Origin of the sequence: Curtobacterium sp. ER1/6 (genome assembly GCF_001742745.1) — a bacterium.
GTDB lineage: Bacteria > Actinomycetota > Actinomycetes > Actinomycetales > Microbacteriaceae > Curtobacterium > Curtobacterium citri.
The window spans coordinates 54,241-109,310 of record NZ_MJAK01000010.1 but is presented as its reverse complement, the minus strand read 5'-3'; the positions used below and the strand labels follow the sequence as shown (position 1 = coordinate 109,310).

The 55,070-nt window shown below is 73.1% G+C and carries 54 protein-coding genes (1 of these 54 running past the window's edge); 10 read left to right on the top strand and 44 right to left on the bottom strand.

Annotation, left to right across the window (positions count from 1 at the left end):
* Positions 1–16 precede the first annotated feature (16 nt).
* Positions 17–1,054, bottom strand: a complete 1,038-nt coding sequence (locus Cus16_RS13845) for an aldo/keto reductase (protein ID WP_069713233.1) — start codon at positions 1,052–1,054, stop codon at positions 17–19.
* A gap of 119 nt (positions 1,055–1,173) precedes the next feature.
* Between Cus16_RS13845 and Cus16_RS13840 the strand changes: the two genes are divergently transcribed.
* The gene (locus Cus16_RS13840; protein ID WP_069713232.1) at positions 1,174–1,719 is read left to right on the top strand and encodes a TetR/AcrR family transcriptional regulator; all 546 of its coding nucleotides are present in this window, start codon (positions 1,174–1,176) and stop codon (positions 1,717–1,719) included.
* A gap of 6 nt (positions 1,720–1,725) precedes the next feature.
* Here Cus16_RS13840 and Cus16_RS13835 read toward each other — a convergent pair whose 3' ends face one another.
* The gene (locus Cus16_RS13835) at positions 1,726–2,646 is read right to left on the bottom strand and encodes a LysR family transcriptional regulator ArgP (protein WP_069713231.1); all 921 of its coding nucleotides are present in this window, start codon (positions 2,644–2,646) and stop codon (positions 1,726–1,728) included.
* Between the two features lie 70 nt (positions 2,647–2,716).
* On the opposite strand from Cus16_RS13835, the gene Cus16_RS13830 reads away from it, so the two are divergent.
* A complete protein-coding gene (locus Cus16_RS13830) occupies positions 2,717–3,517 on the top strand; it encodes a LysE/ArgO family amino acid transporter (RefSeq protein ID WP_069713230.1) in 801 nt (266 codons plus the stop codon).
* A 106-nt stretch (positions 3,518–3,623) separates the two neighbouring features.
* Here the strand turns inward: Cus16_RS13830 and Cus16_RS13825 are convergent, their stop codons facing one another.
* The 5 genes from Cus16_RS13825 to Cus16_RS13805 all read right to left on the bottom strand — a co-directional run bounded on the left by Cus16_RS13825 (position 3,624) and on the right by Cus16_RS13805 (position 9,331).
* Entirely contained in the window at positions 3,624–5,099 is a 1,476-nt protein-coding gene (locus Cus16_RS13825) for an APC family permease (protein WP_069713229.1), read from the bottom strand.
* A 144-nt stretch (positions 5,100–5,243) separates the two neighbouring features.
* The gene (locus Cus16_RS13820; protein WP_083263991.1) at positions 5,244–6,116 is read right to left on the bottom strand and encodes a hypothetical protein; all 873 of its coding nucleotides are present in this window, start codon (positions 6,114–6,116) and stop codon (positions 5,244–5,246) included.
* A 34-nt stretch (positions 6,117–6,150) separates the two neighbouring features.
* Entirely contained in the window at positions 6,151–7,011 is an 861-nt protein-coding gene (locus Cus16_RS13815; RefSeq protein WP_069713227.1) for an alpha/beta fold hydrolase, read from the bottom strand.
* A gap of 161 nt (positions 7,012–7,172) precedes the next feature.
* Complete coding sequence (locus Cus16_RS13810) at positions 7,173–7,748, bottom strand: methylated-DNA--[protein]-cysteine S-methyltransferase (RefSeq protein WP_083263989.1); 576 nt, start codon at positions 7,746–7,748, stop codon at positions 7,173–7,175.
* Positions 7,745–9,331: a DNA-3-methyladenine glycosylase 2 family protein gene (locus Cus16_RS13805; protein WP_069713226.1), complete on the bottom strand. Its 1,587-nt coding sequence runs from the start codon at positions 9,329–9,331 to the stop codon at positions 7,745–7,747. The genes Cus16_RS13810 and Cus16_RS13805 overlap by 4 nt, the downstream gene beginning before the upstream one ends.
* A 135-nt stretch (positions 9,332–9,466) precedes the next feature.
* Between Cus16_RS13805 and Cus16_RS13800 the strand changes: the two genes are divergently transcribed.
* Positions 9,467–10,027: a molybdenum cofactor biosysynthesis protein gene (locus Cus16_RS13800; RefSeq protein WP_223246629.1), complete on the top strand. Its 561-nt coding sequence runs from the start codon at positions 9,467–9,469 to the stop codon at positions 10,025–10,027.
* Between the two features lie 137 nt (positions 10,028–10,164).
* Here the strand turns inward: Cus16_RS13800 and Cus16_RS13795 are convergent, their stop codons facing one another.
* The 5 genes from Cus16_RS13795 to folE form a co-directional block, all read right to left on the bottom strand.
* Positions 10,165–10,710 carry a type 1 glutamine amidotransferase domain-containing protein gene (locus tag Cus16_RS13795; protein WP_069713225.1) on the bottom strand — a complete coding sequence of 182 codons (546 nt, stop codon included), beginning with the start codon at positions 10,708–10,710 and terminating at the stop codon, positions 10,165–10,167.
* A gap of 115 nt (positions 10,711–10,825) precedes the next feature.
* Positions 10,826–11,479 carry an HAD-IA family hydrolase gene (locus Cus16_RS13790; RefSeq protein ID WP_083263988.1) on the bottom strand — a complete coding sequence of 218 codons (654 nt, stop codon included), beginning with the start codon at positions 11,477–11,479 and terminating at the stop codon, positions 10,826–10,828.
* 63 nt (positions 11,480–11,542) lie between these two features.
* Positions 11,543–12,289 (bottom strand): pyrimidine reductase family protein, encoded by a 747-nt coding sequence (locus Cus16_RS13785; protein ID WP_069713224.1) that lies wholly within the window; start codon positions 12,287–12,289, stop codon positions 11,543–11,545.
* Positions 12,286–13,218: a dihydropteroate synthase gene (gene folP / locus Cus16_RS13780; protein ID WP_069713223.1), complete on the bottom strand. Its 933-nt coding sequence runs from the start codon at positions 13,216–13,218 to the stop codon at positions 12,286–12,288. The genes Cus16_RS13785 and folP overlap by 4 nt, the downstream gene beginning before the upstream one ends.
* Positions 13,215–13,850, bottom strand: a complete 636-nt coding sequence (folE, locus tag Cus16_RS13775; protein ID WP_223246628.1) for a GTP cyclohydrolase I — start codon at positions 13,848–13,850, stop codon at positions 13,215–13,217. The genes folP and folE overlap by 4 nt, the downstream gene beginning before the upstream one ends.
* A 152-nt stretch (positions 13,851–14,002) precedes the next feature.
* On the opposite strand from folE, the gene Cus16_RS13770 reads away from it, so the two are divergent.
* Positions 14,003–15,475, top strand: coding sequence for an NCS2 family permease (locus tag Cus16_RS13770; protein WP_069713222.1), 1,473 nt, complete (start codon positions 14,003–14,005; stop codon positions 15,473–15,475).
* 123 nt (positions 15,476–15,598) lie between these two features.
* Here the strand turns inward: Cus16_RS13770 and Cus16_RS13765 are convergent, their stop codons facing one another.
* From Cus16_RS13765 to Cus16_RS13745, 5 genes are read right to left on the bottom strand one after another with little or no spacing between them, the layout of a single operon-like run.
* The gene (locus Cus16_RS13765; RefSeq protein ID WP_069713221.1) at positions 15,599–16,078 is read right to left on the bottom strand and encodes a hypothetical protein; all 480 of its coding nucleotides are present in this window, start codon (positions 16,076–16,078) and stop codon (positions 15,599–15,601) included.
* A gap of 39 nt (positions 16,079–16,117) precedes the next feature.
* On the bottom strand, positions 16,118–16,441 hold the full coding sequence (locus Cus16_RS13760) for a hypothetical protein (protein ID WP_069713220.1): 324 nt from the start codon (positions 16,439–16,441) through the stop codon (positions 16,118–16,120).
* A 21-nt stretch (positions 16,442–16,462) separates the two neighbouring features.
* Positions 16,463–16,927, bottom strand: a complete 465-nt coding sequence (locus Cus16_RS13755) for a hypothetical protein (RefSeq protein WP_069713219.1) — start codon at positions 16,925–16,927, stop codon at positions 16,463–16,465.
* Positions 16,928–16,936: 9 nt separating this feature from the next.
* Positions 16,937–18,241 (bottom strand): MFS transporter, encoded by a 1,305-nt coding sequence (locus tag Cus16_RS13750; protein ID WP_069713218.1) that lies wholly within the window; start codon positions 18,239–18,241, stop codon positions 16,937–16,939.
* Positions 18,238–18,810, bottom strand: coding sequence for an ArsR/SmtB family transcription factor (locus tag Cus16_RS13745; protein ID WP_069713217.1), 573 nt, complete (start codon positions 18,808–18,810; stop codon positions 18,238–18,240). Before Cus16_RS13745 ends, Cus16_RS13750 begins: the two co-directional genes overlap by 4 nt.
* Positions 18,811–18,907: 97 nt before the next feature.
* Here Cus16_RS13745 and Cus16_RS13740 point away from each other — a divergent pair, with 97 nt between their 5' ends.
* Positions 18,908–19,423: a DUF1697 domain-containing protein gene (locus Cus16_RS13740; protein WP_069713251.1), complete on the top strand. Its 516-nt coding sequence runs from the start codon at positions 18,908–18,910 to the stop codon at positions 19,421–19,423.
* A gap of 11 nt (positions 19,424–19,434) precedes the next feature.
* On the top strand, positions 19,435–19,827 hold the full coding sequence (locus tag Cus16_RS13735; RefSeq protein WP_223246627.1) for a VOC family protein: 393 nt from the start codon (positions 19,435–19,437) through the stop codon (positions 19,825–19,827).
* A 2-nt stretch (positions 19,828–19,829) separates the two neighbouring features.
* Here Cus16_RS13735 and Cus16_RS13730 read toward each other — a convergent pair whose 3' ends face one another.
* The 4 genes from Cus16_RS13730 to Cus16_RS13715 all read right to left on the bottom strand — a co-directional run bounded on the left by Cus16_RS13730 (position 19,830) and on the right by Cus16_RS13715 (position 25,759).
* The gene (locus tag Cus16_RS13730; protein ID WP_069713215.1) at positions 19,830–20,597 is read right to left on the bottom strand and encodes an SDR family NAD(P)-dependent oxidoreductase; all 768 of its coding nucleotides are present in this window, start codon (positions 20,595–20,597) and stop codon (positions 19,830–19,832) included.
* 136 nt (positions 20,598–20,733) lie between these two features.
* Complete coding sequence (locus tag Cus16_RS13725; protein ID WP_083263986.1) at positions 20,734–22,185, bottom strand: sugar transferase; 1,452 nt, start codon at positions 22,183–22,185, stop codon at positions 20,734–20,736.
* Between the two features lie 273 nt (positions 22,186–22,458).
* The gene (locus Cus16_RS13720; RefSeq protein ID WP_069713213.1) at positions 22,459–24,969 is read right to left on the bottom strand and encodes a glycoside hydrolase family 65 protein; all 2,511 of its coding nucleotides are present in this window, start codon (positions 24,967–24,969) and stop codon (positions 22,459–22,461) included.
* 40 nt (positions 24,970–25,009) lie between these two features.
* Positions 25,010–25,759 (bottom strand): HAD family hydrolase, encoded by a 750-nt coding sequence (locus Cus16_RS13715; protein WP_069713212.1) that lies wholly within the window; start codon positions 25,757–25,759, stop codon positions 25,010–25,012.
* A 187-nt stretch (positions 25,760–25,946) separates the two neighbouring features.
* Here Cus16_RS13715 and Cus16_RS13710 point away from each other — a divergent pair, with 187 nt between their 5' ends.
* The gene (locus Cus16_RS13710; protein ID WP_069713211.1) at positions 25,947–27,302 is read left to right on the top strand and encodes an APC family permease; all 1,356 of its coding nucleotides are present in this window, start codon (positions 25,947–25,949) and stop codon (positions 27,300–27,302) included.
* Positions 27,303–27,379: 77 nt separating this feature from the next.
* On the opposite strand, the gene Cus16_RS13705 is transcribed toward Cus16_RS13710, so the two are convergent.
* From Cus16_RS13705 to Cus16_RS13635, 15 genes are all read right to left on the bottom strand, one after another.
* On the bottom strand, positions 27,380–28,102 hold the full coding sequence (locus Cus16_RS13705; protein WP_069713210.1) for an alpha/beta hydrolase: 723 nt from the start codon (positions 28,100–28,102) through the stop codon (positions 27,380–27,382).
* The gene (locus Cus16_RS13700; protein ID WP_069713209.1) at positions 28,099–28,620 is read right to left on the bottom strand and encodes a GNAT family N-acetyltransferase; all 522 of its coding nucleotides are present in this window, start codon (positions 28,618–28,620) and stop codon (positions 28,099–28,101) included. The genes Cus16_RS13705 and Cus16_RS13700 overlap by 4 nt, the downstream gene beginning before the upstream one ends.
* 18 nt (positions 28,621–28,638) lie before the next feature.
* Positions 28,639–30,705: a glycosyltransferase family 39 protein gene (locus Cus16_RS13695; protein ID WP_069713208.1), complete on the bottom strand. Its 2,067-nt coding sequence runs from the start codon at positions 30,703–30,705 to the stop codon at positions 28,639–28,641.
* A 55-nt stretch (positions 30,706–30,760) separates the two neighbouring features.
* Positions 30,761–31,231, bottom strand: coding sequence for a GNAT family N-acetyltransferase (locus Cus16_RS13690; protein WP_189319605.1), 471 nt, complete (start codon positions 31,229–31,231; stop codon positions 30,761–30,763).
* Entirely contained in the window at positions 31,218–31,739 is a 522-nt protein-coding gene (locus Cus16_RS13685; protein WP_069713207.1) for a helix-turn-helix domain-containing protein, read from the bottom strand. The genes Cus16_RS13690 and Cus16_RS13685 overlap by 14 nt, the downstream gene beginning before the upstream one ends.
* 90 nt (positions 31,740–31,829) lie before the next feature.
* On the bottom strand, positions 31,830–32,471 hold the full coding sequence (locus Cus16_RS13680) for a PepSY domain-containing protein (RefSeq protein ID WP_141718999.1): 642 nt from the start codon (positions 32,469–32,471) through the stop codon (positions 31,830–31,832).
* 90 nt (positions 32,472–32,561) lie between these two features.
* Entirely contained in the window at positions 32,562–33,905 is a 1,344-nt protein-coding gene (locus tag Cus16_RS13675) for a sensor histidine kinase (RefSeq protein WP_069713205.1), read from the bottom strand.
* Positions 33,898–34,575, bottom strand: coding sequence for a response regulator transcription factor (locus Cus16_RS13670; RefSeq protein WP_069713204.1), 678 nt, complete (start codon positions 34,573–34,575; stop codon positions 33,898–33,900). The genes Cus16_RS13675 and Cus16_RS13670 overlap by 8 nt, the downstream gene beginning before the upstream one ends.
* A 46-nt stretch (positions 34,576–34,621) precedes the next feature.
* On the bottom strand, positions 34,622–35,320 hold the full coding sequence (locus Cus16_RS13665; RefSeq protein ID WP_069713203.1) for a response regulator: 699 nt from the start codon (positions 35,318–35,320) through the stop codon (positions 34,622–34,624).
* Entirely contained in the window at positions 35,317–37,809 is a 2,493-nt protein-coding gene (locus Cus16_RS13660) for an ATP-binding protein (protein ID WP_069713202.1), read from the bottom strand. Before Cus16_RS13660 ends, Cus16_RS13665 begins: the two co-directional genes overlap by 4 nt.
* A 191-nt stretch (positions 37,810–38,000) precedes the next feature.
* Positions 38,001–38,606, bottom strand: a complete 606-nt coding sequence (gene kdpC, locus Cus16_RS13655) for a potassium-transporting ATPase subunit KdpC (protein ID WP_069713201.1) — start codon at positions 38,604–38,606, stop codon at positions 38,001–38,003.
* Between the two features lie 3 nt (positions 38,607–38,609).
* Positions 38,610–40,739: a potassium-transporting ATPase subunit KdpB gene (kdpB, locus tag Cus16_RS13650; RefSeq protein ID WP_069713200.1), complete on the bottom strand. Its 2,130-nt coding sequence runs from the start codon at positions 40,737–40,739 to the stop codon at positions 38,610–38,612.
* Positions 40,739–42,427, bottom strand: a complete 1,689-nt coding sequence (kdpA, locus tag Cus16_RS13645; RefSeq protein WP_069713199.1) for a potassium-transporting ATPase subunit KdpA — start codon at positions 42,425–42,427, stop codon at positions 40,739–40,741. Before kdpA ends, kdpB begins: the two co-directional genes overlap by 1 nt.
* Complete coding sequence (locus tag Cus16_RS13640; RefSeq protein ID WP_058729515.1) at positions 42,427–42,516, bottom strand: potassium-transporting ATPase subunit F; 90 nt, start codon at positions 42,514–42,516, stop codon at positions 42,427–42,429. The genes kdpA and Cus16_RS13640 overlap by 1 nt, the downstream gene beginning before the upstream one ends.
* Positions 42,517–42,723: 207 nt before the next feature.
* Entirely contained in the window at positions 42,724–43,692 is a 969-nt protein-coding gene (locus tag Cus16_RS13635) for a helix-turn-helix transcriptional regulator (RefSeq protein WP_223246626.1), read from the bottom strand.
* A gap of 62 nt (positions 43,693–43,754) precedes the next feature.
* On the opposite strand from Cus16_RS13635, the gene Cus16_RS13630 reads away from it, so the two are divergent.
* The gene (locus tag Cus16_RS13630) at positions 43,755–44,174 is read left to right on the top strand and encodes a VOC family protein (RefSeq protein WP_069713197.1); all 420 of its coding nucleotides are present in this window, start codon (positions 43,755–43,757) and stop codon (positions 44,172–44,174) included.
* A gap of 9 nt (positions 44,175–44,183) precedes the next feature.
* Here the strand turns inward: Cus16_RS13630 and Cus16_RS13625 are convergent, their stop codons facing one another.
* A complete protein-coding gene (locus Cus16_RS13625) occupies positions 44,184–44,618 on the bottom strand; it encodes a hypothetical protein (protein WP_069713196.1) in 435 nt (144 codons plus the stop codon).
* Between the two features lie 17 nt (positions 44,619–44,635).
* Positions 44,636–45,499, bottom strand: coding sequence for a putative RNA methyltransferase (locus Cus16_RS13620; RefSeq protein ID WP_069713195.1), 864 nt, complete (start codon positions 45,497–45,499; stop codon positions 44,636–44,638).
* Positions 45,500–45,571: 72 nt separating this feature from the next.
* On the opposite strand from Cus16_RS13620, the gene Cus16_RS13615 reads away from it, so the two are divergent.
* Together Cus16_RS13615 and Cus16_RS13610 are read left to right on the top strand one after the other, a co-directional pair.
* The gene (locus Cus16_RS13615; protein ID WP_141718998.1) at positions 45,572–46,510 is read left to right on the top strand and encodes an aldo/keto reductase family oxidoreductase; all 939 of its coding nucleotides are present in this window, start codon (positions 45,572–45,574) and stop codon (positions 46,508–46,510) included.
* Positions 46,511–46,607: 97 nt separating this feature from the next.
* Positions 46,608–47,777 (top strand): acyltransferase family protein, encoded by a 1,170-nt coding sequence (locus Cus16_RS13610; RefSeq protein WP_069713194.1) that lies wholly within the window; start codon positions 46,608–46,610, stop codon positions 47,775–47,777.
* Between the two features lie 7 nt (positions 47,778–47,784).
* Here the strand turns inward: Cus16_RS13610 and Cus16_RS13605 are convergent, their stop codons facing one another.
* From Cus16_RS13605 to Cus16_RS13580, 6 genes are all read right to left on the bottom strand, one after another.
* Positions 47,785–47,988 (bottom strand): hypothetical protein, encoded by a 204-nt coding sequence (locus Cus16_RS13605; protein ID WP_141718997.1) that lies wholly within the window; start codon positions 47,986–47,988, stop codon positions 47,785–47,787.
* A 54-nt stretch (positions 47,989–48,042) separates the two neighbouring features.
* Positions 48,043–48,285: a hypothetical protein gene (locus Cus16_RS13600; RefSeq protein ID WP_141718996.1), complete on the bottom strand. Its 243-nt coding sequence runs from the start codon at positions 48,283–48,285 to the stop codon at positions 48,043–48,045.
* 40 nt (positions 48,286–48,325) lie between these two features.
* A complete protein-coding gene (locus tag Cus16_RS13595) occupies positions 48,326–51,514 on the bottom strand; it encodes a GH92 family glycosyl hydrolase (RefSeq protein ID WP_223246625.1) in 3,189 nt (1,062 codons plus the stop codon).
* 51 nt (positions 51,515–51,565) lie between these two features.
* The gene (locus tag Cus16_RS13590) at positions 51,566–53,263 is read right to left on the bottom strand and encodes a serine/threonine-protein kinase (protein ID WP_069713190.1); all 1,698 of its coding nucleotides are present in this window, start codon (positions 53,261–53,263) and stop codon (positions 51,566–51,568) included.
* Between the two features lie 93 nt (positions 53,264–53,356).
* Positions 53,357–54,256, bottom strand: coding sequence for a phosphatase PAP2 family protein (locus tag Cus16_RS13585; RefSeq protein ID WP_083263996.1), 900 nt, complete (start codon positions 54,254–54,256; stop codon positions 53,357–53,359).
* 57 nt (positions 54,257–54,313) lie between these two features.
* Positions 54,314–55,070: the end of a bifunctional 3'-5' exonuclease/DNA polymerase gene (locus tag Cus16_RS13580; protein WP_069713189.1), read on the bottom strand. Its footprint extends 929 nt past the window's final position; only the last 757 of its 1,686 coding nucleotides appear in the window; the start codon falls outside the window, past its right edge; it ends in the stop codon at positions 54,314–54,316.

Below are 55,070 nucleotides of genomic sequence, written 5' to 3'. Positions count from 1 at the left end.
TTGCGGGGGGGGGGGGTCAGACGGCGGCGGGACGCTCGGCCAGCGGGCGACGGCGGAGCTCGGGGCGGAGGAGCGCCGGCGGCTCGTACTGCTGGTCGAGGCGGGAGACGTCGGCCCCCGGCGGGACGATCGTGTCGATCCGGTCGAGGACCTCGTCCGTCAGCGTGACGTCGGCGGCGGCGAGCAGGTCCTCGAGCTGCTCCATCGACCGCGGCCCGATGAGCGCGCTCGTCACGCCGGGGTGCGCGATCGCGAAGGACAGCGCGAGGTGCGTCATCGGGATGCCCGTGTCCGCGGACAGCGCGGCGACCTGCTCGACGGCCTCGATCCGCCGCTCGTCGCGGTTGTGCCGGAACATGCCGACCCGGGCCAGGTCGCTCTCCTGCCCGCGCCGGAAGCGCCCGGTCAGCATGCCGCCGGCGAGCGGGCTCCACACGAGGGTGCCCATGCCGTACCGCTGTGCGACCGGCAGGACCTCGCGTTCGATGCCGCGGTTCAGGATCGAGTAGGTCGGCTGTTCGGACCGGAAGCGCTCGAGTCCCCGACGCTCCGAGGTCCACTGCGCCTCGACCTGCATCGAGGCCGGGAAGTCCGACGAGCCGATCGCCCGCACCTTGCCGCTCCGGACCAGGTCCGTGAGTGCCGAGAGCGTCTCCTCGAGGTCGACCGTGTCGTCCGGCCGGTGTGCCTGGTAGAGGTCGATGTGGTCGGTCTGCAGCCGGCGGAGCGACTCCTCGACCGCGGTGGTGATCCACCGCCGGGAGTTCCCGCGCCGGTTCGGGTCGGTGCCCATCGGGCCGTTGAACTTCGTGGCGAGGACGACCTGGTCGCGGCGGCCCTTGATCGCCTTGCCGACCAGGACCTCGGAGCCGCCCTGCGAGTAGCGGTCGGCGGTGTCGATGAGGTTGATGCCGGCGTCGAGCGCGCGGTGGACGATGCGGACGGAGTCCTGCTCGTCGCCGTTGCCGATGCTCCCGTCGGTGCCGAGCATCATGGCGCCGAGCGCGAGGGGACTGACCTGGATGCCGGTCCGGCCGAGGGTGCGGTACTGCATGTGGTGCCTCCTGTCGGTGGCGTCCCGGGGCCCGTCGCGGTATCGTGGCCGAAGCGGAACGCTCTTCCGGAAGGATACGGAACGGCTTTCCGTTTCCGCAACCCCCGATCGGAGGACCCGTGCGCGCCGACGCCCGCCGCAACCTGGACGCCCTGGTCGACGCCGCCCGCGAGGTCTTCGCCGACCAGGGGGTGGACGCCCCGGCGAAGGTCGTCGCCGATCGCGCCGGCGTCGGTGTCGGCACGCTGTACCGGCACTTCCCCCAGCGCTCGGACCTCGTCGTCGCGGTCTTCCGCCAGGCCGTCGAGGAGTGTGCGGACGCCGCCGACGAGCTCCGTGCCGCCCACACGCCGGACGAGGCGCTCGCGCTCTGGCTCCGGCGCTTCACCGGGTTCGTCGCCACGAAGCGCGGGCTCGCCGCAGCGCTGCAGTCCGGCGACCCGGCGTTCGAGGGGCTGCACCCGTGGTTCATCGACCGTCTCGGGGGCGCGCTCACCGAGCTGCTCGACGCCGCGTCGGCGGCGGGGAGCATCCGGAACGACCTCGATGCGGGGCAGCTGCTGCGCGCCGTCGCGGACCTCTGCCACGGCGCGCCGACGACCGAGCAGAGCCAGCACCTGGTCGGCCTGCTCGTCGACGGGCTCCGCTGGCGCGCGAGCGCCTGATCCGCCTCAGGCCGGCGGGTGGAGCCGCTCGCGGGCGGTGGCCCGGACCGCGTCGGTGACCCGCTCGAGCAGGGGCGACGCCAGGTTCCACCGCTGCCACCACAGCGCCACGTCCGCTCGACGGCCCGGCGTGAGCTCGACGAGCTCCCCGGTGCGCAGACCCGCGAGGCACTGCGCCTCGGGCAGCATCCCCCAGCCGAAGCCGAGCGACACCGCGCGGGCGAAGTCGGCCGAGGTCGGGACGAAGTGCCGCGGACCGCGAGGAGCGTGACCGAGCACCCGGCGGAGGTACCCCTGCTGCAGGTCGTCGTCGCGGTCGTAGTCGACGAGCGGGACCCGGTCGAGCCGGTCGGTCATCCGACGCTCGGTGTCGGCGCCGGCGAGGTAGCGGTCGACGAACGCCGGTGATGCGACGGCCCGGTACCGGTCGACGCCGAGCGGGACGGAGGAGCACCCCTGCACCGGGTCCGCCTCCGCCGTGACCGCGGCCATCACGGTGCCCGCCCGGAGGAGCTCCGCGGTGCGGTCCTGGTCCTCCCGGTGCAGGTCGAACACGACCTCGGTGTCGGCCCGCACGAGGGCGAGGGCGTCGAGGAACCACGTGCCGAGCGAGTCGGCGTTGACCGCCAGCGGGATCGACGGCACCGCCGGGCCGTCCGCGCCCCCGACGGCTCCGAGCGCCCGGGCGGTCTCGTCGTCGAGCAGACGTGCCTGCCGAGCGTGCCGCAGGACGACCTCGCCGTCGGCGGTCGGCGCCACCGGGGTGGTGCGCTGGAGGAGGACCCGTCCGAGCTGCTGCTCCATCGCCTTGATGCGCTGCGAGACCGCCGAGGGGGTGATCGCGAGCGCCCGCGCCGCGGCGTCGAGGGTCCCGTGGTCGACCGCGGCCAGCAGGGTCTCGAGGTGGTCGCGTTGCAGCCGGAGCATGCAGCGCAGCTTACGACGCTGCAGCAACGTGAGCTGGACTGCAGGTCGGGCCGTGCCTAGCGTCGAGATCGTGACCGCACTGCTCCCCCTGCTCGCCGGACTCGGCACCGGCCTCGCCCTGATCGTCGCGATCGGCGTGCAGAACACGTACCTGCTCCGGCTGGCCGTGAGCGCCTCCGTCCGGGTCGTCACCGCCGCGGTCGTCGTGTGCGCGGTGTCGGACGCGGTCCTCATCGTCGGCGGGGTGCTCGGCGTCGGGGTCGTGGTCGAACGGTTCCCGGCGGCGCTCGTGGTGGTCCGGTTCGTCGGGGCGGCGTTCCTCGTGGTCTACGGCGTGCTCGCCGCGCGGCGGGCGCTGCGGCCGTCGGGCGACGTCATGCGGGTCGAGGAGGACGCCGCGGACGACGGTGTGGTGGTGCCGGCCGGCGCCGCGTCGGCGGTGGGCGCGCCCACGCACGCGACCGACGGACGATCCGTGGCGGAGCGTCCGACCGTGTCCGGACCGGACTCGACCGACGGACCGGAGCCGGCGGGGCGGACGCGCGCCGTGCCTCCCGTCCGGTCGGCGGTACCGGTGCCGTCGCTGCGGACGGCCGTCCTGACCATGCTCGTGTTCACGTGGGCGAACCCGCACGTGTACCTCGACACCCTCGTGTTCCTCGGGTCGGTGGCGAACCAGCAGGGCCCCGAGGACCGCTGGTGGTGGACCGTCGGCGCGGTCGCGGCGAGCTGCGTGTGGTTCGGTGCGCTCGGGTACGGCGGCCGGCTGCTGCGCCCGCTGTTCGCGCGGCCGACGACCTGGCGGGTCTTCGACGGGCTGGTCGCCGTCGTGATGCTCGGCTTCGGCGTCGCGCTCGCCGTCGGCGCCTAGCCGACGAACCACGGAACCGACGTGGAACCAGCCCCGGGAGCTGGTTCGACGTCGGTTCCGTGGTTCGAAGCGGCGAGCAGGCGCGCCGTGCCGCGGCGAGCGGCCGCTACCGCAGGCCCTTGCCCACCCGGCTGTGCCGACGGCTGTAGCCGAAGTAGATCGCGAAGCCGATCGCCAGCCAGACGATGAACCGCAGCCAGGTCTCGACCTCGAGGTTGAGCATGAGCCAGAAGCACAGCACGGCCGACAGGATCGGCAGCACCGGCACCCACGGCACCCGGAAGGCACGCGGTGCGTCGGGGCGGGTCTTCCGGAGCACGACGATGCCGATCGACACGAGGACGAACGCCGACAGCGTGCCGATGTTGATCATGCCCTCGAGCTTGTCGACCGCGGTGAACCCGGCGATGAACGCGACGACGACGCCCGCGACGACCTGCACCCGGACCGGGGTCTGCGTCTTCGGGTTCGTCTTCGAGAACCAGCGCGGCAGCAGGCCGTCGCGGCTCATCGAGAACACGATGCGGGACAGGCCGAGCAGCAGCACCATGACGACGGTGGTCAGGCCGATGAGCGAACCGATGGCGATGATGCCCGCGGCCCACGGCAGCCCGACGATGTCGAACGCCGATGCGAGGGACGGCGCGTCCTCCTGGGCCAGGCGCTGGTAGGACACCATGCCGGTGATGACGATGCTGACACCGACGTAGAGCAGGGTCACGATGCCGAGGCCGATGAAGATGCCCCGCGGGAGCGTCTTCTGCGGGTTCTCGGTCTCCTCGGCGCTGGTCGCCACGACGTCGAAGCCGATGAACGCGAAGAACACGAGCGACGCCGCGGCGAGCAGGCCGAAGACGCCGTACTGCGCGGGCGCCTGACCGGTGACGAAGGACACGAGCGACTGCGTCAGCACGCCGCCCTCGGCGCCCTTCGACGGCTCGGCCGGCGGGACGAACGGGGTGAAGTTCGCGGCCTTGACGAAGAACGCGCCGGCGACGATCACGAAGACGACGATCGCGACCTTGATGACCGTGATGACGGCGGAGACGCGGGACGACAGGCGCGTGCCGAAGGCGAGCAGCACCGTGAAGACGCCGACGATGAGGACCGGCCCCCAGGTGAAGCCGATCGGGCCGAGCTGGATCGTCGACGGCAGGTCGATGCCGAACACCCCGAACGCGGTGCTCAGGTAAATGCCCCAGTACTTCGCGATGACGGCGCTCGCGGTGAGGGTCTCGAGGATGAGGTCCCAGCCGACGATCCAGGCGAGCAGCTCGCCCATGGTCGCGTACGTGAACGTGTACGCGGAGCCCGCGACCGGGATGGTCGAGGCGAACTCGGCGTAGCACATGATCGCCAGGCCGCACGTGACGGCGGCGAGCAGGAACGACAGGATGACGCTCGGCCCGGCGAAGTTCGCGGCGGCGTTCGCCCCGACCGAGAAGATGCCGGCGCCGACGGCGACCGCGATGCCCATCGCGGCGATGTCGAAGGTCTTCAGGGACCGCTTGAGGGAGCGGCCCTGCTCCTCGGAGTCGGCGAGGGAGGCCTCGATCGACTTGATGCGCAGGGGTGGTGCCATGGGGGATCCCGTCGTCGGCTGGCGGTGGACCCCGTGAGGGTACTGGTGTACCACTCCGGCTCGCAAAGTGTGTGACCGGCGGGTCGACGGTCGGGAGGCCCGGTGCCGGCCCGGCAGGACGGCGCACCCCGACCGCGGTGCGGGTCAGACCCCGCGGCGCCAGTCCGCCAGGAAGCGTGCGCCCGCCTCGTCGTGGATCACGCCGTCGGGCGCCGTCAGCACCGGGTACGGCGTCTCGGGCACCCCGTCGGCCGGACGCACGTCGACGTGCGCGACGTCGTGCCCGTTCGCGTGCAGCCAGTCCGCCATCGCGTAGTCGCTCCGCGAGTCGCCGACCGTCCGCCAGGTCACGGGCAGCTCGCCGTCCTGCGCGAGCAGCTCGAGCGCGCGCTCGGCACCCATGTCCTTGCCCGACCGGTCCGACTCCACGTCGGTCGAGATGATCGTCGGATCGACGCGCCACTGCACGGCGCCGTCGGCGTCGGGCCGGACGTCGTCGAGCCGGCGGACGCCGAGGCCCCGTCGCTCGAGCGCCGCCATCGCCTTCGCGTCGAACTCGGCCTGGCGGGCGAGGTAGGCGGCGTTCGGGACCTCGACCAGCTGCTCGATCGACACCATCGCGTGCTTCGTCTCGTCGAAGAACACCAGGTCGGCGTACTCGGTACGGACGAGCTCGCGCATCTCGTCGGCGAAGTCCCGCGGCAGGGCGAGGTCCTCGGCGATCTCGAGGTCGCTCATCCCGCCCTCGTACTGCGGCCCGATCGAGCACCACACCGCGCCCTTCTCGCACACGGCGTGCACCCGACCACCGGCAGCCAGACCGCCGTCGAGGAGCGGACCGACGACCTCCTGCCGGATGAACGCGTCGCTCCGGCCGGTGTTGAAGACGATCGGGACGCCCTCGGCGGCGAGCGCGACGAGGTCCGCCACGATCGAGGGGATCGCGATCGTCCGGGTCACCGGGCTCGCGATGGGTCCGTCGACGTCGAGCAGCAGGCCGAGGCGGGGAGCAGTCACGTCCTCATCCTCTCGCACGGACGACCGCCGGGCCTCACTCGGCGGCGGGGACCTCGGCGAAGCGGTCCACGAGGTCGCGGAGCACGCGCGCGTCGGGCACGTGCGCCTGCCCGGCGACGACGAGGTGGTGCGACCCCGGCAGCGCTTCGGCCAGGGCAGCGGCCGCACCGCGCATCCACTCGGGGTCGCCGTCGCCGGACGCGACGAGCACCGGCACCCCGATCGAGGCGACCACGCGCTCGGGCACGGACAGGCCGTTGAGCACGCGGACGTCCCGCGCCAGGACGTGCGCGTCGGCGAGGAGCGCGCGCCACAGCCCCGGCTTGAGCCGTGCGGCGGCGATGAAGGGGATCGGGACGCCGAGCACGCGGGACAGGAACGCGCGGACCGCCTGTGCCCGACGCCCGGCGGCGACGTGTCCGTCGAGGAAGTCGGCGAACAGGACGTCGTCGCCGTGCGGGTCGACCGTGGCGCGGTACGGCGGCTCCCAGAGCACGGCCCGACCGAACGGCACGCCGGCCGCGAGCCCGCGGAGCACCACGCCGGCCCCGACGCAGGAGCCGACGGCGTCGACCGGTCCGTCCACCGAGGCCACGACGGCCGCGAGGTCCTCGACCTCACGGTCGATCGACCAGGGGGCGGTGTCGCCGCTCGCACCACGACCGCGGCGGTCGTAGGTGACGACCCGGTAGCCGTCCCGCAGTGCCGCGACGATCTTGTCGACCGCCGGGGTGCCGTGGTGGTCCCACGCGCCGCCGACCACCACGAGCGCCGGACCGGAACCGGTCTCGGAGACCGCGATGGGGGTCCCGTCGGCGGACACCACCGTGCGGTCGACGTGGTCGGGTGCCCCGCCGGAAGGGGGGTGCTGGTCGGGGTGCGTCGATCGGGGCATGGGTCCTCACGAGGTGGTGCGACGGCGCTGCGTCGGGTCCTCGGGACGGACCGTGCGGGTCGGTACCCCGAGCATGGCAGCCCGGGTCTCCCCCGTCACCACCCGCAATGAGGGGGAGCGCTCCAGCCACGGACGGCCGGGTCGTGTCGCACGGATTGGTGTCACACGAGCGCGGTGACGCCGACCGACTCCCGCTCGAGGAGCGAGCGCTTCACGTCGAGTCCCCAGGCGAAGCCGCCGAGTGTGCCGTCCGAACGGAGCACGCGGTGGCACGGCACGAAGAGCGCGGGGGCGTTGCGCGCGCAGACGCTCGCCGCCGCACGCACGGCGTCCGGTCGGTCCATGGCGGCCGCGAGCTCGGTGTACGTCAGGACGGTGCCCGCGGGGACCGCGCGGAGCTGCCGCCAGCCCTCCGTGAAGAGCTCCGTGCCGTACTGCCGGACCGGCACCTGCATCGCGTGCTCGACCTCGCCCGCGTAGTAGGCGTCGACCGCGTCGGCCGCGGTGACCCGCCCCTCGGTGACCCGCTCCGGCCGGTGCCGGACGGCCAGGCGCCCGAGCAGCCGCGCGGGGTCGTCCGTCCACCCGGAGGCGAGCACGCGCCCCTCGCCGTCCTCGAGCACCGAGAACGGCCCGTCGGGGGTGTCCAGCGTCTGCAGGGTCGCCGTGTCGGTCCCGGCCGGCCGTGCCGTCGCGCGCTGCGCCGTCGTCCTCGCCGTCGTCGTCGTTGCGGTCATCGTTCGTCCTCCTGGTGGTTCGTCGTGGCTGCCGCCGCCTCGGCCGTCGCGCTCGCGCGGTCGACGATCGGACGCCAGCAGTGCATCGTCAGGTAGCTCCGCCACGGCGCCACCTGCTCCGACCGTAGGGAGAGCTCGCGCACGCCACCGGGCAGCCCGAGTTCCTGTGCACCGTTCCGCACCGCGAGGTCGCTGTGCAGGAAGACGTCGGGGTGGTGCCGCACCCGCAGGGCCACGTAGTCGGCGGTCCAGGGCCCGATGCCCTTCACCGCGAGGAGCCCGGCGCGCAGGTCCGCGAGCGACTGTCCGCCGTCGACGACGAGCGACCCGTCGGCGAGCGCCCCGGCGACGCGCAGGATCGTGTCGACGCGGGCGGCCGGACCGCGGAGGACCTCGTGCCCGCGGTCCGCGATCACCGTGGCGGTCGGGAAGAGCAGGCCGCCCTCGGCCAGCGCCGGGTCCACCGCGTCGCCCAGCGCCGCCACGAGCCGGGTCTGCGCGGTCCGGGCGGCGGCGACGGAGACCTGTTGGCCGATGAGGGTGCGGAAGACGACCTCGTGCGCGTCGACCGCGCCCGGCAGCCGGATGCCCGGGACGCGGGCGACCGCCGGGGCGAGGACGGGATCGGTGCCGAGGACGGCGTCGACCGCGACGGGATCGGCGTCGAGGTCGAACAGGGCCCGTACCCGCGCCACCAGTGTCGGGAGGTCGGAGAGCGTGGTGAGCCGGACGCGGAGGGCGAGTCCGGGGCGCCCCGCGCCCGAGCCGGCCGTGCCGGGGACGGGGGCCGAGGCGGTGAAGCGGGCCGGGCCTCCCGGCAGGGCGAGCAGGCGACCGTACGCGGTGACGCGCCCCGTCGCGTCGCGGTCGACGTGCTCGAGCCCGGGCAGGGCGTGGAGCGCGTGCCAGTCGAGCAGGCCCTGCAGGTCGAACGGCGGACGGGCGGGCAGGTGGACGTGCAGCCAGCCGTCGTCGGCGGCCGTCGGCGCGGACACCCGTCGGGCACGGAGCTCGGTGGGGGTGAGGGCGAAGACCTCGCGCACCGTGTCGTTGAACTGACGGACGCTGGTGAACCCCGCGGCGAAGGCGACGTCGGCGACGGGCAGGTCGGACGAGGTCAGGAGCGTGCGCGCCGTCTGGGCGCGGTGGGCGCGGCTGAGGGCCTTCGGTCCGGCCCCGAGCTCCTCGGTCAGGATGCGCCCCAGCTGCCGCTCGGAGTAGCCGACGCGTGCGGCGAGGCCGGGCACGCCCTCGCGCTCGACGACCCCGTCGAGGACGAGTCGGACGGCGCGGCCGGCGACGTCCTCGCGGAGGTCCCACTCGGGGCTGCCGGGTGACGCCTCGGGCAGGCAGCGCCTGCACGCGCGGAACCCGGCGAGGTGGGCGGCGGCGCTCGTCCGGTAGAACGTCACGCCCTCGGTCCGCGGGGTGCGGGCGGGGCAGCTCGGGCGGCAGTAGATGCCGGTGGAGTGCACGGCGGTGACGAACTGCCCGTCGAAGCGGGCGTCCCGCGAGGCGACGGCGCGGTACCGCTCGGCGTGGAGCGCGGCGCGGTGGGCCTCTGGCGGTGCGGGGTCGGTCACGCGGCCAGCCTGGCACGGGCGACCGACAGGCACTGGCGGGAATCGGACACGGCAGCGGCGGGCGGGCGGAGGGTCGGCCGAACGGGGGCGGGTGGTGATCGGGGTCGGCCGGGAGGCGCGACTACCGTGGGCATCGTGACCTCCGTCGACGACGTGACCGGGCCCGCCGACCTGCCGTACCGCACCGACGTCGAGGTGGTGGTGCTGCTCGTGTCCCCGCGGCACCGCTACGAGGGGCGGCCGGCGGACGGGGCGCTCCCCGCGGACGGGCCGGAGCTGCGCGACCGGGTCGCGGTGCGGGCCGGCCTCGGCATCGTCGGCGACCGGTACTTCGCCGCCCGGGCGCACGTGCACGCCACGGTCACCGTCATCGGTGTGGAGGGGCTCGAGGACGTCGGGCGCGCGCTCGGCACGACGGTCGACCCCGCTGCGACCCGGCGCAACGTGGTCCTCCGCGGCGCCGACGTCGAGGCGCTCCGGGGCGAGCCGTTCTCGTTGCAGGTGCCCGGCGAGGAGCCCGTGCTGTTCCGGGGGTACCGCCCGGCGAACCCGTGCGCGTGGATGGACCACGAGGTGGCTCCCGGCGCCTTCCGGGCGATGCGCGGGCGGGGCGGTGTGCGCTGCGACCCCGAGTCCGACGGCGTGCTCGCCCTCGGTCCCGCGGTCCTGCGGACGGCGCGGCCGGTCGCGCGCTGAGCCCTGCCCCGGTCCCGGTCCCGGTCCCGGTCGCGCTTCCGGTCGCGCTTCCGCGAAACGCAACGTGGGCGGTTCCTCGCAGCGGTACAGCGCTGCGAGGAACCGCCCACATTGCGTGTTGCGGCGGGGTCGGCGCGTCAGGCGGTGAGCGCCTGCTCGATCGCGTCGACGAAGGCCGGCAGGTCGTCGGGGTTGCGCGAGGTGATCAGGCCGCCGTCGACCTGGACCTCCTGGTCGACCCACTCGGCACCGGCGTTGCGGACGTCGGTCTGCAGCGAGGGGAACGAGGTGATGGTCTTGCCCTGCAGGACACCGGCCTCGATGAGGGTCCACGGGCCGTGGCAGATCGCCGCGACGGGCTTGCCGGCCTCGGCGAACGCCTTGACGAGCGCGACCGCGTCGGAGTCCTGGCGGATGGTGTCCGCGTTGATCGTGCCACCGGGGACCACCAGCGCGTCGTAGTCGCCAGCGCCGTTGACACTGCCGATGGTGGTGTCGACGGACACCGACTTGCCCGGGTCCTTGTCACCGACGAGGGTCTCGATCGAGCCGGACTCCTGACCGGCGACCGTCACGTCCGCGCCGCGCTCACGGAGCTGGTCGGTGGGGACGACGATCTCGTCCTGCTCCACGCCGTAGTTCGTCGCGATGACGAGGATCTTCTTGCCGTCGAGGGCTGCCATGGTCGCTCCTTCTCCGGGCCGGGATCGTCCGGCCGCACCAGCGGTCGAGGGTTCCGGCCGCTTGCTCCACGGTCGTCGGGTGCGGCTGGAGATGTTCGCAGTCCGGAGGCGGCGTTCAGCCCCGGATGCGGAAAGCGGACCCTTCGTGCGTGACCTCGAGTCCGTCGTACCCCGCGATGCGCGGCAGCCCCGCGGTGACCGGCGCCTCGAGCGTCCCGACGACGACGGTGGTCGCGCCGGAGGCGACGGCGGCCTCCACCCCGGCCGGGGCGTCCTCGAACGCCAGGCAGCGCTCGGCGGGGACCCCGAGCAGGGCGGCGCCCCGCAGGTACCCCTCGGGGTGCGGCTTGCTGCGCTCGGCGTCCTCCGACGGCACGAGGGCCTCGGGGACGGGCACGCCGGCGGCGATCATGCGCTTCACCGCGAGCTCCCGTGGGGCGCTGGTCACGAGCGCGACGGGCACGCCAGCGTCGACCAGGCGCTGCACGAAGGCCCCGGCGCCCGGCACCTCGACGATCCCCTCGGTGTAGTCGATCTCGGCGGCGATCATCGTGTCGACGATCACGCGCTGCTCGTCAGGCGTCAGGTGCGGCAGGAAGCGCTGCACGGTGTCGATCGTCTGGCGGCCGTGCGAGAACCCGAGGATCTCGGCCGGGTCGATGCCGTGCTCGGCGCCGAACCGGCTCCACGCGGCCTCGACCACGGTGGTCGAGTCGACGAGCGTCCCGTCCATGTCGAACAGGACCCCGGACACCACGACGTCGATCACACGCCCGACCCTAGCCGCCGCGAGACTCGGCCACGCGAGCCGCACCAGCACGCGCGCCTGCACCTACCGCGCACGCACCCACCGGGTCAGGAGCACCCCGCCGTCGCCGAGCAGCACGTGCGCCGGCCGCATCCGCCGGAGCTCCGGCGACGAACCCGTCGCGATCCGCGGTCCCTCGCCGCCCTCGAGCGACGGGTCGACCGTCAGCGTCAGCTCGTCGACCGCGTCCGCCGCGACGAGCGCCCCGAGGAACGACGGCCCGCCCTCGCAGTGGATCCGGTCGAGGCCCCGAGCAGCCAGGGCGTCCCGCACCGCACCCACGTCGACAGCAGCGGGACCGCACGCCACCATGTCGGCGACCGACGCCAGGGCCCGTCCGGACGACGACGCGGCCCCGTCCGCCGAGGTCAGCACGACCGGCCGCACCGGCGCCTCGGTGAACACCCGCGAGGACGCGTCCAGCGACCCGGAGTTCGTGACGATCGCGAACACCGGGTGGTCCGGCATGCCGTGCTCCCGGCGCCACGCGACGTCCTCGTCGCGCAGCACCATCGGCCCGTACTCCTCGTCGCGCACGGTGCCCGCGGCGACGAGCACCACGTCGGCCACGCGGCGGAGCAGGTCGAACACGCGCAGGTCGTCGTCGCCGCCGAGCGATGCGGTGCGACCCGATGCCGAGGCCGAGCCGTCGAGCGTGGCCACGAAGTTCACGCGCAGCCAGGGGCCGTCCGGGACGCCGTCCGTGTAGTGGTCGAGCAGGTCGTCGTCGGACAGGCCCGCGATCGACGTCGGCAGGAGGGACGTGCTCACGTGTTGTGCCTCGCTTCCACGGGTTCGCGCCAGCCGAGGACCGCCTCGACCATGCGCATGGCGTCGACGCTCTCGACGACGTCGTGCATCCGGACGATCCGCGCCCCGAGCATCGCGCTGACGGTGGCGGCGGCCAGCGATCCGGACAGCCGCGAACCACGGGGGCGCCCGAGGGACTCCCCCACGAAGTCCTTGTTCGACACCGCGGCGAGCACCGGGTAGCCGAGCGCGACGACCTCGGGCAACCGCCGGGTCAGCTCGAGCGTGTGCACCGTGTTCTTGTTGAGGTCGTGCCCGGGGTCGACCACGATCCGCGACCCGGGGATGCCCGCGGCGAGCGCCCGGTCCACCCGCTCGCGCAGGAAGTCCACGACCGAGCCGGTGACGTCGTCGTAGGTCGGGGGCGTCGGCAGCTCCTGGCGCGGTGGCGCGGTCGAGTGCGTGATGACGATGGTGGCGTCGGAGTCCGCGACCACGGACGCCATCCGCGGGTCGGACAGTCCGGTGGTGTCGTTGACGACGCTGGCACCGGCGGCGATCGTCGCCGCCGCGACCTCGGGCCGGAACGTGTCGACCGAGATCACGACGTCGGACTGCTCGGCGAGCCGGGACACGACCGGCAGGACCCGGTCGATCTCGTCCTCGGCGGACAGCTCCGGGCCGGGCGCGAACTTCACCCCGCCGATGTCGACCCAGTCCGCGCCCTGTTCGGCTGCGCGGACGGCGGCCTCGACGGCGCGGTCGAGCGCGAAGGTGGCGCCCTTGTCGTGGAACGAGTCCGGTGTGCGGTTCACGATCGCCATGACGGCGATGCGGTGGTCGAAGTCGAAGGTGCGCCGACCGATCGTGCGGACCGGGTCGCGCAGGTCCGGCACGACCCAGCCCGGTCGGTCGGCCGGAAGGCTCGGGGTGCGCTGCTCGTTCGTCACGCGTCCGCCCCGTGGTCGGCTGCGTGGTCGTGCCCCGCACCGTCGGCAGCGCCGACGCCCGCCCCGATCAGCGCGATCGCCTCGGCCCGCCCCGCCGCGTCCGCGAGGGTCCCGGTCGCCGCCACGGTGACCGTCGACGACCCGGACTGCCGCTCGCCGCGGGCGGTCACGCACTGGTGGGTGGCGTCGAGCACGACGAGGACCCCGGCGGCGTCGAGCCCCTCCGCCACGGCCTCGGCGACCTGCTCCCCCAGGCGCTCCTGCAGCTGCGGCCGCGAGGCGACGGCATCGAGCACGCGCGACAGCGTCCCGAGTCCGATGAGCTGCTGCCCGGGCGCGTACGCCAGGTGCGCGACGCCGGTGAAGGGCAGCAGGTGGTGCTCGCACATCGAGCGGAACCGCACATCGCGGACGACGACGAGCTGCCCGCGCTCCCCGTCCTCCGAGTGCACCGCCCCGGACCGGGCGATCGCGGTCGCGTCGACCCCGATGCCGGCGAAGAACTCGACGTAGGAGTCCGCGACCCTTACCGGCGTGCGCTCGAGCTCGGGGCGGTCCGGGTCCTCACCGACGGCGAGGAGGAGTTCGCGCACGGCGGCTTCGATGCGCACGCGGTCCAGGCGTTCGTTCACGCGACCATCCAACACCGTCGGTCTGGCCGCAGAGCGCGACCACCTGCCGGAGGTGCCGCGTTCCGCCCGGGTGGGCCGCGCCTCCCGGCCGGACGAGTGACCGACCTACCAGGGCGACGCGCCGCGCTCCCAGCGTTCTGTAAACTCCTTCGGTGAGCGCCCAGCAGACCGACACCCCGCCCCGCAACCGCTTCGCATCCGGCCTCGACCGCTTCTTCTCCATCACGCAGCGCGGATCGAGCATCCCCCGCGAGGTCCGTGGTGGCCTCGTCTCCTTCGTGACGATGGCGTACATCGTCATCCTCAACCCGCTCATCCTCGGCGGCTTCAGCCAGGACCAGGCACCGCAGGACGTCCTCGGCGGCTGGCTGCAGAACGCGCAGGTCGCCGCCGCGACCGGACTCGTGGCCGGTGTGATGACGATCGCGATGGGCCTCATCGCGAACCTGCCGTTCGGCATCGCCGCGGGCCTCGGGATCAACTCGTTCCTCGCCGTGAGCGTCGTGCACCAGGTGACGTGGGCCGAGGCGATGGGACTCGTCGTCATCAACGGCGTCGTCATCGTGATCCTGGCGCTCACCGGCATCCGGACGATGATCTTCACCGCCGTGCCCGCGCAGCTCAAGGCCGCCATCACGGTCGGCATCGGTCTGTTCATCGCCTTCATCGGGCTCGTCGACTCCGGCTTCGTGCGGACCACGAAGAACGCCTCGCCGCCGCTGCAGCTCGGCGAGGACGGCTCGATCGCCGCCCTGCCGACGATCGTGTTCCTGATCGGCCTGGTCGTCATCGGGACGCTCATGGCGCGCCGGGTGAAGGGCGCGCTGCTCATCGGCATCGTCGGCACGACGATCGTCGCGATCATCCTGCAGGCGATCTTCCAGGTCCCCACCTCGGTCGACTCCCCCACCGGCTGGAACCTCAACGCCCCGGGGCTGCCGAATGCGTTCTTCGCGGTCCCCGACCTGTCGCTCGTCGGGCACGCGGACGTCTTCGGTGCGTTCACCCGCATCGGTCCGATCGCCGCGTCGATGCTCGTCTTCACGCTCGTCTTCACGAACTTCTTCGACGCCATGGGCACGATGACCGGTCTCGCGAAGGCCGCCGGCGTCGCGAAGCCCGACGGCACGTTCCCGCGGCTCAAGTCGGCGCTCGTCGTCGAGGGTGCCGGTGCGATCGCCGGCGGTGGCGCCTCGGTGTCGTCGAACACGGTCTTCATCGACTCGGCGTCGGGCATCGGCGAGGGCGCCCGGACGGGCATGGCCTCGGTCGTCACCGGACTGCTGTTCCTCGCGTCGATGTTCCTCACGCCGCTGACGCAGGTCGTCCCGCTCGAGGTCGCGGCCGCCGGGCTCGTCGTCGTCGGTGCGCTCATGGTGGCGCAGGTGAAGGACATCGACTGGACGGACTTCGGCGCAGCGCTGCCGGCGTTCCTGACGATCGTCGTGATGCCGCTGACCTACTCGATCGCGAACGGCATCGGCGCCGGCTTCATCAGCTGGGTGCTCATCAAGCTGCTGTCCGGCCGCGGCCGCGAGGTCTCGTGGCTCCTCTACGTCGTCGCCGCCGGCTTCCTGCTGTACTTCGCGCGCGGGCCGCTCGAGGCGCTGCTCGGCGTCGGGTAGCGCGGGCCCGCTTCCGCGCGTTCCGCAAGACGCAATGTGGGCGGTTCCTCGCAGCGACATTCCGCTGCGAGCGACCGCCCACGTTGCGTTTCACGAGAGTGCGTCTGGCCGGGAGGCGCGGCGTCAGTCCCGCAGGTCCGCCGGCTTGGCCTCGTGGCGACGACGGCCCGGGGTGCGCCGGTCCTCCTTCATGCTCGCCTCGAACAGGTGGCGCTTCCCGCCCACGAGCTGGTCGCGGGCGGTCTGCTCGAGCTCCTTCGCGAGGGCGTAGTAGTTGTCGTCGTAGTCCTCGACGATCTGGAACGTCCACCGCCCGTCGATCACGTTGCGCCCCACCAGCTCGGTGTCGATCCGCTCCGCGAGCTCGGTGTGGCCGGCCTTCCGGAGCTGCTCGACGGCGTCGCCGAGGTTGAGGTCCGCGGTGCCGGTGAGCCGGTGGAACCCGTAGAGGAGCCCGCGCGCGTGCTCGAGCACCTCGAGCGCGGCCGACAGCGTGCCGAGGGCCTCGACGGTCGCCTCGGACACCCCCTCGGGCACCACGTGTGCGTCGTCCGGTCCCTGTCCGTCAGCAGCTGCGCCGTCGTCGTGTCGCTCGTCAGTCATGCCCCTCGTCTACCGGAGCGTTCCTCGACCCGCTCCGAGCTACTTCGTCGCGTTCAGGTGGTGCGTGTGGACGGCGAGGACGTGCACGGTCCGGGTCTCCTCGTCGACGGTGGACCAGATGCGCGCCCCGCGCTTCAGTTCGAACTGGCGGCGGACCCACTGGCGACCGGAGTGCGTGACCACCCCGAGCTCTCCGCGCAACGCGTGGCACGCCAGGTCCTCGGTGAGCGGGTCGGTCGTCAGGCGATCCCACGCCGCCGCGACGGCGTTCCGCTGTGTCGCGACGACGTCACGCCAGCCCTGTTCGGCTGCCCGGTTCGCGAGCAGGATCGTGTACTCCGTCGTCCGCAGGGGACGCGGCACGGCGTTCCGGCGCGCCGCGGGCTAGGGGCGGTCGACCCGGACCGGCTGGTCGACCACCGCCGACTCCGCGGTGCCCCATCCGGCGGCGATGGCTTCGGCGGTGTTGCGCCAGGCCTGCATCTCGAGCAGGAGCCTCCGTGGCTCGCGGAGGGCGAACGAGCCGCGTGCGACCGCGACGATCTCGCGGGCGCACCGCTCCTGGTCCTCCTTGCTGAGCATGCCGATCCACGGGTACGGGATCGCGAGCCGCTCGCGGAGCGGGAGTTGCTCGTTGATCGTCACGGCAGCGATGAGCTGTGCTGCGATGTCGAGCACGGCGTCGTCCTCGTCCGACCGCTCCTTCGTGGTGAGGACCAGCGCCTTGCCGTCGCGCCGGGTGACCTCGAGCGGCTCGATCTCCGCCGCGGCGAAGACGTCCTTCGCGTGGCGCGACAGGTCGGAGGACTGGACGGAACGTCGGGTCCGGGGAGCGGTGAGCAGCGTCATGGTCTCACGTTATTCAGAACGTGTTCTGACCGCAACCTCCGGCGCATCGGCGGGCTCGACGTCCTGACGGTCCACTGCGGCCGGCACAGCACGCGGCCGCTCCATCAACCGCCACGACCCGCCGAGCAGCGGGGTCAGCGTCACCACGGTGTAGACCACGGCGACCACGCCGAACGTCGTCGTCACCCCGACGCTGTCCGCCGCGATGCCGCCGAACAGTCCTCCGAGCGGGATCCCCGCCCACGAGCCGGCCGACAACAACCCGAAGACCCGCGCGCGCATCGCCGCCGGGATCCGCTCCAGCTCCACGGCACCGAGGATCGGGTTGAGCGCGCCCGCTGCGAGCCCGGACACCACGCACGCGCCGAGCACCCACGGCAGCCCGAGCCCGAGCGCGGGCACGACGAGCGACGGCCCACCGGCGAGGGCGAAGCAGACCACGAAGGTGATCCGTCTCGGCACCCGGTGCGCCACGTACCCGAAGACGAGGGACCCGAGGAAGGCGGCACCACCGAAGGTCCCGCTGACGATGCCGAGCGACTGCGCGCCGTCGAGCAACCGGTCCGCGTACAACGGCAGCAGGGCTGTGGACCGCGCCGCGTCGAGCAGGTTCGTGACGAGCACGAGCGCGATGACCAGTCGGAACAGTGGGTCGCGCGCGCAGAAGCGCAGCCCGGCACCGAGGTCCCGCCAGTACCCGGCCGAGGGCTCGACCGGAGTGTCCTCCGCCGCCGACGCGACCGTGGCACCGCGCAGGGTGAGCATCGCGAGCAGCGCCGCAGCGGTGAACACCGCGGCCGTCACGGCGAGGGCCGGCAGCGGCCCGACCGCCCCGACGAGGAGCCCTGCGGCCGGGGCGCCCAGCAGCACCGAGAAGCGCACCGAAGCCTCGAAGTGCCCGACCGCTCGCTCGAGCGGGATCCCCGCCGCATCGGCCAGGCCGGGCAGCAGGACCCGGCGCCCGGACTCCCCCGGGGTGTCGAAGAGCCCGCCGAGGAACACGAGCGCGAGCAGCGCCCAGCTCGGCAGACCGACGGTCCACGCCAGGAGCGGGATCGCGAGGAGCGTCCCCGCGCTGACGAGGTCGGATGCGACGCTCGACCGCACGAACCCGAAGCGCTCGACGAGGACGCCACCGAACGCGCCCCCGAGCACGATGGGGACGGTGGCCGCGAACGCTGCGATCCCGACGTCGGTCGCCGACCCGCCGCGGGACAGCACCACGAAGGGCACGGCGATGGTCGTCGCGACGTTGCCCGTCCGCGACACCACCTGGACCGCGAGGAGCGACCGCAGTCGCCAGTGCGCGTTCACGACCGGGCCGAACGGTAGGCCTGGACGACCGCGTTGACGCGCTCGGACCCGTCGCCCGGCTCGTGGTGACCGCTGACACCCTCCCACCGGTCGAGCACCGCCTGCAGCTCACTGCTGAGCGTCCGGAGCTCGTCGACCGTGAGGCGCAGACCGCGGTCCCCGCTCGTCGAGGCCGCGACCCAGTCCCGCCCCATGGCCGGTGCGCGGTCGACGAACGCCGCGTACTCGGTGGCGTACGCCTGCGCGACGGTCCGGTCCAACGCGGTCGCGGCGAGCATCCGGTCCGGGTCGTCGAACGCGTCGGCGAGGTCCCACGACGTGTGCTGCGCCACGGCCCGCCACCAGCGTTCCCGACGGTCGGTGCCGAGCTCGGGCGCGGGCTCGATGAACCCCACGTCGGCCAGGCGCTTGCAGTGGTAGCTGATCGTCCCCGGCGCCTCGTCGACCTGATCGCCGAGCATCGCGGCCGTCTGCGGCCCACCGGTCCGGAGGAGACCCACGAGCCGCAGCCGGGTCGGGTGGGCGAGCGCGCGCATCTGCGCCGCATCGTCGAGTCGCTGCACGTCCATGCCTCGACCGTAGATGCACAAGAGGTGTTGCGCAACATCGATTGTGGATCTGTCGGAAGGCTCGCTCCACGCCACCGACGCGCGCTACGGTTCCGACATGGTCGGGTGGATCGCGCTGCTGCGCGGGGTGAACGTGAACGGGATCACGATCCGGAGCGCGGACCTCGCGGCGCTGTTCCGCGACCTCGGGTACGGGGACGTCCGGACCGTGCTCGCGTCCGGCAACGTGGTGTTCACGGCCGACGGCGACGCCGCGAGCATCAAGAGCGCGATCGAGCAGGGCCTCCGTGACCGCTTCGGGTACGACGCGTGGGTCGTCCTCGTCCCGCACGGGGCGCTGGCCGCCGTGGTCGACGCCTTCCCGTTCCCGTCGGACGCCGACCGCCACGACTACGTCGTGTTCGGGTCCGAGGACACCGCCCTGGACGACCTGGTCGCCGACCTCGCGCTCGACGACGCGGTCGAGCGGGTCGCCCGCGGGGACGGGGTCGTGTACTGGTCGTGCCCGAAGGGCTCGAGCACCGACACCGTCTTCGCGAGACGGGCCGCCGCCGCGCGCTTCAAGCGCACGACGACGACCCGCAACACGAACACGCTCCGCAGGCTCCTGTGAACCGGGGTAAATTGCACCACGTCGAGGTCCGGGTCGCCGACCTCGACACCGCTGTGCGTGCGTGGGGCTGGCTGCTCGGTGAACTCGGGTACGCGCCGTACCAGACGTGGTCGGACGGCCGCAGCTGGCGGCTCGGTGCCCTGTACGTCGTCGTCGAGCGGGCGCCCCTCGGGGGATCGCACGACCGTCGACAGCCGGGTCTGTCGCACCTCGCGTTCCACGCCGGCGGTCCGGCAGACGTCGGGCGGCTGTGGGAGGCCGCTCCGGCCCACGGGTGGCAGCGCCTCTACGAGGACCGCCACCCGCTCGCCGGGGGCCCGGGGCATCACGCCGCCTTCCTCGAGGACGACGAACGGATGAAGGTCGAACTCGTCGCCGAGGAACCCGGGGCGGGGGCCACCTGACCTCAGGACTGCGCGGGCTGCCCGTTGCTCGCGGTGGTGCCGCCGTCGACCGGCAGGACCGCACCCGTGATGTAGCTCGCCGCGTCGCTGGCGAGGAAGAGGATCGCCGCGGCGACCTCCTCCGGCCGCCCGCCCCGACCGAGCGACACCCGCTCGGCGAAGGCGTGCTGCAGTTCCTCGTCCTCGGCCTGCTGCTGCGTCATGTCGGTCCAGATCAGCCCGGGTGCGACCGCGTTCACCCGCACGCCGAACTGCCCGTTGTCGAGCGCGGCGGCCTTCGTGAAGTTCGTCACGCCGCCCTTCGCCGCGTTGTACGGGCTCATCCGCCAGTCGGCGTCCATCCCGGAGACCGACGAGGTGTTGACGACGGAGCCCTTCGTCTCGCGGAGGAACGGCAGCGCCGCCCGCGTGCCGAAGAACACGCTCGACAGGTCGGTGTCGATCACGCGACGCCACTCGTCGGGTTCGATGTCGGTGATGTCACCGGAGGTGAAGGTGCCGGCGTTGTTCACGAGCACGTCGATCCGGTCCCACCGGTCGACGGCGTCCGAGACGATCGTCTCCCACGCTGCCGGGTCGGCGACGTCGGCCTGCAGCGCGACCGCACGACCGGTCGGCAGGCTGTCCGCGACGGCGCGGACCTTCTCCTCGACGCTGTCGACGAGCAGCACGTCGGCGCCCTCGTCCACGAAGGCGCGGGCGGTGGCCTCGCCGATCCCCGATCCCGCTCCGGTCACGATCGCGACCTTGCCTGCGAAGCGCTCGTCCATGGGTGTCTCCTCTCGTTGCACGGTGTGTACCGCAGGAGACGCCGTCGGCCCGGGGGCACGAGAGACCACGGTGCCCGGTGCCGGCTGGACGGACGCGGAGGCTCGGTCCGAGGCAGCGCGGTGACCGGATCGGCGGTCAGTGCGCCTCGTCCTCGGTGGGAGCGGCCACGGCTCGGGCGGTCCGGGCCAGGATGTGCAGGTCACCGCGGACCGACCGGTTGTCCACGTAGTAGAGGTCGAGCCGGATGGCTTCGCGCCACGGCAGCGCGGACCGACCCTCGACCTGCCACAGTCCGCTCATGCCCGGTCTCGTGAGGAGCCGGCGATGCGCGGCCTCCTCGTAGAGGGCGACTTCGGCGGGACGCTGCGGACGGGGACCGACGAGACTCATCGATCCGCCGAGGACGTTCAGGAGCTGCGGGAGCTCATCGAGCGAGTACCGACGCAGGACCCGGCCGACGCGGGTCACCCGCGGGTCGTCCCGCACCTTGAAGAGCGGCTCGACCACGGGCCCGTCCGCAGCGATCAGTGCCTCGAGTTCCGCATCGGCTCCGACCCGCATCGAGCGGAACTTGAGCATCTGGAACGGGACGCCGAACCGCCCGATGCGCTCCTGCCGGTACAGCACAGGCCCACGCGACGACACCCGGACGACTGCTGCGACTCCCAGCAACACGGGCGCCAGGACCACGAGGAGGATCGTCGATCCGACGATGTCGACCGCACGCTTCAGGGGCTCCGTCGACCGGGCCTCAGCCGTGGGGAGGTGGAGGAAGGGCCGTCCGGCGATGTTCCGGTGCTGCACCCGGTGTGGGGCGACCTCACCCAACGGTGGCGCCACAGCGAGATCGACGCGGCGGTCACGCAACGCCCAGCCGAGCCGACGCATCGCGTCCGGGCACATCACATCGGAAGCGGCCACGAGGACGGTGTCCACGCAGTGCGGGTGCACGGCGGCCAGGACATCGGGGACAGCATCCCCGCCGTTCGGTGCGTCCGGTCGCCCGATCACGAAGGTGTCGACGACCGTCACGCGGCCCGATCGATCCCGCTCCAGGTCCTCGACCATGCGCGCGGTCGAGCCGGCGCTCCCGACGACGAGCAACCGCTCAGCGCAGCGTCCGGCGCGTCGGGCACGGAGGAGCACGTGCTGCCAGACGAACCGCGCGACCAGGATCAGGATGGTCCCGAGCACACCGACCACGAGCACACCGCCGCGCGGGCCGTCCGGGACGACCAGCCAGCCCGCCACCGCGACCACGCCGACAGCCCATGCCACCCCCCTGAGCACCCGCGTGAACTCCGTACCGGTCCCGAGGATCCGAGGATCTCGACTCCCGACGAGAGCGAGGCAGACCAGGAGGACGGCGCAGGGACCCGCGCACCACGCGATCGTCGCCAGGGACGGGACAGGCGGAGCTGGTGACCCGACGACGAATGCGACGAGCGCACTCACCCCGAGCGCCGCCGCGTCGGTCAGGGCCCGGGCGGAGCTGTGGAACCCACGCCAGTCGTGTGACCGCGGCACCACGACGGGCGCGGTCACCAGATCGGGCACCTCGAGATCGCGGAGTGGCCGCAAGAGCATCCTCGCCGCTCGAGCGGCAGGACCGATCACAGACAAGGGCGGCCTCCTCCGGTTCGAACTGATCTGCCACCAATATACCAGGTGTGCAATACCAGCCGAACTTCGGAAGGTCCATGAGGAGCGAGATCACCGGCCGCCCCGGTCGAGCGTCACACCGATCCCCGGGCACGACTCCGCGCAGGCCGACGATCTGAGCGCCACCACCTCGGACGTCCTGCGGCCCTGAGCAGGGCGACGCGGTCGGCGCGCGAACGCTGCCGACCGCACCCGGCGTCAGGCCGTCGTCTCGTCGACGTCGAAGTCCCGGTCGAGGGAGATCATCGGGATCGACGCGGTGATCACCGACCCGTCCGCCCGCAGCGTGCCCTGGATGTCGCTCGTGGTCGGGGCGTGCCCGGTCATGCGCGGGCCGTGGTGCGGCATCGGCACAACGGTGGGTGCACCGGCGGTGACGTCCCACTGCTGGTTGTGCACCCACGCCGAGAAGCCCTCGCCGGTCTCGACCGTGAACGTCATCGTGTCCTCCTCGAGGTCGACGCGGACACGCGAGCCGTGCACCTGGATCCGGTACGTCAGGCGTTCCCAGTCCATCGGCAGCCGCGGGTTGAACGTCATGCGGCCGCCGTGGTCGCGCATGCCGCCGAAGCCGTTGACGAGCGCTCCCCAGATGCCGCCGGTCGACGCGATGTGCACGCCGTCCGAGGTGTTGCCGTGCAGGTCCGCCAGGTCGACGTAGAGCGCGGTGAGGAAGTACTGCGCCGCCAGGTCGTGGTAGCCGACCTCGGCCGCCATGATCGACTGCACGACGGCGGAGAGCGTCGAGTCTCCCGTCGTGAGCGCGTCGTAGTAGTCGAAGTCGCGGCGCTTCTCGGCCGCGGTGAACTCGTGCCCCTGGAGGAACAGCGCGAGCACGACGTCCGCCTGCTTGAGCACCTGGAACCGGTAGATGACCAGCGGGTGGTAGTGCAGCAGCAGCGGGCGCTTCGAGTCCGGCGTGTTCTCGAGGTCCCAGAGCTCCTTGTCGAGGAACTGGGCGTCCTGCGGGTGGATGCCGCGGTGCGGGTCGAAGGGGATCTCCATCGACTCGGCGGCGTGCTCCCAGTCGGTCACCTCGGCGTCGTCGAGCCCGGTGCGCCGGACCATCCGGCCGTACTCCTCCGGGTCGTCGACGGCGAGCTGCCGCGTGGCGTTGACCGCGAACCACAGGTTCGCCCGCGCCATCACGTTCGTGTAGAGGTTGTCGTCGACGACCGTCGTGTACTCGTCCGGGCCGGTGACGCCGTCGATGTGGAACTTCTTGTCGCCGTTCGACCGCCAGAAGCCCAGGTCCGACCAGAGCCGCGCGGTCTCGACCAGGATGTCGATCGCGCCGCGCTTCAGGAAGTCGGTGTCCCCGGATGCGCGGACGTACTGCATGAGCGCATGGGCGATGTCCGCGTCGATGTGGTACTGCGCGGTGCCGGCTGCGTAGTACGCGCTCGACTCCTCGCCGTTGATCGTCCGCCACGGGAAGAGCGCACCGCGCTGGTTCAGCTCGCGCGCCCGCGACCGTGCCGAGTCGAGCATGTTGTAGCGGAAGCGCAGGGCGTTCCGGGCGACGATCGGCGCCGTGTACGACAGGAACGGCAGGACGTAGATCTCCATGTCCCAGAAGTAGTGGCCGCCGTAGCCGGAGCCCGTGACGCCCTTCGCGGCGATGCCGTGCCCGTCGGTGCGGGCGGTCGCCTGGGCGAGCATGAAGAGGTTCCAGCGCACGGCCTGCTGGATCGCCGGCTGTCCCGGGATCTCGACGTCGCTGCGGACCCAGTAGTCGTCCATCCACGCGCGCTGCTTCGCGAACGTCTCCTCCACCGTCTCGGCGCGGGCGCGGTCGAGCGTGCGGTCGCAGCGGTCGGCGAGCTCGCGGGCCGGCACGCCGCGGGACGTGTGGTAGACCATGTGCTTCACGAGCCGGATCGGGACGCCGCGTCGAGCCTGGATCCGGTAGACGTGCTTCGCGAGGTCGTCGTCGATCGACGAGGCCTCGTCCCAGTGGTTCTCGGTCTCCAGGTGGTGCTCGACGCCGACGCAGATCGTCATGCCGGAGCTCGATGCCTGGTACCCGAGCAGGGAACGCCCACCGGTGCTGCGCTTGAGCTTGGGGTCGAGCACGCGCTCGGTGAACGCCTCGGCCTTGCGCGGGTCGAAGGCGTTCGCCGCGGCACGCATGCCGGCGTGGTACTCGTCCTGCACGTCCTGCCGGTTCAGGATCTGGCTGGACAGCAGGATCGAGGCGTCCCCGTCGAGCACGGTCACCTCGTAGTCGATGACGGCGAGGTGCCGGTCGGTGAAGGACACCAGGCGGCGCGCACGGATCAGCACCCGCTTGCCGGACGGCGTCGACCACTCGGTCTCGCGGTAGAGGTACCCGCCGCGGAACTCGAGGCGCCGCGTGTGGCGCAGGATGTCCGCCTCGGCCAGGACGAGGGGCTCGTCGTCGACGTAGAGCCGGATCACCTTGGCGTCCGGCGCGTTGATGATGGTCTGTCCGGTCTTCGCGAAGCCGAAGGCGTCCTCGGCGTGCCGGATCGGCCAGGTCTCGTGGAAGCCGTTGACGTACGTGCCGTACTGCACGCCGCCACGGCCCTCGTCGAGGTTGCCGCGCAGGCCGAGGTACCCGTTGCCGACGGCGAAGTTCGTCTCCGCGACGCCCTGCTCGTCCGGCGCGTACTCGGTCTCGACGAGTGCCCACTCGTCGACCGGGTAGCGGACGCGGTCGAGGGGGTCCGAGGTGATGGGGTTCATGCGGTTCTCTCCGTGGGGAGGGGTGGGTGTCTCGGGGAGGTCAGGCCGGGAGCTGGTCGACGAGCTCGGCGAGGTCGCGCACGACGACGTCGGCTCCGTGCTTGCGCAGGGCGTCGGCGCCGGCGCCGCGGTCGACGCCGACGACGAGCCCGAAGGCACCGTTCCGACCGGCTTCGACCCCGCTCGTGGCGTCCTCGACCACGACGCACTCCGCCGGGGTCAGGCCGAACCGGGCGGCGGCGTCGAGGTAGGTGTCCGGCGCGGGCTTGCCGGCCAGGCCGTCCTGCCGCGCGACGAGGCCGTCGACGACCACGGGGAAGCGGTCGAGGATGCCCGCGGTGCGGAGCACCTGCGTGGCGTTCGCGGAACTCGACACGACGGCGACCCGCATGCCGGCGTCGATCGCCGTCGTCAGGAACCGCAGCGAGCCCGGGTACGGCTCGACGCCGTGCTCGGTCAGCTCCGCGGTGAACTCGGCGTTCTTCCGGTTGCCGAGCGCGCAGACGGTGTCACTGCCCGGGGCGTCGTCGGGCGTGCCCTGCGGCAGGTCGATGCCGCGCGCCTCGAGCAGGGAGCGGACGCCGTCGTACCGGGGCTTGCCGTCGATGTGGTCGAAGTAGTCCTGCTCCGTGTACGGCGCCGCGCCGTGCTCCGCCAGGAACGGCGTGAAGAGGCGGCTCCACGCGCGCATGTGGACGTCGGCCGTCGGGGTGAGGACCCCGTCGAGGTCGAACAGGAGCGCTCGCGTGTCGGCGAGTCGCGCTGGGGTGTGCCGGTCCGGCGTCGTCATCGGGGTTCCTCTGCTCGCGGTGGTCGGTTCGGCTCCGGTCGAGTCTAGGACCGCTCCAGCGCGGACGCCCAGGCTCGCCGGGCACCCGTGGAGAACCGTCCGCCCGGGAGCCGACCGCGCACGGTGGACCTTCCGGGAACGCCCGCACCGCCGGCGGCGGACCTTGGTCGCGACGGAAGGCACCACCATGACCAGCGACACCTCCGCTCCCCCGCAGAGCGGCTCCGGCTCGAAGCTCAAGCAGGCGATCACCGGCCCGCTCCTGTTCCTCTTCATCCTCGGCGACGTGCTCGGCGCCGGCATCTACGCCCTGATGGGCACCCTGTCGAAGGACGTCGGCGGCGCGCTCTGGGCCCCGCTGGTCCTCGCGCTGCTGCTGGCCCTGCTCACCGCCGGTTCCTACGCCGAGCTCGTGACGAAGTACCCGAAGGCCGGCGGTGCCGCGGTGTTCGCCGAGCGGGCCTACAAGACGCCGATCGTGTCGTTCCTGGTCGGCTTCAGCATGCTGGCCGCCGGCGTGACGAGCGCCGCGGGCCTGTCGCTGGCCTTCGCGGGCGACTACCTCGGCACCTTCGTGGACCTGCCGCCGGTCCCCACCGCGATCGTGTTCCTCGCGCTCGTCGCGTGCTTGAACGCCCGCGGGATCTCGGACTCGCTGCGGAGCAACGTCGTCATGACGATCATCGAGGTGTCCGGTCTCGTGATCGTCATCGTGGTCGTCGCGGTGATGCTCGGCGGCGGTGGCGGCGACGTCTCGCGCATCGGCGCCTTCCCCGCCGAGGCGAACCCCGCGCTGGCCACCCTGAGCGCCGCGATCGTCGCCTACTACTCGTTCGTCGGCTTCGAGACCTCGGCGAACATCGCCGAGGAGGTCCGCGACGTCCGCCGCGTCTACCCCCGCGCGTTGTTCGGGTCCCTCGCCACCGCCGGTGTCGTCTACGTGCTCGTCGCCCTCGCGAGCTCGATCGCCCTGCCGGCGTCGGAGCTGTCCGGGTCGAGCGGTCCGCTCCTGGCCGTGGTGTCGGCCACCGGTGTCCCGGTCCCCGACTGGGTGTTCAGCCTCATCGCCCTGGTCGCCGTGGCGAACGGCGCGCTCCTCACCATGATCATGGCGAGCCGGGTGACCTACGGCATGGCCGAGCAGCGGTTGCTGCCCGCCCTGCTCGCGACGGTCCTGCCGAACCGGAAGACCCCGTGGGTCGCCATCGTCGCGACCACGGTCGTCGCGATGGCCCTCACCCTGGTCGGGGACGTCGGCACGCTCGCCGAGACCGTGGTGCTCCTGCTCCTGTTCGTGTTCATCAGCACGAACGTCGCCGTCCTCGTGCTGCGGAAGGACCGGGTCGAGCACGACCACTTCCGGGTGTGGACGTGGGTGCCGGTGCTCGGCGTCGCGTCCTGCGTGCTGCTGCTGACGCAGCAGAGCGGGCAGGTCTGGCTGTACGCGGCGCTGCTGCTCGCCGTCGGCGTGGTGCTGTACTTCATCGCCCGGGCGACGGGTCGCCGCAGCGGTCGCGACCACGAGGCGGGCCGCATCCACTGAGCGGTCGCGGGACCAGCTGACGGACGGGAGGCGCGGTGCCGGCTGGCACCGGGCCTCCTGTCCGTCAGATGGTCGCGTCAGCGGAGCGTGCGCACCCAGTCCTCGATCGCCGCGCTGATCTGCTGGCGAGCGTCCTCGCGCGAGATCGTGGCCGTCCGGTCACCCGGCTGGTCGCCGTACGCACCGAAGTCGGCGTGGTTCGCCCCTTCGATCTCGACCATCCGCGCGGTTGACGGGAGCTCGCCGCGTGCGGCGGCGACCTTCTCCGGCGTCGACAGGCCGTCACGGGAGCCGGAGACGCTGAGGACCTGGACGTACGAGCGGGCGATGTCGTTCGCGCAGTAGCTGCCGAGCAGCAGCAGCCCGTCGGCGTCCTGGGCGAGCTGGCACGCGCGGACCCCGCCGAGGGAGTGCCCGCCGACGGCCCAGTTCGCGACCCCGGGGGCGTGCGCCTCGAACGTCGCCAGCGGACGGGTGTCGAAGAACGCCAGGTTGAGCGTCGGCTTCGTGATGACGACCGTCGTGCCGCTCGCGACCACCTGCCGGAACGTCGCCAGGTACGCGTACGGGTCGACCTTCGCACCGGGGATGAACACGATCCCGGTGCCGTCGGCGGTCCCGGTCGGGGTCATCACGACGCTGTCGCCGGCGTCGCGGACGGCCACGCGGTCGTCGCGCCAGACCTGCAGCGCGGCGCTCCGGGTGCCCTGCAGGACGATGTTCGCGTACACGAGGAACACGACCGCGAGCAGCACCACGACGGCGACGACCCAGGCGGTCCAGCGGAGTGCCCGGTTCACGGTCGGTCCTCCGACGCGCGGCGGCCCGTGAGGGTGAGGTCACGCCGCATCACGGTCTCGCGGCGGCCGTCCGGCAGCAGGTCGCCGGGCTCGTCCGTCGCCGTGAAGCCCGTCCGCTCGTAGGTCCGGCGAGCACGGTCGTTGTCGGGCATCACGGACAGCAGCAGGTCGGTCGCGCCCTGCTCGGCCGCCCAGCGGGCGATCGCCTCGATGAGCACGCCGGCGATCCCTCGCCCGCGCGCTGCCGGCTCGACCCACATCGAGATGAGCTCGACGCGGCCGGGGTCGTCGGTGTCGGGCACCCCGGAGGCCGTGCCGACGGGGCGGTCGTCCTCGACGGCGAGCAGGTCGAGCGCCCCCGGCAGCGACAGGCGCGTGCGCCAGCGGTGCTCGGGGGCGTCCTGCCAGTCGGCGAGCCGGGAGCCGAAGGCCTCGGGCGCGTCGGCGAGGGCCGTCAACCGGACCGGGCGCCAGGCGGCCCAGTCGTCCCCGGTCAGTCGGCGCAGCTCGATCGTCACGGATCGACGGTACCGGTGTCAGGAGGTGGTCGTCAGGTCGTACATCGTGACGCCGTCGACCGTCGTCGCCTCGAAGTGGGCGGCGACCCACTCGGCGATCTGCTCGGCTGCGTCGCTCCCGCTGCTGCTGCCCGCACCCGACTGCGCGCCACCGATGAACCAGTGGATCTCCCCCGCGGCGACCAGGGCCCGGAACGCCGCCAGGGTCGGTGCCGGGTCGGTGCCGTTGTAGCCGCCGATCGCCATCACCGGGTCGCCGGTGGCGAGCTGGTACGTGGCGGCGCTGTTCGACCCGACGGTCGCCGCAGCCCACGTGAAGGCGTCGGCGTCCGTGGTGAGCGCGGCCACGACCTGGTCCGAGACCTCGGTGGAGCCCCCGAGGAGGTTCATGCCGCCACCGCCACCGCCACCGCCGGCAGCCGGTCCGACGCCTCGGCCGTTCGTCGCCTGGCCGGGTGCACCCTGCCCACCGGGTCGCGCCTGCCCTGCCTGACCTCCGGGCCCGCCCTGCCCGCCGGGACCGCCCTGGCCTCCTGGAGCGCCACCACGACCGCCGCCGGACCCACTCGTCTGGACGCTCGGGCCCGCCGTCGGCAGCGCCCCCGTGTGCCCGACCGTGGTCGTCTGCACCGAGAATGCCGTGGGCCCGAGCAGCGCCGCGACGAGCACCGCGGCCACCGTCGCCCCGGAGCGTCCCCGGCCACGCGGCGGCAGCAGGACGAACACCGCTCCGACGATCGTCGCCACCAGGACGACCCAGCGGATCCACGGCTGCCACGACGACGCCTGGGACAGCAGCGCGAACGACCACCCACCGGAGAGCGCGACGACCCCGGCGGTGACGATGCGCCAGGCGAGCACCGCGCGTCGTTGCCACAGGAGCCCGGCGCCGATGCCGACGAGCCCGGCGACGTAGGGCGCGAGCGCCACCGTGTAGTACGGGTGGAAGATCCCGCCCATGAAGCTGAACACCAAACCGGTGACGAGCAGCGAGCCGCCGAGCACCAGGACCGTGGCCAGCCGCGGGTCACGCCGCCGACGGACCCCGACGGCGACGAGCGCCACGACGAGCAGCACGAGCGCGGTCGGCAGCAGCCACGTCACCTGCGTGCCGAACTCCGAGCCGAAGAGCCGCGTCAGCCCGGTCGAGCCCCACGATCCCGCACCGGTCGTCCCGCCGGGCACCACGCTGCCGGTCTCGTCGCCGGTGACCCGGCCGAGGCCGTTGTAGCCGAAGGTGAGCTCCAGGAAGCTGTTCGTCTGCGAACCGCCGACGTACGGCCGCGCCGAGGCCGGCACGAGCTCGACGATCGCGACCCACCACCCGGCGGAGACCACGACGGCGAACGCCGCGGCGAGCAGGTGCCCGACCCGTCGGAGCACCGGACGGGGCGACGCGACGAGGTACACGCCGACCAGGGGCGGCAGCACGAGGAACGCCTGCAGCTGCTTCGTCAGGAAGCCGAGCCCGACGAGCACCCCCGCCCAGACGACCCAGCGCATCCGCCCGGACTCGATGCCACGCAGCGTCAGGGCGATCGCGCCGACCGTCAGCAGGACGAGGAGCGCGTCCGGGTTGTCGTAGCGGAACATCAGGGTCGCCACCGGGGTGGTCGCGAGGACCGCACCGGCGACGAGCGCGGCTCCGGCGGAGAAGCGCCGCCGGACGATCCAGTACAGGACCGCCACCGACGCGACGCCCATGAGCGCCTGCGGCACGAGGATCGACCACGAGTTCAGCCCGAACAGCCGGACGGAGATGCCGATCACCCAGAGGAACGCCGGCGGCTTGTCGACCGTGATGGCGTTCGCGGCGTCGGACGAGCCGTAGAAGAACGCCTCCCAGCTCTGGCTGCCCGCCTGCACGGCCGCGGAGTAGAAGGCGTTGGCCCAGCCGTTGACGCCGAGGTTCACGACGTACAGCACGCCGGTCACCAGCAGCAGGCCGAGGAACGCGGGGCGCTCCCACCGCGCGGCGTCCGCACGACGGCGGACCAGCCCCGCCAGGCGCTCGCGGAGGGCACGTGGCCCCGGGGTCGGTGGCGGCAGGAGGCGCGGGCGCTCGGCGGGGATCGTCTCGGTCATGCCCCGAGCGTGCGACCCCCACGTGCGCGGATCGTCGGCGCAGCCTTGGACGTCCCTAAGGGACGAGCGACCGGCTCCAGGCGACCTCACGCGCGAGCTGGCCGGTGGAGCGGAACAGCTCGACCTGGGCCGTCCCGGCGAGGACCGTCGCGAGCTCCTGCCGGTCCGCGGCGGCGAAGCCGAGACCCTGCCAGAAGGGGCCGGACCGCCGGCTGAACAGCCAGGCCCGCCGTGCGCCGGCAGCCGACGCCTCGGTCATCGCGAACCGGGCGAGCGCCGCCCCGCGGCCCGAGCCGCGCAGCGTCGGTTCGACGGCCACGCTGCGGAGGAGGGCGTGCCTCCCGTCCGGCCCCGTCTCGTAGCCCGTGGTGCCGACGACGGTGCCGGCCGCGTCACGGACCGTCCAGAGACGGACGCCCGGATCGGACAGGCCCGCGACCGTCAGGTCGCACGCCGACAGGAAGGCGTGCACCTCGTCGACGTCCTCCGGCCCGACGCGGACCGGCGTCGGCTCAGCGAGCCGCACGGACCGGCGCGCTCGACGCGTGCGACAGCGGCCAGCGGCGGTCGAGCCGCGGGCCCATCACGGTGTCGAGCAGGAACCGACCGACCGGGTACCGGACGGCCCAGTAGGCACCCACGAGCAGGAACACGAGCGCCGACCACACGTGCAGGACGAGGAGCACCACGGTGACGATGCCGAACAGCACACCGAGGGCGGTGGACATCGACCAGAAGCCGGCGACGAACCGGTCGCGCGCCGCCTGCTCGGACGCCGCGGCCGCCGCCGCGGCCTCCGTCCGCTCGTCGAGACCGCGGACCCCCGCGTCGAGCGCGGCCCCGTCCTCCGCCGCGAAGAGCTCCCGCACCGGCACGTCCAGCGCCCGGGCGATCGCCGACAGCGTCTCGAGGCTCGCCTCGTTGCCCCGCTCGAGCCGTTGCACGGTCCGGACGGCGATCCCGCTCGTCTCGGCCAGTCGTTCCTGGGTCCAGCCCCGCTCGCGTCGGAGGGTGGCGATCCGCATCTCGTTCATGGTGCCGAGCCTAGGAACGCCGGGCACGACAGCACCACGACACGGACACGACAGCATCCCGACATTGGTCCGTCAGCGTCCCGACGCCGGTCAGTCGTCGGTGTCGACCGTGTTCGTGACGACCTTCCCGCTGCCGGCGTCGATCCGGATGCCGTGCTTCGTCCCGGAGTCGTCACGGACGTCGCCCTCCCAGACGACGGTGCCCCGGTGGTCGTCCAGACCGAGCTCCGTGACCGTGCCCGGGACCGTCTCGACGAGCTCCGCCGCCGCCTGGGTGACCGACAGGTCCGCGGCACCGACGAAGCGCTGGTTCTCCGCGACGTCCTCGGCGTCCGAGGTCTCCTTCGTCGGTCCGGCCGTGGTGCGCCCGCCGTCGGCCTCGACGTGGACCTCCTGCTCGTTCCCGTCCGACGTCACGACGAGGACCTCCCACGAGGTGCCTCCGGCCTCCTGCTCGATCGAGGTGACCGTGCCGGACCCGATGGCCTCCCGCGCGGTCGCGACGGCGGCGGCGAGTGCGTCGTTGCCCGCGGCGGCGCTGCTGCCGCCGGTGCTGCTGCCGCCGGTGCTGCTGCCGTCGGGCGTGGAGACGGCGGGCGCGGACGCCGCGGGTGCGGCCGTGTCGTCGCGGTCGTCGTCGGACGCACATCCGGCGAGCGCCAGCACCCCGACGAGCGGGAGGGCGGTGAGGATCGCGACGCGGCGGGCGGTGGTGTGCTTCGTGGTCTGCATGCTCCCACCGTGGGTGACGGGCACTGAAGCAGACCTGAAGCGACCTGGGTGACGCCGAGGCGCGCGTGCCCGGGTGCCGGCGGGACCACCTCAGTCGGTCAGCAGCGGCAGCCGGACCGTGAACCGGGCCCCACCGCCCGGCGCCGCCGACACGGTGACGGTGCCGCCGTGGGCCCGGACGACGGCGTCGACGATCGCGAGCCCCAGGCCGGAGCCGCCGGCGTCGCGCGCACGCCCCTCGTCGAGCCGGACGAACCGCTCGAGGACACGGGTCCGGTCGGCTTCCGGGATGCCCTGCCCGTCGTCGTCGACGACCAGCACCCCGTGGTCGGCGACGGTCCCGAGCGTGACGACGACCGCGCGGTCGGCGTGCCGGACCGCGTTGTCGACGAGGTTCCGCACCACCCTCCCGAGCAGCCGGCCGTCACCGCGCACCCGCGCCGGGCGCACTCCGGACACGTCGACGCGGACGGCTGCGGACCGGGATCGCGACCCCTCGGTGAACACCAGGTCGTCGAGGTCCACCGCACGGTCCCGGTCGCGCCCGCGTTCGTCGACCCGGGTGAGCAGGAGCAGCGACTCGACGAGGTCCTGCAGGCGGGCGCCCTCGTCGAGGACGACCGCGGCCAGGTCGGCGGTGCCGGTGACCTCGGGGTGCGCTCGGGCGACCTCGGCGTGCTGCCGGATCGTCGCCAGCGGGGAGCGCAGCTCGTGCGAGGCATCGGAGACGAACTGCCGCTGCGCCTGTTGCGACGCCTCGAGCCGTCCGAGCATCCGGTTCATGGTGGCGGCGAGCCGGTCGACCTCGTCCCCGGAGCCCGGTTCGGCGACGCGGGCGTGCAGGTTCGCGCCCTCGACGTCGTCGACCTCGCGGCGCATCCGGTCGACCGGGCGGAGGGCCCAACCCACGACGAACCACGTCACGAGCGACATGAGCGCGACCGCGACGGGCACGGCGACGACGAGCAGCACGGACACGGTGCGCACGGCGGCGTCGGCGTCCTCGAGGGGAGCACCGACGACGAGCACCCCGTCGGAGCCGTCGGGCAGCTCGACGTCGTCGGCGACGAGCAGCCACCGGTCGCCGTCGTGCCGGTACCGCGACCCGTCGCCGGTGGGGAGCGCCCGTTCCGGGCTGTCGTCGGCGCGCGCGAGCACCCGGCCGTCACCGTCCTGCAGCTGGGCGAGCACGTCGTCGTCCTCCGCACGGACGGCGGCGGGACCGTCCGTCTCCACCCGACCGCCGAGTCCGTCGAGCGTCTGCTCCGCCGCGCTCCGGACGCCGTCCGTCAGGGAGCTCCCCAGGACGCCGACGAAGGCGACCGCCCCGAGGACGAGGGCGACGAGGACGACGACGGCTGCGCCTCCCGTCGCCCGGGCGCGGATCGACCGCGGACGGCCGGTCCGGCGGGACCCGGCCGGCCGTTCAGCCACCGTCGGCGTCGAGGCGGTACCCGGCCCCGCGGACGGTCTCGATCGCGTTCCGGCCGAACGGCCGGTCGACCTTCCTGCGGAGGTGCCCGACGTACACCTCGACGATGTTCGGGTCCCCGGCGAAGTCGTCGTCCCACACGTTGGCGATGACGTCCCGCTTCGACAGGACCTGGCCCGGGTGGCGCACCAGGTACTCGAGCACCGCGAACTCCCTGCTGGTCAGGTCGAGCAGGACCTCGCCCCGCCACACCCGTCGCTCCGCGGGGTCCAGTCGCAGGTCGCCCGTCCGGAGGACCGTGGGTCGTTCCCGGGACCCCCTGCGGACGAGCGCACGGAGCCGCGCGACCAGGACCGGGAACGAGAACGGCTTCGTCACGTAGTCGTCGGCACCGGCGTCGAGGGCGTCCACCTGGTCCCACTCGCCGTCCTTGGCGGTGAGCATGAGCACCGGGGTCCAGTCCTGCTCCGTACGGAGCGTCTCGCAGACCTTCCACCCGCTCATGCCCGGCATCATCAGGTCGAGGACGATGGCGTCGTACGGGTGCTCGCGGGCGTACCAGAGCCCGTCGACCCCGTCGTGGGCGACGTCGACGGCGAACCCCTCGGCCTGCAGCCCGAGCCGGATGCCGTCGGCGAGCCGGACCTCGTCGTCGACCACCAGCACGCGCATCGTCCGAGCATGGCGTGGTGCCCTGAACCGCTCCTGAAGTCCGCGCTCAGCCCGCGGGGGCGAACCGGTACCCCATGCCCGACTCGGTCACCAGGTACCGCGGGTGCGACGGCTCCGGCTCGAGCTTCCGTCGCAGCTGCGCCATGTACAGCCGCAGGTACCCAGAGTCGTTGCCGTGCGTCGGGCCCCACACCTCGGTGAGGAGCATCTCGCGCGTCATGAGCCGCCCGGGGTTCGTCACGAGGACCTCGAGCAGTCGCCACTCCGTCGGGGTGAGCCGGATCGCGGGCCCCGTCGGCGGCGTGACCTGCTTCGCGACGAGGTCCACCATGAGGTCCCCGATCGTCACGGTCGGGGTCGCGCCGGCGGTGGCCGCCGCGGTCGCCTGCCGTCGGCCGAGTGCCCGGAGCCGGGCGAGCAGCTCGTCCATCTGGAAGGGCTTCGTCACGTAGTCGTCGGCACCGGCGTCGAGCGCGTCGACCTTGTCCGACGAGTCGGTCCGGCCGGAGAGCACGAGCACCGGCACCTGCGACCACGCGCGGATGCCCTCGAGCACCCCGATCCCGTCGAGCCGGGGCATGCCGAGATCGAGCAGCACGATGTCGGGCCGCTCGGTGATCACGGCGTCGATGGCGGCCCGGCCGTCCCGCGCGGTCGCGACGTCGTACCCACGGGCGGACAGCGTGACGGAGAGCGCCCGGACGAGCTGCGCGTCGTCGTCGGCGATGAGGACCTTCGTACTCACTTGACATTCACTCCCAGGTGTCCGGCGATCGGCAACCGCACGACGACGGTCAGGCCGCCGCCCGGGGTGTCGTCGACCTCGATCGTGCCGCCCATGCCCTCGGTGAACCCGCGCGCCAGGGCGAGTCCCAGGCCGAGGCCGGTGTCGTTGTCGGTGTCTCCGAGCCGCTGGAACGGCTGGAACACGTCGCCCCGCCGGTCCTCCGGGATGCCGGGCCCGTGGTCGGCGACGCGGAGCTCCACACCGCCGCCGAAGGCGCTCGCGGCGACGCGGACCCGGGTGCCCTCGGGGGCGTAACGGCTCGCGTTGGCGAGCAGGTTCACCACCACGCGCTGCAGCAGGCCGGGGTCCGCGAGGACGGGCGGCAGGTCCCCCGGCAGGTCGAGGTCCACGTCGTCCGGGCCGAGCTCGAGCTCGTCGAGCGCGGGGGCGACGACCGTCTCGAGTGCGGTCGGCAGCGGGGTCACGGCGAGCACCCCGGCCTGCACGCGGCTGACGTCGAGCAGGTCGGCCAGCAGCACCGCCAGCTGACGGAGGCTCTCGTCGGCGGTGGTGAGCAGCGCCTCCCGGTCGGCGGCCGACAGCTGGATGTCGGCGGCGTGCAGCGTCTGCACGGCGGCCGAGGCGGCCGCGATCGGCCGCCGTACGTCGTGGCCGACGGCCGCGAGGATCGCGCTGCGGACGCGGTCCGCGGCCGCGATGCGCTCCGCGTCGACCGCGGTGCGGGTGAGCCGACGGTGCTCGACGGCGGCGTCGAGCTGCTGCTCGACGACGCGCAGCAACCGGCGCTGGGTCGGGTCGTCGGGTGCGCCCGCGAACTCCAGGACGGCGCCGGACGGGAGGCCCGTGGTGGCGTCCGGCTCCCCCGCGAACGTCCCCGACGTGGCCGGGACCTCGTCGCCCTGCCGGATCCGCACGCCGGCGAACCCGAAGGCCTCGCGCGTGCGGTCGAGCAGCGCCTGCAGGGCGTCGTCGCCGCGCAGGACGCTGCCGGCGATGCCGACGAGGAGCCCCGACTCGGCCGCCGCCCGACGTGCCGTGCGGCTGCGGCGGGCGGACCGGTCGACCACGAAGCTGACGAGGACGGCGCTGATCACGTACATCACGAGGGCCACGAGGTGCCACGGCTGCTGGACGGTGACCATGTAGAGGGGTTGCACGAAGAAGTAGTCGAGGCTCAGCCCGGACAGCACCGCGGTGAAGACCGCCGGCCACATCCCGCCCGTGAGCGCGACGACGAGCACGAGCAGCTGGTACGCGAGCACGTCGACCGTGATGGCGTCCGGGTCGTTGCCGAAGGACAGCAGCCAGGTCAGGAGCGGACCGAGCACGAGCGACACGGCGAACGCCGCCACGATGCGCTCTCGGGACAGGCTGCCGCCGAGCTTCGGCAGCGCGAACCCGCCGCCGGCCCGCTCGTGCGTGACGACGTGGACGTCGATGTCGCCGGACTCGCGGACGACCGTGTTGCCGATCCCGGGCCCGGTCATCGCTGCGGCCAGACGGCTCCGACGACTGACGCCGATGACGATCTGGGTGGCGTCGACCGACCGCGCGAAGCGCACGAGCGTCGACGGCACGTCGTCGCCGACCACCTGGTGGTACGTGCCGCCGAGCTGCTCGAGCAGGGTGCGCTGCTTGCCGAGGGCCCCCGGGTGCCGTTCGCGCAGCCCGTCGTTCGTCGTGACGTGGACCGCGGCGAGCTCGCCGCCGGCGCTCCGTGCGGCGATGCGGGCCCCGCGGCGCAGGAGCGTCTCGCCCTCCGGACCGCCGGTGAGCGCGACGAGGACCCGCTCGCGCGTCTCCCAGCGGTGGTCGATGCCGTGCTCGGCGCGGTAGGCCTTCAGGGCGTCGTCGACCTCGTCGGCGAGCCAGAGCAGGGCGATCTCGCGCAGGGCGGTCAGGTTGCCGAGGCGGAAGTAGTTCGACAGCGCGGCGTCGATGCGGGCGGCCGGGTACACCAGGCCGTCGGAGAGTCGTTCGCGCAGGGACGCCGGGGACAGGTCGACGACCTCGATCTGGTCGGCGGCGCGCACGACGGCGTCCGGCACGGTCTCCCGCTGCACGGTGCCGGTGATCTCGCGGACGACGTCGCCGAGGGACTGCATGTGCTGGATGTTCACGGTCGAGATGACGCTGATGCCGGCCACGAGGAGCGCCTCGACGTCCTGCCAGCGCTTCTCGTTCGGGCTGCCGGGCGCGTTCGTGTGGGCGAGTTCGTCGACCAGGGCCACGTCGGGCGCCCGGGCGACCACGGCGTCGAGGTCCATGTCGTCGAGGGCCACCCCGCGGTGCTCGACGACCCGACGGGGGACGACCTCCAGGCCGTCGACGAGCGCGGCCGTGGCGGCACGGTCGTGGGTCTCGACGACGGCGACCACGACGTCGCGGCCCTCGGACCGGAGCCGGTGGCCCTCCTCGAGCATCGTGAACGTCTTGCCGACGCCGGGGGCCGCGCCGAGCAGGACCCGCAGTTTGCCTCGCTTCACGGGCTCATCCTCTCGCTGTTCGTCGTGGTGGTCGTCGATCGTCGGCGTCGGCGTCGGCGTCGGCGTCGGCGTCGAACCAGGGACCCGACGTCGAACCGGGGACGTGCCCTGGTTCGACGTCGGTTCCGTGGTTCGACGGCGCCCCGCGCCCGGCGTCCCGCGCCCCGCGCCCCGCGCCCCGCGCCCCGCGCTCAGCGTGCGGCGGCCAGCGCCAGGTTCAGCTCGAGGACGTTCACGACGGGTTCGCCGAGGAACCCGAGCTGGCGCGACTCGGTGTGCTCGTCGACGAGCCTCCGGACCGCCGACTCCGACAGCCCGCGGGCCTCGGCGACGCGGGACACCTGCTGCCGCGCGTACTCCGGGCTGATGTCCGGGTCGAGACCGGAACCGGACGCCGTGACCGCGTCCGCGGGGACGTCCGCGGCGGACACCCCGTCGGCCTCCGCCACGGCGGCCCGACGCTCCTCGATCGACTTCACCAGGTCGGGGTTGTTCGGTCCGAGGTTCGAGCCGGACGAGGCGTTCGCGTCGTAGCCCTTCTCGCCGGCGGCACTCGGACGCGACTGGAACCACCGCGCGGACGACGACCCGTCGAACGACTGCCCGATGAGGGACGAGCCCACGACCTTCCCGGAGGGGTCGGTGACCATCGAGCCGCTCGCCTGGTCGTGGAAGGCGGCCTGCCCGACGCCCCACACCGCGAGCGGGTAGGCGACGCCGAGGACGACGGTGGACAGCAGGGTGAGACGGATCGCCACACCGGTGGAACGGAAGAAGGAACGGGAGGAGGAAGCCATGGTTCAGAACCCCGGGATGAGACCGACCACGAGGTCGATCAGCTTGATGCCGATGAAGGGGACGATGACGCCGCCGAGCCCGTAGACGAGCAGGTTGCGTCCGAGGACGGACGACGCCGAGGCCGCCCGGTAGCGCACGCCCCGCAGCGAGAGCGGGATGAGCGCCACGATGACGAGGGCGTTGAACACGACGGCCGACAGGATGGCCGACGCCGGGCTGTGCAGCCCCATGACGTTGAGCGCCGCGAGGCCGGGGAACGCCAGCTGGAACATCGCCGGGATGATCGCGAAGTACTTCGCGATGTCGTTGGCGATCGAGAACGTGGTGAGCGCCCCGCGGGTGATGAGCAGCTGCTTCCCGATCCGGACGACGTCGATGAGCTTCGTCGGGTCGGAGTCGAGGTCGACCATGTTGCCGGCCTCCTTCGCAGCGGTGGTGCCGGTGTTCATCGCCACGCCGACGTCCGCCTGCGCGAGGGCCGGGGCGTCGTTCGTGCCGTCGCCGGTCATCGCGACGAGGTTGCCGCCCTCCTGCTCCCGCTTGATGAGCGCGAGCTTGTCCTCCGGCGTGGCCTCGGCGAGGAAGTCGTCGACCCCGGCCTCGGCGGCGATCGCCTTCGCGGTGCGCGGGTTGTCGCCGGTGATCATCACCGTGCGGATGCCCATGCTCCGGAGCTCGGCGAACCGGGCGGCCATGCCCTCCTTCACGACGTCCTTGAGGTGAACGACGCCGAGCAGCGCGACCGACCCGTCGGGCGAGCGGCGTCCGACGACGAGCGGCGTCCCGCCCTGGTCGGAGACCTCGGCGACGGTGGCGTCGATCGAGGCGACGACCGCGGCGTCGGCGGGACCGGCCCAGGCGAGCACGGCGGCCGCTGCGCCCTTGCGGATCTGCGACCCGTCGACCAGGTCGAGCCCGGACATGCGGGTCTGCGCGGTGAACGGCACCTCGACGGCCCCGGCGGGCAGGCCCGTGGCGGCTCCGGCGGCGAGCGCGAGGTCGACGATCGAGCGGCCCTCGGGCGTGCCGTCCGCGGCGCTGGACAGTGCGGCGGCGGCCGTGAGGTCGGCCTCGGTCACCCCCGGCACCGGCACGAAGCGGGAGGCCCGCCGGTTGCCGTAGGTGATCGTGCCGGTCTTGTCGAGGAGCAGCGTCGTGATGTCGCCGGCGGCCTCGACCGCACGGCCGGACATCGCCAGGACGTTGTGCTGCACGAGGCGGTCCATGCCGGCGATGCCGATCGCCGAGAGCAGCGCCCCGATGGTGGTCGGGATGAGGCAGACGAGCAGGGCGATGAGCACCGGCACGCTGACGGTCGCACCGACCAGGCCGGCGATGGGCTGCATGGTCAGGCAGACGATCACGAACACGATCGACAGCGAGGCGAGCAGGATGTTCAGCGCGATCTCGTTCGGCGTCTTCTGGCGGGCCGCACCCTCGACGAGCCGGATCATCCGGTCGATGAAGGTCTCGCCGGGCGTCGACGTGATCCGCACGACGATCCGGTCGGACAGCACGCGCGTCCCGCCCGTGACGGCGCTCCGGTCACCGCCGGACTCGCGGATGACGGGAGCGGACTCGCCGGTGACCGCCGACTCGTCGACGCTCGCGATGCCCTCGACGACGTCGCCGTCGCCGGGGATCACCTCGCCCGCGACGACGACCACGACGTCGCCCTTGGCCAGGTCGACCGAGGCGATGTCCTCGGTCTCGTTCGTCAGCGCGGCGGCGTCGGCGGCGTCCCAGCGCAGGACGCGTCGTGCCGAGGTCGTGGAGCGGGTCTTGCGGAGCGTGTCGGCCTGGGCCTTGCCCCGCCCCTCGGCGACCGCCTCGGCCAGGTTCGCGAAGACGACGGTGAGCCAGAGCCACACCGCGATCGCGGCGGTGAACACGGACGGTTCGACGAAGGCGGTGACCGTGGTGAGCGCGGCGCCGACCTCGACGATGAACATGACGGGGTTCCGCCACATCAGGCGCGGGTCGAGCTTGCGCAGGGCGCCCGGCAGACCGGCCGCCAGCTGGCGGGGTCCGAACGCGGACGAGCGGGTGACCGGCCGGGAGGCGCTGCTCGCCTCCGCCTCGGCGGTCGCGGTGGACGGGGTGGTCGGGGTGGACACGGGTTCGGTTCCCATCAGGAGAGGGCCTCCGCGAGCGGGCCCAGGGCGAGCACGGGGAAGTAGGTGAGTGCGGTGACGATCACGGCGACCGCACCGAGCAGGCCGATGAAGAGCGGCCGGTGCGTGGGCAGCGTGCCGACGGTCGCCGGCACCTTGTCCTGCGCGGCGAGCGACCCGGCGAGCGCCAGCACGAGCGCGATCGGGACGAAGCGGCCGAGCAGCATCACGACGCCGAGCGCGGAGTTCATCCACGTCGTGTTCGCGGTCAGACCGCCGAACGCGGAACCGTTGTTGTTCGCGCCCGAGGTGAAGGCGTAGAGCAGCTCGGAGAGCCCGTGGTTGCCCGGGTTGAAGATGCTCGTGCCGAGGACCTGCTCGCGGACGCCCGGGATCACCAGGGACAGTCCGGTGCCGAGCAGCACCAGGGTCGGCGTGACGAGGATGTAGAGCGCGGCGAAGGTCATCTCGCGGGCGCGGATCTTCTTGCCGAGGTACTCCGGCGTCCGGCCGACCAGGAGCCCACCGATGAACACCGTGATGACGGCGAGCACGAGCATGCCGTAGAGACCGGACCCGACACCGCCGGGGCTGATCTCGCCGAGCATCATGTTGACGAGCGCCATCATGCCGCCGATCGGCGTGAAGCTGTCGAACATGCCGTTCACCGCACCCGTGGAGGTGGCGGTCGACGTCGTGCCGAACAGGGTCGTGCCGAGGATGCCGAAGCGCACCTCCTTGCCCTCCATCGCGGCACCGGCCGCCTGGGTGGCGCTGCCGCCGCCCGCGAGCTCGGCGATCGACATGACCGAGAGCGACACGAGGAAGATCGCGCCCATCACGGCGAGGATCGCGTACCCCTGGCGGTCGTCCCCGACGAGGCGTCCGAAGGTCCGGGGCAGCGAGAACGGGATCACGAGCATGAGGAAGACCTCGACGAGGTTCGTCCACGCCTGCGGGTTCTCGAACGGGTGCGCCGAGTTGGCGTTGAAGTAGCCGCCACCGTTCGTGCCGAGCTCCTTGATCGCCTCCTGCGACGCGACGAAGCCGTCGGGGATGTGCTGGGTGCCGCCTGCGAGCGTCGTGACGTCCACCCCGCCGCCCCACGACTGCACGACGCCGCCGGCGACCAGGACGATCGCGAAGACGAAGGCGCCCGGGAGCAGGAGCCGACCGGTGCCGCGGATGACGTCGACCCAGACGTTGCCGAGCGTGCCCGACCTCCGGCGTGCGAACCCGCGCACGAGGGCGACGGCGACCGCGAGACCGACCGCGGCGGACAGGAAGTTCTGCACCGCGAGGCCCGCCATCTGGACCGTGTAGCCGACCGTGGCCTCGGGCGAGTACGACTGCCAGTTCGTGTTCGCCACGAAGGACGCCGCGGTGTTGAACGCGAGCGCCGGTCCGACGTTCGGCAGCCCGAGGTCCCCCGGCAGCACGACCTGGATGCGCTGCAGCAGGTACACGAGCAGGACCCCGACGGCGCTGAAGAGCAGCACGCCGCGCAGGTACGCGGGCCAGGACTGCTCGGCGTCCGGGTCGACACCGATCACCCGGTACACACCGCGCTCCAGGCGGGCGTGCTTCGTCGGGGTGTACACGCGGGCCATCCAGTCGCCGAGCGGTCGGTACGCGACGACGAGGAGCAGGACGAGCGTGGCGACCTGGGCGATGCCGGCCCAGGTGTCGGCAGCGGAGCCCGCCATCAGAAGCGCTCCGGGTGGACCAGTGCCCACACCAGGTAGACGACCGATGCGATGCCGAGGACGGCGGCGGCGATGGTGACGACGATCACAGTCGCTCCACCCCCTTGGCGATGAGTGCCACCACACCGAACACGGCGAGGACACCGGCGACGACGAAGACGTCGAACACGAGGGACTCCGTAACTTGCTGCGGGCCCGACGCCGGGCGGCGCGGACCGCACCACGTGTGGTGCGGAATCGATGCTGGATCCGTCGCCGCGCCTCCAGGCCGCTCCTAACGGGATCCTCACGCCCTCCTAGCGGACACTTGCGCCGTCCTGACGCCCCGCTGCCGCCTGGAGCCGGTCGCCGAGCGCCTGGACGGCAGCTCGCAGTTCCTCCGGCCCCTCGACCCGGAACGCCACGGTCGACGCGGCGAACGCCCCGGCCAGGCCCGCCCACGACCAGGACCCCCTGGTGACCCGGCACCGTCCGTCGTCGAGCGGCTCGACCACGGCGTCGTCGGGCAGGTACGGGGTCACCCGTGCGGCGTCCTCGGCCGTGACGACGACGGACCCGGTGCACGGCCACGCATCGTCGCGCTCGGAACCCTTGAAGCGTGCGGACACGAACGCGGCGGGGTCCCCTCCGGGAACGGGACGCGGGACGAAGGCCAGCCGGGTGCGCATCCGCGGTGCCATCCGATCCACGCGGTGGGTCCGCCAGTCGTCGTGCTCCGGGTCCCACGACAGCAGGTACCACCGGCCGTTCCGGGCGACGACCGCGTGCGGCTCCACCCGGTGCCGGGTGTCCCGCTCGCCGTACCCGAAGCGCAGGACCTCGTGCCGGCGCACCGCCTCGCTGACGGCGACGAGCACGTCCGGGTCCACGCGCGGGCCACCCGGCGCCGTCACCGCGTCCACCAGGTCGACGCGGTTCCGCAGGCGCTCGGGCATGACCTGGCGCACGGTCGCGAGCGCCCGCACGGAGGCCTCGGCGATGTCCGCACCGGACGCCGGGGCCACCGCGAGCGCGAGGGCGATCGCGACCGCCTGCTCGTCGTCGAACAGCAGGGGTGGCAGGTCGGACCCCGCTGCCAGGCGGTAGCCGCCCGCCGGGCCGCGGACGGACTCGACCCGGTAGCCGAGCTCGCGGAGCCGGTCCACGTCGCGCCGCAGGGTCCGGGGGCTGACGACCAGGCGCTCGGCGAGCTCGTCCCCCGACCACTCGCGGTGCACCTGCAGGAGCGAGAGCAGGGCGAGCATGCGGGAGGACGGGTCGGCCACGTCTCCCATCTTCGTCGGAGAAGCGGCCACGATCTGACCGCAATGCCGGTCACACTCGTCCCATGAGCATCGAGACCACGACCCACATCAACTTCGACGGACAGGCCCGCGAGGCCCTCGACTTCTGGGCGGCAGCCTTCGGCGGCACCGTGCAGGCGACCACCTACGGTCAGATGGGTGCCTCGCAGGACCCCGCCTGGGCCGACCGGATCGTCTTCGGACAGGTCACCACCGAGGCCGGCTTCCGCATCATGGCGTTCGACGTCTGGCCGGACCAGCCGTACGACCAGGGGGCGAACGCGTTCTACGTCTTCGTGCACGGCGACGACGCCGACGAGGTCACCCGGTACTGGGAGGCACTGTCCGAGCGCGCCGAGGTCCGGCAGCCGCTCGCTCCCTCGCCGTGGGCGCCGCTCGCCGGGCAGCTGCGCGACCGCTTCGGTGTCGTGTGGCAGCTCGACGTCGCACCCGCAGCCAGCTGACGGCCGTCGTCAGTCGGCGGCCCGGACCGTGAAGGAACCGAACGCCGCCGCGCAGCTCCCGGAGGTGTCCGAGCAGGGTGCGGAGTCCCAGTCGTCGATGCCGAACACGGCATCGCCGACCGGGAAGTCCCGCGGCAGCGTCACCGACGCCGACCACGACCCGTCGAACGACTCCGCGCTGCGGACGGCGACCTCGGGCCCGTCCGCCTGCGGGACGGTGGCGACGACGTGCCACCCACCGTCGGGCACCGGGGCGTCGCAGCGGTCCGCGGAGCGGAGCGTCACGGTGTCCCCCGGCTGCACGGTGCCCGGGGAGACGGTCAGGAGCGGGACGCACCAGTCGCGTCCCGCGTCGGCGCTCGACGACGACGTGCACGCCGACAGCCCGACACCGATCCCGAGCGCCAGCACGCCCGCGACCACCCCCACGCCCCGGAACCCCATGGGCCGACCCTAGGGAGTCAGCGCACCGGCGTCCAGGTGCTCACCGTCACGGCCGCGGTGACGGTCGTCGGCGCGAAGGTGCGGGCGGGGTCGACGTGGTGGTGGCTCGGGCCCATGTGGACGACGTCGTGCACGTCGTCGGCGGACAGCTCCATCGTCCACGTGCGGTCCTCGGAGGACCGGAGCGCGAACGACGGCGTCAGCGAGTCGTGCAGGCGCCGCTCCTTCTCCGGGTCGACCGCGATGGTCGCCTCCGCGAGCTCCGCCAGGTGGCCGGTCCGCGGGGTCACCACCGCCAGCACCCCCTCCGGGTGCAGCACCCGCGCGTACTCGCGCTGGTTGCGGGGCGCGAAGACGTCCAGCACGACCGCGGCTGCGTCGTCGACGACCGGGAGGCGCTCGGTCACGTCCCCGACGACCGCTCCGGCCCGCGCGTGGGCGCGTGCCGCCCGTCGGATCGCGACCGCGGACAGGTCCAGCGCGACCCCGAGACGGGCGGCGACGGCGTCTGTCGGGGCCGGGTCGGGCCTCCCGTCCGGCGTGCCGTCCGGCCTGCCGTCCAGGGCGTGTGCGAGGTAGGTGCCCGGGCCGGAGCCCACGTCGAGGACGACCCCGGGTGCGGTCGCGTCGGCGACCACCGCCGCGAGCGCCCGCTCGACGGGCGCGTAGTGCCCGCGGCCGAGGAACCGGATGCGCGCGTCGACCATCGCCGGGGTGTCCGCGGTGAGGGCACGGCGCTTAGCGGGCAGGAGCGTCAGGTGGCCCTGCTTCGCCTCGTCGAACCGGTGGCCGGTCGCGCAGCCGACCGTGCCCGCGGCGACGCGACCGAGCGGCTCGGCGCAGACGGGGCAGGCGAGCACGGGGAGCAGGTCGTCGCGCACCGACCCAGCGTACGGGCGACGGGCACCGGCAGGGCCTGGTTGACGGGACCTGCCGCTGGCAGGATCGGTCGGGTGAAGACACTGGAGTTGCCACAGACCGACCTCACCGCGTCCGACGTCGTCGTCGGCCTCATGCGGATCAACGACATGAGCGACGAGGACATCCGCGCGCTGTACTCGGCGTCACGCGACGCGGGCGTCACCATGTTCGACCACGCCGCCGTCTACGGCGTCTGGCACGGGTGCGAGCAGCGCTTCGGCGAGGCCGTCACCCTGTCGTCGTCCGAGCGGGCCGACATCCAGCTGCAGACCAAGGTCGGCATCCGGCCGACGCCGAACGGCGCGTACTTCGACTTCTCGTACGAGCACATCATCGAGTCCGTGCACGAGTCGCTCGAGGCGCTGCGCACCGACTACGTCGACGTCCTGCTCCTGCACCGCCCCGACGCCCTGGTCGAGCCGGAGGAGGTCGCGAAGGCCTTCGACGAGCTCCACGCCGCCGGCAAGGTGCACCACTTCGGCGTCTCGAACCACACGCCCGGCCAGGTCGAGCTGCTCAAGCAGCACGTCCGGCAGCCCCTCGCGTTCAACCAGGTGCAGCTGAGCATCACGCACGCGAACGTCATCGCGCAGGGCGTCGTGGCGAACATGGGCGCCCTCGACCAGTCGGTCGACCGCGACAACGACATCCTCAACCACGCCCGGATGAACGGCATCACCCTGCAGGCCTGGTCGCCGTTCCAGAAGGGCTTCTTCGACGGCGTCTTCCTCGGCGACCGCGAGCAGTACGCCGAGCTGAACGACGTCCTCGAGGAGGTCGCCGCGGCACACGGGGTCACCCCGACCGGCATCGCAGTGGCGTGGATCACCCGGCACCCGGCGCACTTCCAGGTGGTGCTCGGCACGACGAACCCGCAGCGCGTCCGGGACTCGGCCGTCGGGTCGGACGTCGTGCTCTCGCGCGAGGAGTGGTACCGGATCTTCTCGGCGGCGGGCCACCTGGTCCCCTGACCCCGGGCCATCGGGGCGACGACTGCCGGGGGCGTGCCCGAGCGGGTGCGCCCCCGACGGGCTGCGCCGCGGCGGGTGGTTCGATTAGGGTCCTCTCGTGACGCCAGCACCCTCCGACGCCGACATCGTCGCCGAGCCCGCCCTCCGGGTGCGGTTCGGCTACAACCCCGCCCTCGACGGCCTCCGGGCGATCTCCGTGTTCGGTGTGATCGCCGGGCACGCACACTTCAACGGTCGCCTGGCGGGCTACCACGGCGTCACGGTGTTCTTCGTGATCAGCGGGTACCTCATCACGAGCCTGCTCACCCAGGAGCACGCCGAGCGCGGGCGCATCGCCCTCGGTCGCTTCTACGTCCGCCGCTTCGCCCGCCTGGCTCCCGCGCTCGTGCTCGTGGTGCTCGTGACGACCGTCTGGCTCCTGCTGGTCCGCGAGCCGATCAGCACCTGGTGGGCGGGCCCGCTCGGTGCGCTGACGTACACGATGAACCTCATCCAGTACTTCGTCGGCAACGGCCAGGTCGGGCCGTACTTCCAGTACACGTGGTCACTCGCGCTCGAGGAGCAGTTCTACCTCGTCTGGCCGGTCCTGCTCGTCCTGCTGCTGAAGTTCCGCTCGTCGACGGTGACACTCTGGTTCCTGGGCGTCGTCTACGTCGCGTTCTGGGTGTTCCGCTGGTTCCAGGGGCAGTCGGCACCGACGCACGAGGCGCTCATGTACGGCCCGCTCTCGCACACGGACTCGCTCGTGCTCGGGTGCATCCTGGCCATCGTGCTCGAGCGCTGGTCGGGGTCGCGGTGGCTCGAACGCGTGGTCGTCGTCGCCGGACCGATCGGTGTCGTGCTGCTGGGGTGGATCGCGGTCGCACCGGCGGGCATCCACGGCGTCACCCTGGTCGACTCGGGCGGCTTCGGGCAGACCGCCCTCGCGGCCGCAGCGGTCGTCGCCTGGATCGCCCTCGAGCGCCACGGCTTCCTCGCCCGGTTCCTGGCGCTGCGCCCGATGGTCTTCCTCGGCAAGCTGTCCTACGGCCTGTACCTCTGGAACCTGCTCGGCGTCTTCGTCTTCGTCAAGGTCGCGGGGCACTACCCCGGCGAGTCGAAGTTCCTGGTCGTCTGGCTGGCCGGACTCGTCCTCGTGTCGTGGCTGTCCTACCGGTTCGTCGAGAACCCGCTGCGCCTGCGCTTCGCCCCTCCCGGCAACCACGCGGTGGTCGGACCGAGGCGCCGCGCGACCGCCGCGACGAAGGAGCGGGTCGAGGTCCGCTGACCGCCGCTCAGTCCTCGTGCGTGGGCGCGCTGGGCACCTGCACGTCGACCGGTGAGACGCGCGCCGGGTCAGCGGAGGCGCCACCGACGACGTCGAACGAGATGCCGAGCTCGGCGGCGGTCTCCTCGTCGAGCTCGAGCCCGTCCTGGCTGACCTGGTCCTCTGGGATGGCACGACCCTTCGACGGGTCCCACGAGTTCGCGAACGACATGCGGACGAGCATGCCTCCCGCGGCTGGCAGCGAGGTGGCAGTGCGCCCCAGGTGTCAGAGGTCCTCGGGGTGCAGCCGGTCGCCGGCCTCGGGCCGACGGAACACCGGACCGCCGCCGGCCTCGTCCTCGTCCTCGTGGGAGACCGGCGAGGTGCTCGGGTCGGCGGAGTCGGGCCCGACGTCGGCGCCGCGGTCCTCCTCGACCTCGACCTCTGTCTCGGTCTCGTCCCGGTCCGGCACCGTCCCGTCCACGGGGAGGTCGGCGCCGGGCTGCTGCGGATCGAACGGTGTGCTCATCGACATGACCGGAGCATGCTCCCGGCGGGTGAACGCGGGGTCAACGCTGTCCGTCCGCCGCGATCAGCTCGAGCTGCGTGAGCGGGATCGACGACTCCGCGGTGAACGAGAACACGTCCCCCCGCGCCACGGACCGGAACACCCGGGTCTGCCCCGCGTGCTCGAAGACGGCTTCCTGCACGACCGACTCCCGGTCCCCGAGCGTCGTCCGCCACGAGTAGGTCCCCGGCTCGGCGACCGTGACCGTCACGAGCGACGCGTCGGCGCCCGGCGTCGACACCGTCAGGGTCTCGCCGGGCGACAGGACGCGCACCGTCCTGCCGGTGTCGTCGGTCAGGGGCGAGGCGCCCACGGGGAGCAGGTCGACGGGGACGTCCCGGTACCCGTGCACCTCGGACGCGGAGACCGGCCGGGTGTCGGACGCCCACCCGGTCGGTTCCTCGGACAGCGTGAACACGATGCGGGACGCGGCGACGACGACCTCGTGCGGGATGCTCACCGACGTCCAGGGCGAGCCGTCGACCGTCACCGACGCGACGTACGCACCCGTGGAACCGTCGGCGACCTCGATGACGGTGGGCGGCCCTCCCCCCACCGGCTCGGCCTGTCCGCCGCTGGCGCGTCGGCCAGGTACCGGCGGCGTGGGCCCAGGCTGCTGCAGCACCGTCCGCCGGACCGACGGCGGCACGAGCACGTACGTGCCGGTCGACGGCGCCAGCGGGTACAGCCCGATCGTCGCGAAGACGTACCAGGCGCTCATCTCGCCGTTGTCCTCGTCGCCCGGGTACCCCTGCCCGAGGTCGGAGCCGACGAACAGCCGTTCGAGGCACTCCCGGACGATCCGGTGCGCGTCGTCGTGCCGTCCCGTGGACATCGGGAAGAACGGGATGTGGTGCGCGGGCTGGTTCGACAGCCCGAGCATGCCCATCCGGACGTCCCGCGCCTCGGTCATCTCGTGGATGGCGAAGCCGTACGAGCCGGACCGGTCGGTCGCGCCGGTCTCGGGCGTCGCGAAGAAGGCCTCGAGTGCGGCGTCGAAGCGGGCCGGGCCGCCGTGCAGGTCGACGATGCCGGCACCGTCGTGCGGGGCCGTGAACGCGGTCCCCCACGCGTTCGTCTCGGTGTAGTCGTCGCCCCAGTCGCGCGGGTCGAACGCGGCGCCGCCCCTCCAGGACCCGTCCGGCTCGCGTCCGATGAAGAAGCCGCGCTCACGGTCGAAGACGTTCCGGTACTGCAGGGAGCGGCGGGCGAACCACTCCGCCTCGGCCTCGTACCGGCTGAGGTCCTCCGGCGTGGTGGCGCGCGAGGCGAGCAGGCCCGCCATCACCGCGATCCCCCAGTCGTTGATCGCCGCGTCGAGGGTCCAGCTCATCCCCTCGGAGGTCGCGGTGTCGACGTGGCCGCGGAAGGCGGCCGGGAGGCTCCCCTTCCGTCCGACACGCTCGTCCCGCGGGGGGACGGTCGCGTTCCGCACCGCGCTCCGGTACGCCTCCGCCAGGTCGAAGCCCGGCACGCCCTTCACCGCGAGGTCCGCGAAGACCGTGTCGCTCGTGGTGCCGGTCATCACGTCCTCGGCACCGGGGGCGCTCCACCGGGGCGTCCACCCGCCGTCGTGGAAGTGCTCGACGAACCCCTGCGCGAGGGCGCCCGCCGTGTCCGGGGTGAGGAGCGCGAGCAGCGGCCAGGCGGTCCGGTAGGTGTCCCAGAACCCGTTCGTCGTCGTGAACGGTCCCTCGACGACCTCGGGCCCGGGCTCGTCGCGGATCGGGTCGACGAGCACCGACCCGTACGGGGAGCGGTGCCGCGGGACGCCGTCGCGGGCGGTCTCGCCGGCGTGGTTCGGGTACAGGAAGAGCCGGTACAGCCCGGAGTACAGGCTCGTGAGCTGGTCGGGGGTCGCCCCCTCGACGGTGAGCGTGGCGAGCGCCGCCGTCCACTCCTGCTCGGCGTGCACGAGCATCGCGTCGACGGATCCGGCGGCCGCCGCGTTCGCCCGGGCGTCCTGGACGGAGACGGTCGAGATCCCGACGACCACGTCGGCGGCGTCCGCGGTGCTGATCCAGCCGCCGAGCACGTCGCCGTCCACCGTGGTGTGGTCGGCGGTCGCACCGTCGACGCGCACGTGCAGGTGGTGCGGCGGGGTGCCCGGGCGGTCGTCGAGCACGCACTCGACGACCGCGGTGCCGTCCTCGAGCGACACGGTGACGTCGGCGACACGGCCGTGGTGGTCGAGCACGACGGACCGCGTACCGGTGAACCGGAAGCCGAGCGCGAAGTCGTGCGCCGTCATCGTCGCCGTGACGCCCTGGTCGAGGGCGACCCGGTACCGGTGCGGGCCGTCCTCTTCGTCATCGTGGTCGAAGCCGAGCGCCCGGGCGGCCCGGTCGGTGACCGGGACGTCGAGCGGCGAGGGCATCACCTGGAAGACCCCGCGGTCCCCCATCCAGGGCGACGGGATGTGACTCGTGGCGAAGGCCTGCAGCGCGGGACGCACGCGGCCGTCCTCGGTGACGACGCTGTGCTCGTGGTGCGCGTACGGCCACCGGTTGCTCGACGCGTCCGTCATCGGCAGGCCGAACACCCCGCCGTGCGGCAGCCCGACGAGCGGTGCGGTGTTGCCGCGGGAGAACCGGGACGAGGCCTGCGTGCCGCGGGTGGTGCGGACGTGCCCGAGCGGGGTGTCGGGAACCGGTCGGGCCGGAGCGATCCGGACGTCGTCGAGCCAGCCGCGCAGGGCGGGCCGCGCGTCGTCGTCGGACGCGGGCGGCGCGGCGGAGCCGAGCCGCGCCTCCAGGCGGTCGACGACCCGTCCCGCGAACGGCGTGAGGTCGACCGCACGACGGTTCCACTGGTCCACCCACTGGGTGCGTGCCGCGGCCTGCGCGTCGGGCGTCAGGGCGGTGCCGTACTGGTCCGTCGCGGTGTCGCCGACGCGGGAGCCGTCCGTGAACACGACGTCGACCACGAAGGCGGTCGCGTCCCAGAAGTGTGCGAGGTCGGCCTCGTCCGGTTCGTCGTGCCCCTCGGGCAGGGTGCGCTCGGGGAACCAGACCCACGACAGCTCGTCGCCCAGTGCGACGGTCCGTCCGGCGAGCTCCGGGACGACGGCCACGACCTCGTCCGCACCGTCGGGTCGTTCGACCAGCCAGCCCTCGGCCGAGGTCCAGCCGACGCCGTTCCGGGCCGCCACCGCCGTCGTCGGACCACCGCTCCGTCGCAGTTCACGCACCCGGCAACCCTATTTGGTCCACCGTGTCGACGGGAGACCGACGGACCCGCGTCAGCCCTTGCCGTGTCCCGTGCCCGGGCCCTCCGTCAGCGACCCCACGGTGGTGTCGACGGTCGTGTCCGCCGCCCCGGTGCCGTCGCCCTCGTCCTTGCCCTTGCCGCTGTTGCTCCCCGGCCCGTTGCCGTTGCCGTTGTTCCCGGTCCCGCCCTGCGGTCCCTGCACGGGGTTCGACGCCGGACCGCCCGGCTGCGGGCCGACCGTCGGGTCGTCCACGGGCTGGCTGGGCTGCTGCTCGGGCTCGCTCGGCTCCTGCTCCGGCTCGCTGGGCCCCTGCGACGGCTGGCTGGGCTGCTGCTCGGGCTCGCTGGGCTGCTGCTCCGGCTGACTCGGCTGCTGCTCCGGCTCGCTCGACTCGTCGGACGGGGTCGAGGACTGCCCGGACTCGGTCGGAGCGGGGGTGGTGTCGTCCCCGCGGTCCAGGGCGGCCAGCGCGACGCCGATCCCGGCGAGCACGAGGAGCACGACGACGACCGCGGCGATGATCGGCCCACGGCGCCGCTTCGACCCGTCGTCGGCGGTGGCCGCGGTCCGGCCCGGTCCGCCCGTACCGCCCGCTGCCGCTGCGCCCCCGCCCGCAGCCGCACCGCCGGCGGCGGCACCACCGGCGGCCGCGCCGCGCTGGGTGCCGAGCACCGTCGTCGCGACGTCGTCCTGCCCGGAGGAACGAGGAGTGGGTGCCGTCCGGTCGTACGCCCGCGTGGCGTCGTCCGGACCGCCCGCCGCGGCCGCGGTGGGCATCGCCCGGGTCGCCTCGTCGGCGGATGCGGCGGCCGCGGCGGCTGCACCACCGGCGCCGAGTGCGGCACCGCCGACCGCCGCCGCACCCGCCGCGGCGGGGGTGAGGGCTCCGGGCGCACCGGGCAGCAGCTGCGTGGCCGGCGCGCTCCCGTCGCGCTCCAGGGCCCGCAGGCGCCGTGCCGCCTCGGCCGCGGTCGGCCGCTCGGCGGGGTCCTGCGCCGTCATGACGTGCAGGAGCGTGCGCCAGGCGGTGGGCAGGTGCTGGTCGATGACCGGACCGCGGGTGAGCCGCGCGGTGGCCGACTCGACGGCGGTGCCGGGGAAGGGCCGCTCGCCGGTCAGGCTCTGCAGGAGCATGAGGCCGAGGGCGTAGACGTCGGCCTGGCCGGTGATCTCACGCCCGAGCACCTGCTCGGGGGCGATGTACGCGGCGGTGCCGATCACGGTGCCGGTCCCGGTGACGCGGGCGGCGTCGCGGAGCAGGGCGATGCCGAAGTCCGCGAGCTTGACGTGCTCGCCGTCGCTCTCCAGGAGCACGTTCGCCGGCTTGACGTCGCGGTGCACGATGCCCTGCGCGTGCACCGCCGCCAGGCCCTCGGCGACCTGCGCACCGACCCGGGCCGTGGTCGTCGTGTCGAGGGGTCCCTCGCGCAACCGGGTGTCGAGGTCGCTGCCGGGGACGAGCTCCATGACGAGGTACGAGTCGCCGTCGACGTCGTCGAGCGCGGCGTCGTACAGGGTCACGAGCGAGGGGCTGCGGAGTGCGGCGAGGGTCTGGATCTCGGCCTCGGCGCGGGCACGCTCCCCGTGGTCGACGGCACCGATGCGGAAGACCTTGACGGCGACCTCGCGGCCGAGCTGCTCGTCGACGGCGCGGTACACGGACGCCATGCCCCCGTGCCCGAGCGTGCCGGTGACGCGGTACCTGCCGCCGAAGACCCGATCTGCCATGCCGGGCAACCTACCGTGGCGACCTGACCGGGCATGCCGCCGCGGTGTGCCTGCCCGCCTCCCGACGACGTCGGTGCGGGTGCGCTTCCGCGTTCAGCGGACCGTCCCGTCCGACCGGTCCGCTGCGCCGCGGGTGGACGGCCGCGTGCGCTGCCGGACCGGTTCGGCGCCGCGATGCAGCGCCGTCAGGTACAGCCGGTGTGCGGTGACCACGAGCGCGAGCCACGCCAGCCCGAGGGCCCACGCCGCCAGGACGTCCGTCGTCCAGTGGTGTCCGAGGAACACCCGCGAGACGCCGATCGACAGCACGAAGAGCGTGCCGACGACGATGGTCCACACCCGGGTCACCGTGCGCGACTGCCGCAGGATGAGCAGGTACACGATCGTGCCGACCACCACGGTGGAGTTGAGCGTGTGGCCCGACGGGAACGAGGGCGAGTGCTCGTACGGCGGCACCGCGTCGGACAGCGGGGGCCGGGCGCGACCGATCAGGTCCTTGCCCGCGATCGTCATGAGGAGCGAGCCACCGCTCGCCGCGACGAGCAGCACCAGGGGCGTCCACGCGCGCCGCTGCACGGTGAAGCCGACGAGGAAGCAGACGGCGACGATCGGCATCCCGATCGTGCCGGCGATGTCGGTCCACCACGTGACCACCTGGTCCGCGAACGGGGAGCGCAGCGTGAGCATCCAGTCGAGCACGGGCCGGTCGAGCACGGCGACGTCGTCGCCCTCGCGGACGGCGTCGTACACGCCGGAGGCCGCCCAGGTCGCGACGACGGCGATGCCCATCCCGACCAGGAGCGTCAGGACGAGGACCGGCAGGGCGCCGTAGCGGCGGCCGAGCGCGGCCCAGGCCTCGGCGGTGGCGTGACCGGCCCGCGACCGCCACGAGGTCAGGTCGACCTCGCCGAGGTGCCGGTCCTCGGGGACCGCGGACCGCTCGGCCCGGGTCACCTGCTGCGCGGCGGTGTCGTCGTGGTGGTGTGGCTCCATCGACCCACCCTGCCCGGACCCGGCTGCGAGCACGTGCGCCTCGCCACGCGGGTGCGCTCAGTCCTTCGCGGCCCCGTAGTCCCGCACCGTGGAGACCGACAGCGGGAACACCACGGGGAAGTCCCGGAAGAGCAGCCGCCCGGCGTCCACCGCCGCCGCCCGGACCTGCTCGGCGACGAACGCGGCGTGCTCGACCGGTGTGTGCACCACGATCTCGTCGTGCACGAAGAACACCAGGTGCGGCCCGGCCGTCACCGGGCCCGGGAACCGCGTCGCGAGCCGGGTGCGCAGCGACCCCATCCACGCGAGCGCCCACTCGGCCGCGGTCCCCTGCACCACGAAGTTCCGCGTGAACCGTCCCCAGCTCCGGGCACGGGACTCGACCGCCCGCTGCTGGGCGGTCGTCCCGTCCACCGACCACGCCCGGTTGCGGGCGGCGAACCAAGCCTCGTCCGGCACCGGTGACGTCCGACCCAGCAGGGTCGTGACGGGCTCCCCGCGTTCCCCCGCCCGGGCGGCCCGGTCGACCAGGCCGAGCGCGGCCGGGAACGCGCGCGCGAGCCGGGGCACGAGTCGGCCGGCGTCGCCCTGGGTCGCGCCGTACATCGCGCCGAGCATCGCGCCCTTGGCCTGCTGCCGGGCCTCCACCGCGCCCGAGGCCACCACGCCGTCGTACAGGTCGCGCCCGTCGCCCGCCGTCGCCATCGCCCGGTCCCCCGCCATCGCGGCGAGCACCCGCGGCTCGAGCTGTGCGGCGTCCGCGACGACGAAGGCCCAGCCGTCGTCGGCCACCACAGCGCCACGCACGGTCTTC

Coding starts and splice junctions, on each gene's coding strand:
- Cus16_RS13630 (WP_069713197.1), top strand. CDS start 43,755: ATGAGCATCGAGACCACGACCCACATCAACTTCGACGGACAGGCCCGC.
- Cus16_RS13590 (WP_069713190.1), bottom strand. CDS start 53,263: ATGGCAGATCGGGTCTTCGGCGGCAGGTACCGCGTCACCGGCACGCTC.
- Cus16_RS13600 (WP_141718996.1), bottom strand. CDS start 48,285: ATGAGCACACCGTTCGATCCGCAGCAGCCCGGCGCCGACCTCCCCGTG.
- Cus16_RS13720 (WP_069713213.1), bottom strand. CDS start 24,969: ATGAACCCCATCACCTCGGACCCCCTCGACCGCGTCCGCTACCCGGTC.
- Cus16_RS13755 (WP_069713219.1), bottom strand. CDS start 16,927: ATGACGCTGCTCACCGCTCCCCGGACCCGACGTTCCGTCCAGTCCTCC.
- Cus16_RS13685 (WP_069713207.1), bottom strand. CDS start 31,739: ATGAACGAGATGCGGATCGCCACCCTCCGACGCGAGCGGGGCTGGACC.
- kdpA (WP_069713199.1), bottom strand. CDS start 42,427: ATGGCGGGCTCCGCTGCCGACACCTGGGCCGGCATCGCCCAGGTCGCC.
- Cus16_RS13695 (WP_069713208.1), bottom strand. CDS start 30,705: ATGACCGAGACGATCCCCGCCGAGCGCCCGCGCCTCCTGCCGCCACCG.
- Cus16_RS13745 (WP_069713217.1), bottom strand. CDS start 18,810: ATGGACGTGCAGCGACTCGACGATGCGGCGCAGATGCGCGCGCTCGCC.
- Cus16_RS13725 (WP_083263986.1), bottom strand. CDS start 22,185: ATGCTCTTGCGGCCACTCCGCGATCTCGAGGTGCCCGATCTGGTGACC.
- Cus16_RS13680 (WP_141718999.1), bottom strand. CDS start 32,471: ATGCAGACCACGAAGCACACCACCGCCCGCCGCGTCGCGATCCTCACC.
- Cus16_RS13670 (WP_069713204.1), bottom strand. CDS start 34,575: ATGCGCGTGCTGGTGGTCGACGACGAGGTCCGGCTCGCCGACGGCATC.
- Cus16_RS13835 (WP_069713231.1), bottom strand. CDS start 2,646: ATGCTCCGGCTGCAACGCGACCACCTCGAGACCCTGCTGGCCGCGGTC.
- Cus16_RS13605 (WP_141718997.1), bottom strand. CDS start 47,988: ATGTCGTTCGCGAACTCGTGGGACCCGTCGAAGGGTCGTGCCATCCCA.
- Cus16_RS13585 (WP_083263996.1), bottom strand. CDS start 54,256: ATGGAGCCACACCACCACGACGACACCGCCGCGCAGCAGGTGACCCGG.
- Cus16_RS13730 (WP_069713215.1), bottom strand. CDS start 20,597: ATGGACGAGCGCTTCGCAGGCAAGGTCGCGATCGTGACCGGAGCGGGA.
- Cus16_RS13810 (WP_083263989.1), bottom strand. CDS start 7,748: ATGACCGCAACGACGACGACGGCGAGGACGACGGCGCAGCGCGCGACG.
- Cus16_RS13765 (WP_069713221.1), bottom strand. CDS start 16,078: ATGACTGACGAGCGACACGACGACGGCGCAGCTGCTGACGGACAGGGA.
- Cus16_RS13815 (WP_069713227.1), bottom strand. CDS start 7,011: ATGCCCCGATCGACGCACCCCGACCAGCACCCCCCTTCCGGCGGGGCA.
- Cus16_RS13795 (WP_069713225.1), bottom strand. CDS start 10,710: ATGGCAGCCCTCGACGGCAAGAAGATCCTCGTCATCGCGACGAACTAC.
- Cus16_RS13825 (WP_069713229.1), bottom strand. CDS start 5,099: ATGGCACCACCCCTGCGCATCAAGTCGATCGAGGCCTCCCTCGCCGAC.
- Cus16_RS13715 (WP_069713212.1), bottom strand. CDS start 25,759: ATGACGACGCCGGACCGGCACACCCCAGCGCGACTCGCCGACACGCGA.
- Cus16_RS13625 (WP_069713196.1), bottom strand. CDS start 44,618: ATGGGGTTCCGGGGCGTGGGGGTGGTCGCGGGCGTGCTGGCGCTCGGG.
- Cus16_RS13710 (WP_069713211.1), top strand. CDS start 25,947: ATGACCAGCGACACCTCCGCTCCCCCGCAGAGCGGCTCCGGCTCGAAG.
- Cus16_RS13740 (WP_069713251.1), top strand. CDS start 18,908: ATGGTCGGGTGGATCGCGCTGCTGCGCGGGGTGAACGTGAACGGGATC.
- Cus16_RS13845 (WP_069713233.1), bottom strand. CDS start 1,054: ATGCAGTACCGCACCCTCGGCCGGACCGGCATCCAGGTCAGTCCCCTC.
- kdpB (WP_069713200.1), bottom strand. CDS start 40,739: ATGGGAACCGAACCCGTGTCCACCCCGACCACCCCGTCCACCGCGACC.
- kdpC (WP_069713201.1), bottom strand. CDS start 38,606: ATGGCTTCCTCCTCCCGTTCCTTCTTCCGTTCCACCGGTGTGGCGATC.